We start from the raw sequence: 56997 nt of genomic DNA on the forward strand, positions 1-56997 counted from the left end.
GCTTCGCGCGACCGACCGACCTCGCCGACGCACGCGGGGACCACGACCTCGTCGTCCACACGAGCGCCACGGGGGCCGGGCTCCAGCTCTCCCTCGACCTCCTCGCACCGGAGGCGACGGTGCTCGACCTCAGCTGGTACGGCGACGCGCGGGTCGAGCTGTCGCTCGGTGGGTCGTTCCACTCGTCGCGACTGCGGATCCGAGCCAGTCAGGTGGGTTCCGTTGCGGCAGCGAGGCGCTCGCGGTACACGTACGCCGAGCGGCTGGCGCTCGCGCTCGACCTCCTGCGCGACTCGGCCTTCGACGCCCTGCTGACCGGCGACTCACCCTTCGAGGAGCTGCCCACGCTCATGCCTCGCCTCGCGGACGGCTCCCTACCGGCCGTCTGCCACACGATCTCCTACCGACCCACCCACTGAAGCGGGGAGCCGATGTTCAGCGTGACCGTCCGGGACCACATGATGATCGCGCACAGCTTCCGGGGGGAGGTGTTCGGTCCGGCGCAGCGGTTGCACGGTGCGACGTTCGTCGTCGACGTGACCTTCCGCGGGCCCGAGCTCGACGACGACGACATCCTCGTCGACATCGGTCTCGCGACCCAGCACGTCCGCGAGGTCGTCGCTGCCCTGGGCTATCGCAACCTCGACGACGAGCCGGACTTCGCGGGGGTCAACACCTCGACCGAGGTGCTGGCCCGTACCGTCGCGGAGCGGATCGCGGGTCGCGTGCGCGCCGGTGACCTTGGCGGCGCCACCGACCGGGTGACCGCGCTCGCCGTGACCCTCCACGAGTCGCACGTCGCCTGGGCGAGCTACGAGTGCGAGCTCTGAGCGAGGTCCACGCCGTCGTCCCGGCCGGGATCGACGACCCCCTGCTCCCCAGCGGGGGGAACACCTACGACCGCAGGGTGCTCGACGGCCTGCGTTCCCTCGGGTGGCAGGCGAGCGAACACCCGGTGCCCGGGTCGTGGCCACGGCCGGACGCGGCAGCGACGGCCCGCCTGGCAGAGGTCGTCGCGGCCGTCCCCACAGGGTCGGTGCTGCTCGTCGACGGGCTCGTCGCATCGGCGGCGGACACCGTCCTCGTGCCTGCGGCGGACCGCATCCGCCTCGTCGTCGTGGTCCACCTGCCGCTCGGGGCGGCAGACCCGAGCGCGGCCGCGGTGGAGGGCGCGGTGCTGGCCGTGGCCGCGGCCGTCGTGACGACGAGTGGGTGGACCCGGGACGTCCTGCTCGACGCATACGGCCTCGCCCCCGCGGCCGTGCACGTCGCCCGGCCGGGGGTCGACCGGGCGCCTGTGGCGCCACGCGGTCCCGGCGGTGGGCGGCTGATCTGCGTCGGCGCGGTGACCGCGCTCAAGGGGCAGGCCGACCTCCTCGCGGCGCTCACACTCGTGGAGGACCTCCCGTGGTCGTGCGTCCTCGTCGGCGCCCTGACGCGCGAGCCGGACGTCGTCGACGGGCTGCGTCGGCAGCTCGCATCGGCAGGCCTCGGCGACCGCGCGCACCTCGTCGGCCCGCGCGTCGGCGCGGACCTCGAGCGGACGTATGCGGCCGCCGACCTCCTCGTGCTGCCCTCCCACGTCGAGACGTACGGGATGGTCGTGACCGAGGCACTCGCCCGCGGCATCCCGGTGCTCGCGACCGACGTCGGTGGCGTCCGCGAGGCGTTCGGGCCGACGGGCGAGGAGCTCCCCGGGCTGCTGGTGCCTGCAGCGAGCCCCGAGGCGCTCGCGGCTGCGCTCCGGTCGTGGCTCACCGACGGGGCCCTGCGGGACCGGCTGCGCCGGAACGCCCTGGCACGACGGGAAACCCTGTCATCGTGGTCGGAGACCACAGGACACGTGTCGGCCGTGCTCGAGAGGGTAGGGGGTCGCTGAACCCGATCGTGGAGCCGGACGTCGTCACCATCAGGGTCCCGGGCGGATTCTCGGCAGATCCCGGGCAGAAAGGGCGGAGCAGATGCAGCGCGACCGGGCCTGGCTGCGCCCCCTCGCGGGCCTCGTGATCCTCGGCGTCCTCGTGTGGCGCGTCGGCGGAGGCGCCTTCGTCGACGGCCTGCGCCACGTCGACGCCCGTTCGGTCGCTGCGGCGGCCGCCATCGCCGTGGTCACGACCATCTGCGGCGCGTGGCGGTGGGTCCTTGTGGCCAGGGGCCTCGGGTCTGAGCTCTCGCTGCGCGCAGCGGTCGCCGCGTGCTACCGGTCGCAGTTCCTCAACGTGACCCTGCCCGGAGGCGTGCTCGGCGACGTGCACCGGGGCGTGCGACACGGCCGTGACGGCGGCGACGTCGGCCGCGGTGTGCGGTCGGTCGTGTGGGAGCGCTCGGCCGGCCAGGTCGTCCTCCTCGGTCTGACGCTGGGTGCCGTGCTGCTGCTCCCGTCGAGACTCCAGCCGGTCGGATCCCCTGTGGCCACCACGGTTCTCGTCGCCGTGACCGCAGCCCTCCTGGGGGTCGTGGTGACACGACGGCTCGGCTCGGGTCGCGCACCTGCCGTGCGACCCGGACCTCTCGCGTGGGTCTCGCAGGTCCTGCGGGTCGCGGCGGGCGACGTGCGTCACGGACTGCTGGGACGGCATACGTGGCCGGGAGTCGTCGTGGTGTCGGCGCTCGTCGTCGTCGGGCACGTCGCGACCTTCGTGCTCGCCGCCCGCAGTGCGGGGGTGGAGGCGCCCGTGGGTGACCTTGTGCCGCTCGCGCTCGTCGTCCTCGTGGCGATGGCGCTGCCGCTCAACGTCGCCGGCTGGGGCCCGCGTGAAGGCGTGGCGGCCTGGGTCTTCGGCATGTCCGGACTCGGCGTCGCTGGGGGAGTGGCGACCGCCGTCGTCTACGGCGTGATGTCGTTCGTCGCTGCCCTGCCGGGCGCGGCGCTGCTCGTCGTGTCGCGGCGCGGAGGCTCCCGCACCCCGACCGAGCCGACCCCGGAAGGAGCCGTCCGTGGCTGACCGTCCCTACACCCTGCTCAGCTGTGGCATGTCGATCGACGGCTACCTCAGCGCCGGCACCTCGGCCCGGCTCATGCTGTCCAACGACGCCGACTTCGACCGGGTCGACGGAGAGCGTGCCGCGAGCGACGCGATCCTCGTGGGTGCCAGCACGATCCGCAACGACAACCCGCGTCTGCTCGTCCGATCACCCGAGCGTCGGGCCGCACGGGTGGCCCGCGGTCTCACGCCGTCGCCGACGAAGGTGACGGTCACGAGACACGCCGAGCTCGACTGCGCCGCAAGCTTCTTCGCGGCCGACGGTGCGGACAAGATCGTCTACTGCCCCAGCGACGTCGTGCCAGAGGCCCGCGGACGGCTCGGTGCGGCCGCGGCCGTCGTCGACGCCGGCCGTCCCGCGACGATGCGGCGCGTCTGCGAGGACCTCGGTGACCGCGGGGTGCAGCGGCTCATGGTCGAGGGCGGCGGCACCGTGCACACGCAGCTGCTCACCGACGACCTCGCCGACGAGCTCCAGCTCGTCGTGGCGCCCTTCTTCGTCGGTGACTCGACGGCGTGCCGGTTCGTCGGGGACGGACGCTTTCCCTGGAACGCCGGCCGCCGGGCGACCCTCGCCGAGGTGCGTCAGATCGGCGACGTGGTCCTGCTGAGGTATGCGTTGTCGCCGCGTTTCCGGGAGAGCGCGTGATCCCGGGAGCGCCGGGTCGCGCCCCGGGGGCTGCGCCCGGACTCCCACCGGCCCGCATCCGGACCCACGTGCTCGTGCCGGTCACCTTCGCCGACGGCTTCGCGACGACGGCGCGTGTCTTCACCTTCGAGGGGCTGGTGGACGGCCGCGAGCACCTCGCGCTCGGTCTCGGGGACCGCTCGGCGGCACCCGGACCGGGAGCGTGTGACCGGGATCCGACGCCGACGCGACTGCACAGCGAGTGCCTGACCGGTGACGTCTTCGGCAGCGGGAGGTGCGACTGCGGGGCCCAGCTGCGCGAGTCGGTCGAGCGCCTCGACGCGAGCGGCGGGTTCCTGCTCTACCTGCGGCAGGAGGGGCGCGGCATCGGGCTCTATCCCAAGCTCGACGCCTACGTGCTCCAGGACGCGGGGCTCGACACCTACGAGGCGAACGTCGCCCTCGGCTACGGCGAGGACGAGCGCGACTACACCGTGGCCGCCCAGATGCTCGGGGCGCTGGGCGTCAGCCGGATCGCCCTGCTCAGCAACAACCCCGACAAGGCCGAGCAGCTCCGGGCGCTCGGGGTCACGGTGGCCCGTCGCGTCCCGACCGCTCTCCACCTGTCCGACGCGAACGCCCACTACCTCGCGACCAAGGCCGTGCGCGGCGCACACACCCTCGACCTGCACGTCCAGCCCTGATTGACCGCGGCCGCCGGCGGTGCATCATGGGTCCGTGGACGACGGGACTTTCGGATGACGCCGGGGCAGCGCCTCTCGGTGACGGTCAACGGCACCGAGCGCGGTCTCGCGGGCACTGACCCTGCCACCAACGCCCTCGACTGGCTGCGGGGGCAGGGGCTCACCGGGGCCAAGGAGGGGTGCGCCGAGGGCGAGTGCGGCGCCTGCGCGGTCCTCGTGGCCCGCCCGGACGGTGGGTCGGGCACCGAGTGGACCGCCGTCAACGCCTGTCTCGTGCCGGCTGCCTCGTTGGACGGACAGGAGGTCGTCACCGCCGAGGGGCTGGGGACGCCGGACCACCTGCACCCCGTACAGCATGAGATGGCGGTGCGAGGTGGGTCGCAGTGCGGCTACTGCACGCCCGGCTTCGTCTGCTCGATGGCTGCCGAGTACTACCGCGCCGACCGGCAGGACGACACTGCCCGCGTGGGCAGCGACGCGCACGAGTCGGGGCCGAACGGTTTCCGGCTCGGGGCGCTGTCCGGCAACCTGTGCCGGTGCACCGGCTACCGGCCCATCCGTGACGCAGCCTTCGCGCTCGCGTCCCCGGCGGCCGACGACGTGCTCGCCTTGCGGCGGTCGGATGCGCCGCGACCCCCGGTCGGGACCCGGCTCTCGGGGGACACCGGCACGTATGCCCGTGCTGCCGACCTCGACGAGGCGCTCGACCTGCTCACGGACCATCCGGACGCGGTGGTCGTCGCGGGCTCGACCGACTGGGGCGTCGACGTGAGCCTCCGCGGCGCCCGGGCGCGGTTCGTCATCGGCATCGACCGTCTGCCCGAGCTGCGCCGCGTGGAGGTCGGTGACGATGCCGTCGAGATCGGCGCCGCGTTGACCCTCACCGAGCTGGAACGCGAGCTGGCGGGACGGATCCCCCTGCTCGACCAGGTGTTCCCCCAGTTCGCTTCCCGGCTCATCCGCAACGGTGCGACCCTCGGCGGAAACGTGGGCACGGCCTCGCCGATCGGTGACCTCCCGCCCGCGCTGCTCGCGCTCGAGGCCGTCGTGGTACTCGCGAGCCCGGACGGCGACCGGCAGGTGCCGCTCGCCGACTACTGGACCGGGTACCGGCAGAGCGTGCGTCGCCCCGACGAGCTCATCCGTGCGGTGCGGATCCCGCTGCCGCTCAGCCCGACCACCGCCTTCCACAAGATCGCCAAGCGGCGCTACGACGACATCTCCAGCGTCGCCGTCGCCGTGGCCCTCGACGTCGTCGACGGCTCCGTGCGTCGGGCGCGCATCGGTCTCGGTGGCGTGGCGGCCACACCCGTCAGGGCGCTCGCCACCGAGGCGGCCCTGGAAGGTCGGGCCTGGACGACGTCGACGGTGCAGGCCGCAGCCGAGGTGATGCGGGGGGAAGGTACCCCTCTCGACGACCACCGCGCCAGCGCGGCCTACCGCAGCGCGGTGCTCGGCACCTCGCTCCTCCGCGTGCTGGCGGACGAGCAGCCCGAGCGGCGGGTGGACGCATGACGACCCTGTCCCGCCAGCCTGCGGATCCAGTTGTCGGACAGCCGATTCCGCACGAGTCCGCCACCTTGCACGTCACCGGCGCGGCCCTCTACACCGATGACCTCAGCGTGCGGACCCACGGGGTCCTGCACGCGCACCCCGTCCAGGCCCCCCATGCGCACGCCCACGTGACGCGCCTCGACCCCACCGCTGCGCTCACCGTTCCGGGCGTCGTGCGCGTGCTCACTGCCGCCGACGTGCCCGGCGTCAACGACGCCGGCGTCAAGCACGACGAGCCGCTCTTCCCGTCCGAGGTGATGTTCTTCGGGCACGCCGTGTGCTGGGTCCTGGCCGACACCCTCGAGGCGGCACGGCTCGGGGCCCTGGCGGTCGAGGTGGACTACGAGCCGCTTCCCTCGATCGTCGGCGTCCGCGAGGCGATCGAGGCGGGCAGCTTCCAGGGAGGCCAGCCTCGACTCGAGCGCGGCGCCGTCGACGACGCCTTCGTCGCAGCCGACCACGTGTTCAGCGGCGAGCTCGACCTGGCCGGCCAGGAGCACTTCTACCTCGAGACGCACTGCTCGCTCGCGCACGTCGACGAGGGCGGGCAGGTCTTCGTCCAGAGCAGCACCCAGCACCCGACGGAGACCCAGCAGATCGTGGCCCACGTGCTCGGCCTGGCGAGCCATGCCGTCACGGTCCAGTGCCTGCGGATGGGAGGCGGCTTCGGCGGCAAGGAGATGCAGCCGCACGGCTACGCGGCCGTCGCGGCGCTGGGAGCCGTCCTGACCGGGCGGCCGGTGCGCCTGCGCCTGACCCGGACCCAGGACCTGACGATGACGGGCAAGCGACACGGCTTCCACGCGCAGTGGCGTGCCGCGTTCGACGGCGACGGTCGCATCCAGGCGCTCGATGCCACCCTGACCTCCGACGGTGGCTGGAGCCTCGACCTCTCCGAACCCGTCCTGGCCCGGGCGCTCTGTCACGTCGACAACGCGTACTGGATCCCCCACCTGCGCGTCGACGGGCGGATCGCCTTGACCCACAAGACGTCCCAGACGGCATTCCGCGGGTTCGGCGGGCCCCAGGGGATGCTCGTCATCGAGGACGTCCTCGGTCGCTGCGCTCCGTTGCTCGGGATCGACCCCGTGGAGCTGCGTCGCCGCAACTTCTACACCGCGGGCCAGGAGACGCCGTACGGCCAGGTCGTCCGTCACCCGGAGCGGGCGGTCGCCTGCTGGGACCAGGTGCGCACGACCGGCGAGCTCGCGGAGCGTTCGGTGGCGATCGCCGCGTTCAACGCGTCCCACGAGCACACGAAGCGGGCCGTGGCGGTCACGCCGGTGAAGTTCGGGATCTCCTTCAACTTCACCGCCTTCAACCAGGCCGGGGCGCTCGTGCACGTCTACAAGGACGGCTCGGTCCTCATCACGCACGGTGGGACCGAGATGGGCCAGGGCCTGCACACGAAGATGCTGCAGGTCGCCGCCACGTCGCTGGCCGTGCCGCTGTCGCTCGTCCGGCTGGCGCCGACGCGCACCGACAAGGTTCCCAACACGTCCGCCACCGCGGCGAGCTCGGGCGCCGACCTCAACGGGGCGGCCGTCAAGGACGCCTGCGAGCAGATCCTGGACCGGCTCCGTGCCGTGGCCGCTGCCCGGCTCGGCGTGCCGGGCGAGGACGTTCGGTTCGAGGACGGGCACGCGCGAGCGGCAGCAGAAGCACCGGGTGCGTCGGCTGCGTCCGGTGCGTCCGGTGCATCGGGGGAGGCCGAGGTGGCGTGGGCCGATCTCGTGAGCGAGGCCTACTACCAACGGGTCCAGCTCTGGGCCGCCGGTTTCTACCGCACCGAGGGCCTCCACTGGGACTCGACGACGATGCACGGCTCGCCGTTCAAGTACTACTCCTACGGTGCTGCCGCGGCCGAGGTGGAGGTCGACGGCTTCACCGGTGCCTACCGGTTGCGCCGCGTGGACATCGTGCACGACGTGGGTGACTCGCTCTCCCCCCTCGTCGACGTCGGACAGGTCGAGGGCGGCTTCGTGCAGGGGGCGGGCTGGCTCACTCTCGAGGACCTCCGGTGGGACGACTCCACCGGCTCGTCACGCGGCCGCCTCGCCACGGCGTCGGCGAGCACCTACAAGCTGCCGAGCTTCTCCGAGATGCCCGAGGTCTTCAACGTCGCCCTCCTCGAGCGCGCCACCGAGGACGGTGTCGTCTACGGGTCCAAGGCCGTCGGGGAGCCGCCGCTCATGCTCGCCATCTCCGTCCGCGAGGCCCTGCGTCAGGCGGCCGCGGCGTTCGGGCCGGCCGGCACGCAGGTCGACCTCGCGTCACCGGCCACCCCCGAGGCGGTCTTCTGGGCCGTCCAGCAGGCGCGGGGAGCGGGCCAGCCGCCGCACACGGTGGCGGTCGTGCGGGAAGGCTCGGAGGGCGTGGGCGTCGCGCCCGAGCGCGCGGACCCCGACGGGCACCCGCTGCGCCCGCACTCGGAGCAGGTCGCCGCCGGCAGGGGTGACTGACGTGCACTGGCTCTCGGCAGCCCAGCGGCTGCGTGCGGACCGGGTCCCCGGCGTGCTCGTGACGGTCGCGGCCGTCCGCGGCCACGCTCCGCGAGAGCCCGGGGCCAAGATGGTCGTCTCGCCCGACGACACGTGGGGCAGCATCGGCGGCGGCAACCTCGAGGCGACGGCCATCGAGCGGGCTCGAGCGATGCTCGGGCGGGGTGAGGTCGACCCCGCGGAGCTCGACCTGGCCCTCAACGAGCGAGCACCCGTCGAGCACGGCCAGCAGTGCTGCGGCGGCGACGTGTCGCTGCTGCTCGAGCCGCTGCCCGTCGTGCCCTCGGTGGCGATCTTCGGGATGGGGCACGTCGGCGTCGAGCTGGCGCGCATCCTGAGCCGGCACGATCTCGAGCTGCACCTCATCGACGGCCGCGCCGACCGCCTCGCCCCGAATCGCCTTGCGGCGCTGGACGACGCTGTGGCCGGCGTCCACGTCCACCACGCGCCCGTGCCGGAGCTCGTGCTCGGGCAGGTCCCCCGCGGCACGCACGTGCTCGTCATGACCCATGACCACGCGGAGGACGTCGCGTTGTGCGACGCCGCCCTGAGATGCTCGCACCTGGGCTCGATCGGCCTCATCGGGTCGTCGGCGAAGTGGCGCCGGTTCGAGCAACGCCTTGCGGCAGAGGGCCACTCGGCGCAGGAGCTGAGCAGGATCACGACCCCGATCGGGGCGCCCGGGCTCACCGGCAAGAGCCCGGCGACCATCGCCGTGGCGGTCGCGGCAGACCTGCTCGCGCTCTTCGAGCGGGAGCGGCAGGCGGAGCACCCGACAGGCCCTGCACCCCCGACACTCCCGACGCGGGGCAGCCGTCCGTGACGATCTTCCGGGCGCGTGTCCTCGACACGCCGACCAGCCCCTTCACCGGCGGCTCGCTCCGGTCCGACGACGACTGCGGGCTGCTCGTCTGCGACGGCGTCATCACGGAGCGCGGCCCGTTCGGCGTCGTGAGCGCCGGCCACGCCGACGAGCCGGTCCTCGACCTGCGCGAGGGCCTGCTCCTCCCCGGGCTCGTCGACACGCACGTCCACTTTCCCCAGGTGCGCGTCATCGGCGGGCTCGGCCTGCCGCTGCTCGACTGGCTGGACCGCTACGCCCTGCCGGAGGAGATGCGGCTCGCCGACGTCGACCACGCCCGGGGCGTGGCACGTGACTTCGTGGCAGGGCTCGTCGACGCCGGGACGACGACCGCGCTCGTCTTCGGGGCCCACCAGGCCCCGGCCGTCGACGCGATGTTCGAGGCGGCCGACCACTGGGGCCTGCGGGTCACGACCGGCCTCGTGACCTCGGACCGGCTGCTGCCCGAGCCGCTGCTCACGACCGCCGAGCGTGCCCACGCCGAGTCGCTGGACCTCGCGGCGCGCTGGCACGGCAAGGGCCGACTGCGCTACGCCGTCACCCCCCGCTTCTCCCTCTCGGCGAGCGAGGCGATGCTCGAGTCCTGCGCGGCCACCTTTGCCGAGGTGCGTGGGTCGCTCTTCACCTCGCACCTCAACGAGAACCTCCATGAGATCAGCGAGGTCGCCGCGCTCTTCGGCGGGGCCTCCTACGTCGACACCTACGACCGCTTCGGCCTCGTCACGCCGAGGTCGGTGCTGGCGCACGACGTCCACCCGACCGACGCCGAGCTGAGGACGCTCGCCGCGCGCGGCGCCGCCGTGGCGCACTGCCCCACGAGCAACGCGGCGCTGGGCAGCGGCCTCTTCCCCTTGCGCCGTCACGTCGAGGCCGGAGTACGCGTCGCCCTCGGCTCGGACGTCGGCGCCGGCACCGGCTTCTCGCTCTTCAAGGAGGGTCTGCAGGCCTACTTCGTCCAGCAGCTCCTCGGGCCGGACGGGATGCTGCTCACCTCGGCCCACCTGCTCTGGCTGAGCACCGGGGCGGGGGCCGACGCGCTCGGGCTGGGTGCCGAGGTGGGTGACCTCTCGGTCGGCAAGCAGTTCGACGCCGTCTGGGTGCTGCCGGAGCCGGGCGACCCGCTGGCGGTGGGCCTCGCCAACGCGTCATCACCCGACGACGCCCTGTCCAAGGTCTTCGCGCTGGGGACGACGTCCGACGTCGGAGGCGTCTGGGTCGGCGGCGACCAGATCGCCGCCGGGCGGTGGCGGAGTCCCCGGCACCGCTGAGCCGCTCCCGTCCGACGGAGGCGTATGCCCTCAGCTCGACAGGGCGTCTTGCGCGCGCCGGGGCCCCGGTTCGCTGCGCAGCGACGCGGCCAGCCGGTCCAGGGCCGGGCGGTCCAGGATGTCGGCGTCGCCCAGGAGGCGCTCCACCGCCGAGCGGATCTGCGCGGCGTCGGCACGGTTGGGGTCGAGCACCTCGCCCAGCCGCTGGTCCTCGACGGCGGCGGCGCCGGCGAACTGGTCGGTCGAGAGGGGGAGCAGCAGCAGGGGGACACCGGCCGTCAGTGACTCGGTGACACTGTTGTTGCCACCGTGCGAGACGGCCACGGACGCGTGACCGAGCAGGGTCACCTGCGGGAGCATCTCGCGTACGAGCCACGACTCGGGGAGTGCACCCAGCAGGGCACGCGGCGTCGATCCGTGGGCGAGGGCGACGCGGAGGTCCAGCGGGCGCAGCGCCTCGACGATGGTCGCGAGCAGGTCCGACCGGGCGGACAGGAAGCTGCCGAGACTGACGTAGACGACCGGCTCGTCGCTGCGGCCGAGCCACTCCTCGACCTGCTCGTCCGGGGCCTCGGCCCGCACCGCGGAGCCGAGGAAGGTGTGCCGCGGCAGGAGCGCGGTGCGCTCGGAGTCGTGCAGCTCCGCGGGGTAGTTGAGCAGGAGGACGTCGCCGGTCTCGGCGAAGGCGTCCGTGCTCGGCGCGGCTCCGGGCGACAGCTTCGCCAGCGCAGCGTTCCACTGCGCCGTGAAGTCGTCGCGCACCTGCTCCGAGAGGCTCCGCAGCTCGGCGAGGGAGCCCGCCTCGGGCGTGAAAGCGCGCGGCCACGCGGGTGGGTAGCCGTAGACCTCGTCGCCGACGGTGAGGGCGGACGGGTGCCCCAGGACGACGTCGGCGTGGCTCGTGCCGCGGCTGGCAAGACCCAGCCGGGCCCCGAAGGCGAGATGGTCGACGATGACCGTGTCGGGGCGCACCCGGTCGACGACGTCGTGCACGGCCCGGGCCACCCCCACGGCGTTCCAGAGCAGGTCGACGCCGCGGGCGCGCGCCTGGTAGGCCAGCGTCTCGACGGCGCCGAGCCTCGTCGCCTCGAAGAAGCCACGCAGGGAGTCGTCCTCGCCGGCCGGCTGCTCCTCCGCGCGGATGACGCCCGGGTTCGAGCCGCGCCCCAGCTGGAGGTGCTCGCGCTCGTAGCCGAAGGCGGTGACGAGGGATCCGGTGGCCGCGCCGGTGGCCACCACGACACGCTCACCCGCGTCCCGCCAGGCTGTGGCGAGGGTGGCGAGCGGGTAGAGGTGGGAGGCGTAGTCGGGGCTGATGACGAGCAGCGTCACGAGGCCCCCTCCACGGCGTCGGACAGATGCGCCCCGCGGTGCGGCTGCGGTGCCACCTGACGGTAGACCGCGGCGAGCGATGCTGCCATCGTGTCGATGCCGAACCTCGTTCGCACCATGTCGCGGGCCTGCTCGGCCCTGGTGCCGGCATCCGGTTCCGCGGCGAGGTCGAGCGCGGCATGGGTGGCGCTCGCGAGGGCGGCGGCGGTAGACGTGTCGGTCAGGATGCCTGTCTTCCCGTGCGCGACGTAGGTCGCCGGGCCGCCACCGTCGGGCGCGACGACGACGAGCCCGACGGCCATCGCCTCGAGGATCGCGATGCCGAACTCCTCCTTGAGGCTCGCGCTGACGTAGACCCCGGGCGGCGCCGTGTCGCCCGGCCGTCCGCGCAGCCGCGCGAGCCACGCGATGGTCGTCGCGTTGGGGCGGTGCCCGGCCAGGAGGAGCCCCTGGTCGGCCGCCTCGCCGGGCGGCACGACGGCGTCGATGCGGGCCAGCTCGGCGGCCTCCTCGGCGCTCGGGTGGTCGAGGTCGCCGCCCACGACGAGCAGGTTGCAGCGCTCGCACAGCCGGGCGTCCTCGCGCCAGGCCCGCACGAGGGTCGCCATCCCCTTGACGGGGTTGAGCCGACCCACCGACACGACGGTCGGCAGCGCCCGGCGGTCGTCGGGCAGGGTGTCGAGGAGGGCGTCGAGCTCGTCGAGGGCGGCCGCGACGCCGGACCCGCGGGGTCGTCCGGACCTGTCCAGCGCCTCACCGACGATGCGGTCGACACCTGCCACGTCGATGCCCTCGCCGACGACGTCGAGGCGCTCTCGCTGTGCCTCGACGTCGATCCCGAGGTAGCGCCGCAGGTCGTCGCCGACCCGGGGGCGTGGGAAGAGCACGAGGTGGGAGGCGCGAGCGGCGAGGTCGCGCAGCAGGTGGTCGCGGAACCACAGGTGCTCCTTGAGATCGGCCTCGCCGAACCGGGCCCGGGTCAGGGTCCCGGCGCGGTCCCGCGCGTCGATGAGGGCCTGGGGGTCGGGGGCGACGGTCAGCACGACGGGGATGCCGAGCTCGCCCGCCAACTCGGCGGCGGCCATGGACCCGACGTCGGCCATCCGCAGGTGGATCGCGTCGACACGGCCCGCGGCCCGGAGGACCCGGCGGATCCCGCGGCGCGCCGCGACTCGCGCCGGCCACGCCCGGGCCACTCCGAGAGGGCCGGACAGCGGCACCCTGGCGTAGTGGTGGCCGGTCGCTAGCAGCGAGGAGCCGGCGGGGGCTCCGGGTGCGGCGGACGGGCGCCCCGACGGGAACTGGGCCGGGTCGGGGCTGCCGCCCGACACGGTGATGACCCGAGACACCGCTGCCTCGCCGCGCAACAGGGCGTCCCCGAGGTGGACGAGCAGCGTGGCGATGCCACCGGTGTCGCCTTGGCCCGAGTGGTGCAGCCGCCCGTCGATGTCGGAGTGGAGGAAGAGCTGCACGACGGTCAGCCCGTCGGGGACGGGCGGCACGGGTGCCGGTCTCAGGTCGAAGAGGGCGAGCCGGGCGGTCTGGGCCAGAGGGCCGACCGTGCGGGCCAACGAGACGAGGAGCGCCTCGGCGCTGTGGCCGGCCGCAGGTCCCTCGCCGAGGGCGGCCGTCGCAGCCGCGCGCACCGGGAGCACCTCGGTGTCGTCTGCCGCGAGAGCGATGAGCGCCGTCGTGGTCGCCGCTCCGGGCACCAGCCCCAGCGTCTCGGCCAGTCGCGCACGGCCGTCGTCGTCGGCCGATGCCGCCAGACCGGCCAGCACGGCCCCGCGCACGCGGTCCGGCTGCTGTGCCGCCCAGCTCTCGAGGGTGCGCTGGGCCAGCATTCCGGTGAAGCCGCCGTCGCGGCTCGCGTCGACGAGGTGGGGCAGCGCGCCGTCGACCGGAGTCGTGTGCCGCAGCGCGTCGAGCGCGTGCTCGGCCACGTGGCGCCGTCCGTCCCGCGCCAGCTCCGCGAGCACCGGCGCCGCGGCGGGGTCGCCGCAGACGGCGAGCGCGTGGACGGCCGCGAGGGCGGTGAGGGGGTCGCCGGAGCGCGCCGCCGAGGTCAGGTCACCGAGGACGTCACCGCCGGACCGCGCAGTGACGTCGGCGAGCGTCGACGCCGCCCGCATGGCCTCGAGGAGGGTGGGAGCGGTCCGGACCATCTCGAGGGCGGAGCGGGGGTCCATGCTGCTGACCCTAGGTGCCTCACCGCGAAAGTGTGCAACCTTTGTCCAAGGTTGGTCGACCATGCGGGGAAGCGTCGCCCACCTCGCCTGTCGGCGACGGTGGCCGTACAGCTACGGTCGCCGGAGCCAGCCCTTCTCGTGTGCCGCCCAACCGAGCTGGATGCGGCTATTGGCACCAGTGGCATCCATGAGCGAACGGACGCGGCGCTGGACGGTGCGCAGGCCGACGTCGAGCTGCCTCGCGACCAGGACGTCGGAGGCGCCGGTGATGAGGAGCGAGAGCACCTGGAGGTCGGTCTCGTCCGGCCCCGGCGCCGTCTGGACGAGCTCGTCGCTCTCCGGCGAGGCGAAGTTGAGCGGCCAGGCTTCGCGCCAGACGAAGTCGAACAGCGACAGGAGGGACTGGACGAGCCCCGTCGAGTGGATGACCAGGGCCGCCGGCTCCGGGGAGTCGGCATCGAGGGGAACCATCGCGGTGCGACGGTCGGCGATGACGAGCTTGGTCGGGACACGGTCGCTGATCCGGACCTCCTCGTCGCGGCGTATCACCGCCACGAGCTCGGTCTGCGACGTCTGCTCCAGCACGTCGCGCTCCAGCACGACCCGGTACCGGACGCCGCGGGCCGCCGCGATGTCCTCGGCCTGGTTCTCCGCCGCCGTCACGGCCGTCGGGTTGTCGGTGACGAGGACGCAGACCTCCTCGACGGCGCCCAGCTGCAGCTGGTGGAAGCGCTGACCGACTGCGCCGGCCCCGACGACCACCTCGACGAGATCGTGGACACTCCCCGCAGCATCGGTGCGGTGCGCCTCCGCCAGCCGGGCAGCCACGAGCTCAGCCTGATCGAGCTCGTGCCGGCGGTCGTTGAGGAGGGCACGCAGCGCGATTCCCGGCGGTGCCGCCACCCAGCGGCCGGGCGTGGCGGCCGACTGCGCCACCAGCCCCATGCGCTCCAGGCCGACGAGACTCTCCTCGACCTCCGCGCTCGAGAGCTGGCACCGATGGGTGAGGTCGTCGACGAACGTGCCACCCAGCCCGACGAGGGTGCGGTAGAGCGTGGACTCCGCCGGGCCGAGCCCCAGCGCGGCAAGCGCTTCCACCGCTGCTCCTTCCGGTACGTCCGACGTCGTTCGGGCGGGTGGCGCACCTGCGCCATGACGCATAACCGCCGCAGGCACATTGTTCCTGACGGTTCGCTCCTCGGGCACTGTGGCTCGCGGCGCCGGAATCCCACCCCCGGCGCCACCCTCACGCAGCGTGACCCGAACAGCGGGCTCGCGCCACACTCCCCGGAGGACCAGCATGCGCCCCATCTGGCGTCACACCCTAGGGGTGGCAACGGTTGCCATCGTTGCCGCCACCGCGGCCGCCCCCACCTCGGCCTTCGGCCAGGACTCAGGTGCCACCCCCCGCCCGATCGTCGGATCGCCCGCTGCCCACGCGGAGAGCGACGCCCCCAAGACCGTCACCCTGATCACGGGCGACAAGGTCCTCGTCACGGGGGCAGGTACCAACGCGCCGATCGTCACCGTGCTGCCGCGCGAGGACGGCACGGTGCCGTCTGTCGAGACGCGACGCGTCGGCAAGGACGTCTACGTCTATCCCGCCGATGCCGTGGACGCCCTGGCCTCGGGCAAGGTGGACGAGGAGCTCTTCAACGTGACCGGGCTCGTCGCCATGGGCTACGACGACGCCAGCACCGACAGCGTGCCGGTCATCGCGCGCTACACCACCGACCTCAGCCGGGCCCGCTCGGCACCGGTCACCCCGAAGGGCGCGGCGAAGGGTCAGACGCTGCACTCGATCGACGGCATCGCGCTCAAGGCCGGCAAGGCGCAGGCCGCTCACTTCTTCGCCGACGCGACAGACCCGTCCACCGCGGCGGGTGCCAAGATCGAGAAGATCTGGCTCGACGCCAAGGCGTACGCCACCCTCGACCAGTCGACCCAGCAGGTCAACGCCGACAAGGCCTGGGCAGAGGGCCTCAAGGGGGCCGGCACGAAGGTCGCCGTCCTCGACACGGGCGCCGACGCCGAGCACCCTGACCTGCAGGGGCGGATCGTGGCGTCCATGGACTTCACCGGATCAGCGGGTGGAGCGCTGTCGGACGTGCACGGTCACGGCACGCACACCGCCTCCACCGTCGGCGGCTCCGGCGCGGCGAGCGAGGGCGTCGAGAAGGGCGTCGCGCCCGAGACCCAGCTGCTCATCGGCAAGGTGCTCGGTGACAACGGTGGTGGTTCCGACTCGATGATCATCGGCGGCATGGAGTGGGCGGTCTCGCAGGGGGCCGACGTCGTGTCCATGAGCCTGGGGAGCAACGGGGCGCCTGCCGCCTGCAATGACCCGATGTCGTCCGCTGCGCAGGAGCTCGCCACCACGAGCTCCACGCTCTTCGTCATTGCGGCGGGCAACACGGGCTCGGCGAACAACACGGTCTCGGCTCCCGGCTGTGCGCCCGCCGTGCTGACGGTGGGCGCCGTGGACGGTCAGGACGTGCCGGCGTGGTTCTCCAGCCGCGGGCCCACCGCGGTCGACCACACCCTCAAGCCGGAGATCTCGGCGCCGGGCGTCGGCATCACCGCGGCGCGCTCAGGCGGGCGGGGCGACCACGCGTACGTCGCGATGTCAGGCACGTCGATGGCGACGCCGCACGTCGCCGGTGCCGCCGCCATCGTCAAGCAGACCCACCCGACCTGGACCGGGCAGCAGCTCAAGGCGGCTCTCGTGTCGTCGGCGAGGTCCGATGTTCCCGGTGACGTCCGCGCGCAGGGCGCGGGTCGACTGGATGTGATCGCCGCGGCGAAGGCCCCGGTCACGACCATGCCGGTGCAGGCCGGGACGTTCGCGTGGCCGCACACGAGCGCCCAGGTCACGACCATCGACCTTCCCTACACCAACGTCACCGACCAGCCGGTCACCCTCAAGCTGTCCGTCGCCGGTGTCACGGGTGACGACGGTTCGGCCGTCACGTCGACGCCGGCCGTCCTCGGAGCCTCGTCGGTGACCATCCCCGCTGGTGGCACCGTCAAGGTCCCGCTGAAGGTCGATCCGACCGCGAAGCTCACGGCCGCGCAGTACGGCGACGTCACGGGCCGCATCCTGGCCACCGGCGGCGCCAACGTGTCGACGCCCTTCTCGCTCTACGTCACTCCCCAGACGGTGCAGCTCACCGTCCGGATGAAGGACCGCCTCGGTCAGCCCGCCAACCTGGGTTCGAGCGTCGACGTGGTCAACATCGACTCCATCAAGGCGCAGCGCGCCTTCAACAACGGCGCCGCGGAGCAGACGTTCCAGGTGCGTCCCGGCACCTACTTCCTGTCGAGCTTCGTCAGGAGCCCGGACCCGACCTACCTGGCCGCCAACACCGTCGGCTCCATCGCCTACTTCGGCCGACCGGAGATCAAGATCACCGGCGACACGACCGTCGACTTCGACGCGACGAAGGCGCACCTGCTGTCGGTCAAGACGGACCGGCCCAGTGAGCCCAAGGCATCGGTCCTCTCGTTCTCCCGCACGTGGGACGACACGTGGATCCACGCCGGCTCCCTCAGCAGTGGTTCGACGACGACCGCCGTGTACGCCGACGTGCAGGGCAACCCCCAGCAGGGCACCTGGGAGTTCGGTGACTGGTCGCGCCGCTACGCGCCTGCCGTCGAGTCGCTCTCGGTCCTCGGCGGACCGGTGCTGCACCCGATCGCTGCGCCGAACGCGGTGCCCGGCCTCGACGGTGTCGGGACCGCCGACCTCGTCGACGGCGGCACCGGCTCGGTCTTCGACGCCTCCCGCACGAGTGGCAAGGTCGTCCTCGTGAAGGTCAGCATCGACGGCATCTCGCCGTCGATGGTCAACCGAGCCCGTGCAGCCGGTGTCAAGGCGCTGCTCGCCTACGCTCCCGCTCCCGGCAAATGGGTGCCCGTGACCGGCTACGCGCCCCTCGGCGTGGCCACATACTCCCTTCCGATGGCCGAGGGCGACCAGCTCCGGGCGCTTCTCGCTGCGGCTCCCGATGGTCAGGTGACGCTGTCCTGGAAGGCGACGGCCAGTAGCCCGTACGTCTACAACCTCGGCTTCACCCAGTCGACCCCGCTGACCGACGACAAGACGTTCGTCGCCCAGGACAAGAAGCTCGGCCGCACGGAGGCGGACTACAAGGGCATGGGTGTCGACACGCCGCTCCTGGACTACGTCTATGCCGGTCGTGACAACGGTGTCACCTTCGGTGTCTCCGCCTATGAGGCGGTCCACGTCGCGACCAAGCGCACCGAGTTCTACACCGACGGCGGCACGAAGTGGCTGCACTACCTCACGTCGAGCTTCCCCTTCGGAGAGGCGATGACCGAGGCCTGGCGCAGCTACCCAGCCGGCAGCGTCCGCACCGACAGCTGGTACGGCGGCATCGTCGCCCCGGCTGCGATCAAGAACAACCAGGGTCTCGAGCAGCTGACCGCCGAGCGGCAGGGTGGCCTGATGGGCTTCGCCCCCCAGATGTGGGGCGATGACTTCGGGCACGTGGCCAACCCCGGCAGCTTCGGTGACGAGGGCAACCTCACGCTGCGCCGCAACGGCGAGAAGATCGGCTACAGCTATGACCCCTACGGCGTCTTCGAGGTCCCGGCCGAGGACTCGGCCTATGAGCTGGAGATGAACAGCGGCAAGTTCGGGGGGCCGGCGAGGCAGTGGGCCCGTTCAACCGAGGTCAAGACCACGTGGGGCTTCCGTTCCGCGCTCGATCCCGACACGTTCTCCGTCGGTCTCCCGCTGCTCTTCCCGCGCGTCGGCCTGCCCGAGGTGGGCAGCAAGACCCTCGCGGCCTCGGCCGGGCAGGTGCTCCCGATCCGGGTCACCGGTCACGGTGGCTACGCCCCGGGCGACATCCGCTCGGCGAAGTTCGCCTTCTCCTACGACGGTGGCACGACGTGGACGGATGCTCCGGTGTCCAACCGGGCCGGCGTCTGGAGCGCGGTCGTCGACCACACGGGGGCCAGCGGCAAGACGGTGGCCACGCGCGTCGAGATCGCCGACAGCAAGGGCGCAACCGTGACGCAGGTCGTCAAGGCCGCTTACGCGGTGCGCTGACGAAGCGACAGAGGTAACAGCATGGCGGATGCCGTCCCCTCCCCGGAGGAGGGCGGCATCCGCCGTCCGGCTCGGTGGGTGCCAGGGACGACGACACGTCTCGAACGTGGGCCCGAGCGGCGGCTTCGGGGGTGCTGGCCAGGGGCGGGGTCGAACCGCAGACCCTTCCGATATCCGGTCGGGCGCTCGTGACCCGGACGGCGGTCCCGGTTCGAGGTGGATCGGGCGCCTCCGCCTTGAGGGGCGCGGGCCCGCGCGTCACGCCTCGCCGGCGGCCCACCCGGTGACCTGGACAATGCGGCACACGAGCACCCGGTGGAAGGGCTTGTCGGCGTACTGCGGCACCGCGCGGGCCAGCCGGTCCGCGAGGTCGTCGGTGAGCGAGGCCGGCGGGTCGGGCACGTGCTCGAGCTGGGCCCGGACCCACCACAGCCGCGACCAGTCCTCCGTCTCCCAGTGCTCGACGAGGAGGGACCCCCGGGGGTCGGCGGCCAGGTTGTCCTCGCGCTGCAGACGGGACGACGTCTTGGGCTTGACCGTGTCGATGGGAACACCGACGTGCCCGTCGTCGCTCACGGCATACACGACCGGCACGGGGTCGGGACCTCGCTCGGGGTGCAGGGTGCACAGCACGCCATGGACGTGCTCGCCCAGTCGGGACCTGGCCGTCGCCTCGCTCAACCTCATCGCCAGCGCTCCTCATCGTCGGGTGGTGCCCAGAACGTCTGGTACCAGCCTCGCCCATCCCGGGAACGACGAAACCGCAGGCCACACGACGGGGACCTGCGGTTTCGGGGGTGGTGGCCAGGGGCGGGGTCGAACCGCCGACCTTCCGATTTTCAGTCGGACGCTCGTACCAACTGAGCTACCTGGCCGCGACAACGAGTGGAACTATAGCCGACCCCTCGGGGCATCAGGCAAACCGCCCGCGGCTGGCGCATCGCGCGCGTGTGCGGGATCGTCGAGGGGTATGGGAAGGACGGCCGCCGGGGGCTCAGGCTCTGGACTGCGTGCTCCACTTGCCAACGAACGAGGCGATAGTGAAAGCTTCAAACACCCCGGGTCGTGAGAGGATGCCGCGACTCATCCATCCACCTGCAGGGGAGAGACCATGACCGACCACGGATCCGCCTTGAGCGGGGACTGGGACTTCGACCCGGCCCACACCCGTATCGGCTTCTCGGCCCGGCACGCGATGGTGACGACGGTGCGCGGCTCCTTCAACGACGTGACCGGCCGCCTCTACGCCGACCTCGACGACATGGCCAAGTCCTACGCCGAGGTCGTGCTCAAGGCCTCGAGCGTCGACACCCGCAACCAGCAGCGTGACGACCACCTGCGCAGCGCGGACTTCTTCGACGTCGAGAAGTGGCCCGACATCCGCTTCGAGAGCACGCAGATCGAGGAGGTCGAGGAGAACGCCTACATGGTCTCCGGCAACCTGACGATCCGCGACGTCACCAAGCCCGTCACGATCCCGATCGAGCTCATCGGCGTGCAGACCGACGCCATGGGTGCGCTGCGCGCCGGCTTCGAGGGCTCGCGCCGGATCAACCGACGCGACTTCGGCCTGGAGTGGAACATGCCGCTCGACGCCGGCGGCGTCCTCGTCTCCGAGAAGATCTCGCTCGAGTTCGAGATCTCCGCGGTCAAGCGCGGCACCGACCAGCAGGGCTGATCAGGCCCCCGGGCCCTTGGTGCGCACGTCGGCGACGTGCGACATCGCCTCGCGCAGCTCGCCGAGCCAGTCGCTCTCGTGCTGCCCGACGAGCTTGACGCACCAGGCGAGGGCCTCGGCGCGCGACCTCGCGACGCCGGCATCGACGAGCGTGTCGAGGACGAGTCGCTCCGGCTGGCGGAGCCGGGTCATCGCCGGGGCGGCGACGTGGGTGAACAGCTCCGTCCGGTCGCCGACGCGGACGGCCCACGACACCTTGCGCTCGAAGCGGTGCTCGGCCTCGCGGGCGATCTCGATGCGGCGACCACGGGTGTCCTCGCGGAACGCCTTGGCGCGCCCGGCGCGGGCCTCGTCCCGCTCGGCGTCGCTCGACCCGTCGGGCAGGTCGACGTCGGTGACGGTGAGGACGACGGTGATCTCCTCGCGGTCGACGGTGATCTCGGGCGGCGTGCTGCGCCACTCCTCGGGCAGGCGGCCGACGAACCAGCCGCGCACCCGCTCCAGTGCTTCATTGGTAATCATGTAATCAGGATTACTCCATTACGCATGATCGTCAATGCGTTACGCCCGGGGCAGAGCGCGAGGACGTATGCCGCCCGGTGGCGTGCGGACGGCATACGTCCTCGGTGGTGGGGTGGAGGTCCGCCCCAACGGGCTGTGGGGACGGAGTGGCGCGAGCCGGCTCAGCGCCGGCGGACCCGGATCGAGTAGGCCCCGGTCCCGCTCGGCCGGTAGTGACGCACCTGGGCGACGTAGCGGCCGGGGGTCAGCCCGGCCCGCACGCGCGCGTTGACGCCGTAGCCGCTGTCGTCGTCCTCGCCGACGAGGTCGGTGTCGCTGTTCGGTCCGAAGAGCGAGAGGTAGACGTCGGTCGAGCCGCGGGTCGTCACCTCGTAGAGCCCGTCGCTCGCGACGTCGAAGGCATAGAGGTCCTCCTCACCCGCGGCGCCGATCGAGCCCTCGACCTTCGGGCCGTCGACCGTCAGGGTCGCCGCATCGGTGACGACGGGAGCACCCTTGGGGTACATGGCTGCTCCCGCGACGAAGGCCTTGTCGAGCGAGGACAGCACGTCGTTCGCGTGCGTCGCCACGCCGTTGAGGGTCCACGTCGCCGGGAACGCGTAGAGCATGATCGAGTCGGGGTCGAACTGCGTCCCCTTGATCTGGTCGACGGCGTACTTCATGAAGACGTTGTGGCGCACCTTCGCCTCGTCCCAGCGGTTCGGCGGTCCGGCGAGGGCCGCGATGACGATCGGCTCGTTCCACTGGATGCCGCCCTGCGGGTTCGAGTGCTCGTGGGCGAGCCCGATGGCGTGGCCGAACTCGTGTCCAGCCGTGCCGCCGTCGAGGAAGCCGAGGTTCATCGTCGCCTCGTTGCTCGGGATGCCCTTGTTGTCGGTGCCGACGTAGGACCACGCGCCGTCGCTCGGGTCGAAGGAGACCCGGAGGTCGGCGTTCGGGTGGTCACCGAAGTCGAAGGAGATGTTGCACGTGGCCTGCCACCACGCGGCCTGCTCGCGTGCCTTCGCCTGCTGCGCGGGGGTGCCCTCGAGGAAGCGGACCTTGAGGGTCGTGCCGTTCATCCAGGCCTTGCCGATGGGCGATATCGCGCGGTCCGCGCCGTCCGGGCCGCGCTCGCGCCGATGAGGGCGCATCAGGTCCTTGGGAAGGATCCGGTCGAAGCACACGTGCGGTGCATCCGTCATGGCGTTCCCCCAATCGATCCGGGGCGCAGTCGCGTCCACCGTCCATCGTCCTCCCGCGCGCGCCCGCGCACAGCGGAACGGGCGTATGCCGTCCGGCCGGGTAGGTCCACGGGTGCCGTGGGTGCTGGTCGTCCGATGCGGTCTGCCCGGGTCGGGCGCCTAGAGTTGGTGATCGTGCAGTTCCTCAACGGCCTCCAGCCCCAGCTCGACCTCACCTACGACGACGTCTTCATGGTCCCCAGCCGCTCGTCGGTCACGAGCCGCCTCGACGTCGACCTGTCGACCGTCGACGGCTCGGGCACGACGATCCCCCTCGTCGTCGCCAACATGACCGCGATCGCCGGTCGCCGGATGGCCGAGACCGTGGCGCGCCGTGGCGGCATCGCCGTCATCCCGCAGGACATCCCCGTCGAGGTGGTGCGCGAGGTCGTCGGCTGGGTCAAGCAGCGTCACCTCGTCCACGACACGGCGATCACGCTCGAGCGACACATGACCGCCGGTGAGGCGCTCGTCCTCATCGGCAAGCGGGCCCACGGCGCCGCGGTCGTCGTCGACGGACCCAAGCCGGTCGGCATCGTCACCGAGAAGGACCTCACCGGCGTCGACCGGTACACGCAGATGCACGACGTCATGCACGAGGACATGGTCGTGCTGCCCGACTCCATCGACCCGCAGGAGGCCTTCGAGCGCCTGTCCGCGGCCCGGCGCAAGGTCGCGCCCGTCGTGTCCGAGCACGGCGAGCTCGTCGGCATCCTCACCCGGGGTGGCGCCATCCGGGCCGGCCTCTACGAGCCGGCCGTCGACGATGCCCACCGCCTGCGCGTCGCCGCCGCGGTCGGCATCAACGGCGACGTCGCGGCCAAGGCGGCCGAGGTGCTCGCCACCGGCGCCGACGTCCTCGTCATCGACACGGCCCACGGCCACCAGGACAAGATGATCGACGCGCTCCGTGCCGTGCGCGCCCTGGACCCGCGCGTGCCCGTCGTCGCCGGCAACGTCGTGTCGGCGGCCGGCACGCGCGAGCTCCTCGAGGCCGGCGCCGACATCGTCAAGGTGGGCGTCGGCCCCGGTGCGATGTGCACGACCCGGATGATGACCGCGGTCGGTCGTCCGCAGTTCTCCGCGGTGCTCGAATGTGCCGCGGCGGCAAGAGAGCTCGGCAAGCACGTCTGGGCCGACGGTGGGGTCCGCCACCCTCGCGACGTGGCCCTCGCGCTCGCGGCCGGGGCGTCCAACGTCATGATCGGCTCGTGGTTCGCCGGCACGCTCGAGTCGCCGGGCGACCTCTACACCGACAACGACGGCCGCCAGTACAAGGAGTCGTTCGGCATGGCGAGCAGCCGCGCGGTGCGCAACCGCACGGCCACCGACACCGACTACGACCGCGCCCGCAAGTCGCTCTTCGAGGAGGGCATCAGCACGGCGCGGATGTACATCGACCCCGCGCGCCCCTCCGTCGAGGACGTCATCGACCAGATCGTCGCCGGACTGCGCAGCAGCTGCACGTATGCGGGTGCGCGCACGCTCGAGGAGTTCCACGAGCGTGCGGTTGTCGGGCTCCAGAGCACGGCCGGCTTCGCCGAGGGACGCCCGCTCCACACCTCCTGGTGACGTCGGGCGAGGACGCCTTGCGCTGGTGACGTGGCGGAGAGCGACGCCCTTCGTCCGCGACGGGCAGCCCGTCGCGCTCAGCGGCGCTGGACCGGCGCCGGCCCGACGCTCGGGTCCCCACCGACGTAGGCGGCCGTGAGACGCGGGAAGCGGGCCCGCCGCTGGGCCTCGTCGAGCCGCGTCCCTCGCGGCTCGTCGGAGACCGAGTCCCCGACCGGGACGCCCGACCCGTCCGCGAACGGGTCACGACCGGTCTGCGTCGACCAGACGTCGAGGGCGACTCCCTCGAACGACTCGGCGGCGCCGATCTGCTCGTCGTCGTCCGGCCCGTGGGCTGCGAGGGAGTCCGGGTCGGCGACGAAGGCGTCGTAGACATCTCGCCCCTGGGCCAGCACCCACGTGCGGAGGCCGACGAAGACGTCCTGGCTCGTGGAGCCCATCATCGTCTCGGCGGCTGCGTGGTGCAGGAAGGTGTTGGACCGGTCCATCTGCCGGACGAACTCGCGCTCGAAGGCGAGCACGTCGTCCGGCGGCAGCGCCGAGAGGGCGCCGTAGAGCGACTCCGCCGCGCCGGCGGCATCCGGCGAGGCGGCCCGGTCCACGAGCCGCCAGAACTGGTCCGTGTCCATGGCGCGTCCTCCGTCGGTGGCGGGCGCGGCCGTGGCCGTGGCCGTGGCCGTGGCCGTGGTCGGTGTCGGTCCGGCCGGCGGCGACGCGTCTGCGGTGGCCGTCCCGGTCATCGGCTCGTAGGAGAACCATCCGCCGCCGTCGACCGACCTCGGCGCGACCGGCGTCGCGGGGCCTGCCGGCCCGGAGGGCGTGCCGCACGACGCGCTGGCCAGCGCGGTGAGCACCACCAGGACGAGGGGGCCGACCCGGCGAGTCAGGGGCATGCGGCGAAGCATGACACGAGGCGTCCGTCCGCGGTGGCTGCACACGTGGACTCGTGCGCTCTTGCCCGGTCCGGGCATCCCTCCCTAGCATCAGCCAGCGCGGTCGTCGCGCGCACGAGCACACAGGGGTGAAAGATGCGCGCGAGCCGCGTACTGCTTCAGGTCGTCGCCACGATCGCGGTCCTCACCGGCGCAGCCACGTCGCCGGCCCTTGCCGCGGCGCCGGCAGGGCCGTCGGTGACGGGGGCGTGGCCGACACGTCCGTCGGGGCCGGCGGGGACCGAGGCTCAGGTCGTCGCCGCTGCGGCCGACCCGGTGTGGAGTGCGCCGGTGACGGCCGTCCCCGACCGCGGTGAGCCGAGTGACGTCTCGTGCCCGACGACGACGTGGTGCATGGCCGTCGACCTCTCGGGCCAAGCCCTGACGTTCGACGGGCACCGGTGGAGCCCACCGAGGAAGGTTTTCCCGAAGGCACCGGGGCAGCCGCAGGCGGCGGTGTCCTGCCCGACGACCTCCTTCTGCCTCGCGGTGTCGGCGTACGGCTACGGCGTCTACCGCTCGGGCACCTGGACCGTCGTGCGCTCGAGCCTCGCGCCCTTCCGCACCGTCGGGTGCTACAGCGCGATGCGCTGCGCCCTGGTCATGGGCGACGCCTGGTCGGCGCACCGGATGGCCTACTGGAACGGCTCGACCCTGACCACTTCGGTCAACATGCCGTGGGCCGTCCGGGTCGACTCCGTGGCGTGCGTCTCGGCGACGACGTGCCACGCCATCGGTGTCGAGCCGAAGGGCGGCGCGATCGCGCTCAGGTCCTCAGGGGCGACGTGGGTCGCGTCGTTCCTCGTACGCGACTCCTGGCAGTCGACCTTCGACATGTCGTGCCCCACCACCACGTTCTGCCTCGCCACGAGCAGCGCATCCCACGCGTGGCGGTGGACGGGCGCGTCCTGGGCCGACGCGGGGCAGACGTCCGCGGGCATCTTCCTGTCGCCCGTCTCCGTGTCGTGCTCGTCGGCGACCTCCTGCCAGGCTGTGGGCAGCGAACGCGTGGGCCGCTGGAACGGCCGCTCGTGGTCGATCCTCGACCTCTTCCCGATCATCGGAGCGAGCTACGCGGTCGACTGTGCGACCGCCTCGACGTGCGTCGTCGTCGATGACCGCGGACGCTTCTGGCGAGGTGGCGGCTCGACGTGGACACCGGCCGCCAGCTTCGACCTCACCTCGGTGGGGCTCAACGATCTGTCGTGCCCGACCGCCACCTTCTGCATGGCCACGGACGTCACCGGCAACGCGGTTCGCTGGAACGGCACCGGATGGACGGGCATGACGCGCCTCGGCACGCGGTCGTCCTACGTGTCGTGCCTCTCGGCCTCGTGGTGCATGACCGTCGACGAGCAGCAGGGGACATCACGGGTGTGGACGGGTTCGTGGCAGTCACGGACGACCTTCGATCTCCCGGGCCCCTACCGACCCGTCGCGTGCGCGAGCACGACGGCATGCTTCACCATCGAGTTCGGTCAGGTGCGCCGGTGGAACGGTACGTCGTGGTCTGCACTCGTGCCGCTCCTGCCCGGCTCGGACGAGCGGGTCCAGCTCGCCTGCGCGGGCACCAAGTTCTGCGTGGCCATGAACTTCGACGGACTGTTCAGCGTCTGGAACGGGACGGCGTGGTCTGCGCCACGCCGCTCCGGCATCAGCATGGCAGACCGGCTGACCTGCACGTCCAACACCTTCTGCATGGTCGAGTCCGAGTACCGCCTCTACTCGACCTTCGACGGGCGGACGTGGGCGGTGCGCCGGACCTTGCCGGGTGGTGGCGGTGCCTTCGGCTGTCAGAGCAGCTCACGCTGTCTGGCGTCCACCTACGAGGGGACGGTCTACCGGTGGAGCGGCGGCGCATGGGCGCCCAGTGCCAACCGTCTCGGTTTCGCGGCCCGAGAGCTGGTGTGCACACCGACCCGGTGCATGGCCATGAGCGACGACCAGGCCAGCTGGACGCTCTGACCTCGGCGCCGAGGCACCCCGGATCCCTCACGCGGGACCACACCAGCGGCGGATCTTGCCCTGAGCGGCGCAGATCCCTAGCATCGGCCCGCGCGAACGTCGCGTCCGGAGCACAGGGGTGAGAGATGCGCGGGAGCCGCGTGCTGGTCAAGGTCGTCGCCGCGCTCGCGGTCCTCGGTGGGGCGGCGACGTCGCCGGCCCTCGCCTCCGTGCAGCCAAGCGCACCGACGGTGGCCGCCACAACGGCTCAGGCTGCGGCCGCTTCGGCCGACCCCGTGTGGAGCGCGCCGGTGACGGCCATCCCCGACCGTGGCAAGCCGAGCGACGTGTCGTGCCCGACCGCGACCTGGTGCATGGCCGTCGACCTGTCCGGTCGGGTGACCACCTTCAACGGGACCTCGTGGAGCACGCCGAAGCAGGTCTTTGCCCGCGTCGACGGACAGAACCCGGGCGTCCGGGCCGTCTCCTGCCCCACGACGACGTTCTGCCTCGCCGTGTCCCAGTTCGGCTACGGCGTCTACCGGTCAGGCACGTGGACGACGGTCCGGTCCGCGCTGGCACCGCTGCACGAGGTCGACTGCTTCAACGCGTACAAGTGCGCGGTCGTCGCCGGCGACGTCGGGTCCGAGGACCGGATCGGCTACTGGGACGGTGACACGCTCACGGGCTTCGTCGACGCGCCGTGGGCGCAGGGCGTCGACGGGGTGTCGTGCCCCACGGCCTGGAACTGCTTCGGCCTCGGCGTGGCGGCGAACGGGTCGGTCATCGGTCTGCGCTCGGTCGGACGATCCTGGTCGGCGACGTACGTCGGGGCCGGGCACATCTGGGCGGACTACGACCTCTCGTGCTCCAGCGCGCTGTTCTGCATGGCCACGTCCTACGAGAGCACGGCCTGGACGTGGAACGGGACGTCGTGGCGATCGGCAGGTGCGACCTGGGCCGACCTCGGCCTCAACCCGGTGTCCGTCTCCTGCACCTCCTCGACGTCCTGCCATGCCGCCGGCGAGATGCGGGTGGGCCGTTGGAACGGCTCGACGTGGACCGTTGACCAGCTGACCAACAACTATGGCGGCGGCCTCGTGGTCGACTGCGCCACCTCCACGGCCTGCGTCGTCGTCGACGACCGGGGGCGCTACTACCGCGGGGCTCGCACGACGTGGACGGCCGCTGCCACCTTCGACCCCACGTCCGGCCAGGTCGCCGACCTCTCCTGCCCGACGTCGACGTCGTGCATGGCCACCGACTACTACGGCACCGCCGCACGCTGGACCGGCGGCACCTGGACGGCTCCAACGCGTCTCGGAACCCTCGCCTCGGCGGTCTCGTGCACCTCCGCCACGTGGTGCATGACGGTCGACGCCCAGCAGGGAACCTCGAGAGTGTGGTCCGGGACGTGGCAGCCCGCGGTGGTGTTCGACGACCTCAACGTCCACTGGCCCTCGGCCTGCGCGGCGACGACGGCGTGCTTCACCTTCCAGGGCGGTGACGTGCGCCGCTGGAACGGCAGCACCTGGGCCCGGGCCACGACGCTCTTCACGACCAGCGAGGACGTCCGGTTCGCCTGCCGGAGCGGCTTCTGCATGGTCATGGCCGCCGATGGTCAGTTCCGCACGTGGAACGGGAGCTCGTGGTCGGCCGCCCGCCGTTCAGGACTGGTCCGGACGACCCTCCTCAGCTGCGTGTCGCGCACCTCGTGCATGGTCGTCGATCAGAACAACACCTACTCGACGTTCGACGGCACCGCATGGTCGGTCCGACGCACGATGCCGGACTCCATGAGCAGCATGGCGTGCCAGACGAGCACCCGCTGCCTGGCCACCACGTCGGACGGCGTCGTCTACGTGTGGAACGGCGTCTCGTGGGCCCAGTCGCCGAACCGTCTGTCGTTCCAGGCGATCACGATGGCCTGCGTGCCGACGCGGTGCATGGCCGTGGGCAGCGAGGCGTCCAGCTGGACGCTCTGACCGGGCCGGACGGCATACGCCCCCGGAGGATCAGTGCCGCTTGCGGCCGACCTCGACGATGCGCCAGCCGCGCTCGCGCGCGAGCTCTCGCAGCTCACGATCGGGGTTCACCGCGACCGCCTCGCCGACGCGCTCCATCATGGGCAGGTCGCTGACCGAGTCGCTGTAGGCGACGCATCGAGAGAGGTCGTAGCCGCGCTCGGCCGCCAGCTTCTCGATCTCGATGACCTTGCCTGCGCCGTAGCAGAACTCGCCGGTCAGGTGCCCGGTGTAGCGGCCCTCCTCGTCGAGCTCGCTGCGCGTGGCGACGGCGCCCTCGAGCCCCAGCGCGGTCGCGATGCGGCTCACGAGCTCGATGGGGGAGGCCGACACGACGATGCGGTCGTGGCCGGTGGCGCGCGCCTCGGCGAGCAGGCCCATGGAGGCCGGGATGGCCTTGCGCACGATGCCCGGGGTGATCGCGTCGGTGAGGTGGATGATGTCGGACTGCCGGATGCCGGCCACCGCCCGGAGGATGCGCTCGCGCAGGGCCTCCGATCCCTCGTCGGTGGATCCCTTGCGGTGGAAGGAGATCGCGTTGACGGTGTCCTTGACGAGGTCCTTCCACGGCACGTGACCGCCACGGAACGCGGCGATCGCGAGCGGGTAGTTGGCGGAGCCTCTGATCAGGGTGCGGTCGAGGTCGAAGAAGGCGGCCGTCGGCACCGGTCGTGCCCCCGCCTCAGCCGACACGGGCCACCATCGGCAGGGCGGGACGCCGCGGCGGGACCGGGGCGTTGACGGCGCGGGCGGCGTTCTTGGGCAGCGGTCGCGGCCGGTTCGGCAGGGCGAGACGGAAGACCTTGGCCCATGCCTGGTAGACCTGCTTGGGGAGCGGGCCGGTCGTGTACGGCAGGCCGTAGCGCTCGCAGATCTCGCGCATCTCGACGGCGACCTCGTGGTAGCGGTTGCTCGGCAGGTCGGGGAAGCAGTGGTGCTCGATCTGGTGGCTGAGGTTGCCGGTCATGAGGTGCATCAGCTTGCTGCCGGAGATGTTGGCGGAGCCGAGCATCTGGCGGATGTACCAGTCGCCGCGGGTCTCGCCCTCGATCTCCTCCTCGGTGAAGGTGTCGACGCCGTCGGGGAAGTGGCCGCAGAAGATGACCGAGTGCGCCCAGACGTTGCGGATGGCGTTGGCCGTGAAGGTGCCGATGAGCGCCTGCTTGCCCGAGCCGAAGGGGACGGCGGCGAGCGGGGTCGCGGCGTAGTCCTTCGTGAACTGGCGAACGACCTTGCGGCCCATGGCCTTGAGGTCCTTCTTGAGGTCGTCCTTGGACTTCTCGCCGTCCTTGACCGCCTCGAGCTCGAGGTCGTAGATGGCGATGCCCCACTCGAAGAACGGCGCGAGGATCATGTTGTAGAGCGGGTTGCCGAGGTTGCCGGGGTGCCACGGCTGGTCCTCGTCCATGCGCAGGATCGAGTAGCCGACGTCCTTGTCCTTGCCCAGCACGTTGGTCCACGTGTGGTGGAGGTCGTTGTGCGTGTGCTTCCACGCGGCGGCCGGGGTGACGAAGTCCCACTCCCACGTCGTGGAGTGGATGTCGGGGTCGCGCATCCAGTCCCACTGGCCGTGCAGGACGTTGTGGCCGATCTCCATGTTCTCGAGGATCTTCGCGACGCTCAGCATCGCGGTGCCGGCGACGAACGCCGTCCGCTTCTTCGAGAAGAGCAGGGTCGCGCGGCCGGCGACCTCCAGGGTGCGCTGGACGCGGATGACGCGGCGGATGTAGGCCGCGTCGGCGGCACCGCGCGTCGCGATGACGCGGTCGCGCAGGGCGTCGAGCTCTCGTCCGAGCTGCTCGACGTCGGCGTCGCTGAGGTGCGCGGCGGCACTCGGTCGCTTGGCGGGGCCGCCGGACGCCGCGAGGACCGGCTTCCGGTTCCGGGTCATCGGGGCGGTGCCCTCGGCGACACCGGTGGCGGCGGCCTCGAGGGGCGTCGTCGTCGGTCGGTTCGTGGTGGCTGTCATGGTGGTTCCCTTCTCAGATGTCCAGGTGGACGGGTCCGGCGGCCGCGTTGACACAGGTCTGGATGAGCTCTCCCTCGTCACCGTGGACCTCGCCGGTGCGCAGGTCACGGACCTTGCCCGCGACGAGCGGGACGAGGCAGCTGCGGCAGATGCCCATGCGGCATCCGCTCGGCATGACGACGCCGCAGTCCTCGCCGGCTTCGAGGAGGGGGACGTCGCCGCCCGCCTCCACTTCCTTGTCGGACTTCTCGAACGTCAGCAGCCCGCCCTCACCGCCGGAGCCCTCGAGCAGGACGGGCGCGAAGCGCTCGATCGTGAGGCCCGCGTGGGTCGCGTCGTCGCCGTCGCGCTCCCACAGCTCGGTGGCCGCGTCGAGGAAGTCGGTGGGTCCGCAGGCGTATGCCGCCCGCTCGCGCCAGTCGGGACAGAGCGTCTCGAGGTCGGTGACGTCCGACAGGTCGAGGCGGCGACCGCCCTCCTCACGCGTGAACCAGTGGCGGACCGTGAGGCCGGGGAACTGGTCGGCGAGCTCGAGCAGCTCGTCGTGGAAGAGCGCGTCGTCGCGGGTGCGCGCCGAGTGGACGAGGACGACGTCGGCGTCGGGGCGGCGGGGCACGAGCGTGCGGATCATCGACATGACGGGCGTCAGGCCGCTGCCGGCCGTCAGCATGAGGAGCGGGCGGGGGTGCTCCGGGAGCACGAAGTCGCCCTGCGGGGTGTCGAGGAAGAGGATGTCGCCGACCTTGGTGCTGCGGGCCAGGGCCGTCGAGACGAAGCCGATCGCCGTGACGGTGATGGCGGGGTCGTGGCCGACGGCGGCCGACAGGGAGTAGCTGCGCCACTGGCGCACGCCGTCGATCTCGACGCCGATGCGGGCCCACTGGCCGGCGGCGTGGGGGTTCCAGCCGCGGCCGGGACGGAAGTGGATGGTCGTCGAGTCGGGGGTCTCGCGGACCACCTTCGTGACGACACCGCGCAGCTGCCGGGCCGAGGCCAGCGGGTTGACCAGATTGATGATGTCCTCGGGCGCGAGAGGGGTCGTCAGGATCGACGCCACACGCCGGAGAGCTCTGATCTGGGTCATGCTTCCATGTTCCCCGCCGAGGGGCTTCCGGATCTTGGGGTGGCGCGTACTCTTTGGAGTAGGAAACTGTTGCGTGACGACAAAAGGCAGGAGACCGAAGTGGCGCACGCCACGTCCGACCCGCCGTGGTTGTCTCTCCCCGCCGAAGTGACGACCGTGCTGCGTCCCGTCGTGACCGACATCGTCGAGGCGATCATCGAGGGCATCCCGCGTGACGTCCCGGTCTACGCGATGCCGATGGAGGGCCGTTTCGGGCAAGGTGTCCGGCGCGGTGTCACGGTAGCGCTCAACCGGTTCCTCGACCTGCCGGGCACCCGCCTCCAGGCGCTGTCCGAGGACGGCAAGTGGGTCTACGAGAACCTCGGTCGGGGGGAGGTGCGCTCGGGGCGCAGTCTCGAGTCCCTCCTCGCCGCCTACCGCTACGGCGCGCGGGTCACCTTCCGCGCGATCTCGCGCACCGTCGACGTGTCCCAGCTGCCGCCGGACGTGCTCCTCTCCCTGGGCGAGTCGCTCTTCGCCTACATCGACGAGCTGTCCGCGGCCAGCGCGCAGGGCTACGCCCAGGAGCAGTCCGAGCGCGCCGGTGAGCAGCTGCGGCTGCGCGGCGAGCTGCTCGAGATGATCCTGCGCGGCGACTCGAGCGACGGCGGCGTGGCGCGTCTCGCGGCGGCTGTCGGCTGGACCCTGCCCGAGGTCGTCGTCGTCGCCCTCGTGCCCTTCCCGCACGTCGACGGGCTGCGCGGCGCGCTCGGCCCCGACGGCCTCGTCGCCGAGCGAGGCACGGACGTCCTCATCGTCTTCCCGTTCGTCAGTCGCAAGGCGCGTCGTCGCGACCTCGAGCGTGCCCTGCGCGGGCGGCGCGCCATCGTCGGGCCGGCGCGCCCGTGGCAGCAGGCAGGCGAGTCGCTGCACCTCGCGACGGCTGCCGGGGCCCACGGCGTCGCGCCCGGACCGGACCGCCCCGACGTGGACGGCGCCCCCGTGTGGGTCGAGGACCACCTCGCCGAGCTCGTCGTCCTCGCCGAGCCGCTCGCCACCGACGACCTCGCCCGCACCCGCCTCGCGCCTCTCGACGGCCTGCGCCCGGCCGTGCGCGAGCGCCTCACCGAGACGCTCCTGTCCTGGCTGCGCCACCAGGGCCAGCGTGCCCCGATCGCGGCCGAGCTCTTCGTCCACCAGCAGACCGTCGGCTACCGCGTGGCGCAGCTCAAGGAGCTCTTCGGCGAGGCGCTCGACGATCCCGAGGTCCGCTTCGAGCTCGAGCTCGTGCTGCGCGCCGGCCACCGCTGAGGTCACCGGGCCGCTCGGGCCGGCCGGCCGGCATACGCCCGGCGGCCAGGTCGTGCGCGACATCGCGCGGCTCGGGTCGTCGCGGCGCAGCCGTGGCCTGGCGGGCTCGCGCCGGACGGGCGGTCAGAGCGTTCGGATCGGGGCGCCGTCGAGGTATGCCGTCACGTCCTCGACGACGCCGGCCCAGAACGTCGCGTAGACGTCACGCGTCACGTAGCCGAGGTGGGGCGTCAGGAGCGTGCGCGGCGCGGTGCGCAGCGGGTGGTCGACGGGGAGCGGCTCCTCGTCGAAGACGTCGAGGCCGACGCCCCCGAGGTGACCGCGACGGAGGGCCGCGAGCAGGGCTCGCTCGTCGACGATCGGGCCACGGGAGGTGTTGACGAGCAGTGCGTCCGGGCGCATGAGCGCCAGCTCGCGCCCGCCGACGAGTCCGCGGGTCCCCTCGGCGAGGACGAGATGGATCGAGACCACGTCGGAACCGGACAGGACGTCATCGAGGGAGGCCGCCCGGACCCCCGCCTGCGCGGCGCGTTCCGGGGTGAGGCTCCGGCTCCAGGCGACGACGTCCATGCCGAAGGCGCGGCCCACCGAGGCGACCTGCGTGCCGATGCGGCCGAGCCCGAGCAGGCCGAGCGTGTGCCCGGCGAGGTCGCGGCCGACCGTCGTCTGCCAGCCGCCCTCGCGCACGGCCGTGGCCTCGGGGACGAGCTGCCGGGCGAGCCCGAGGACGAGTGCCCAGGTCAGCTCGGCGGGGGCGGTGGCGAGGCTCTCGGTGCCGCAGACGGTGATGCCGGCGGCGGTGGCCGCGGCGACGTCGATGCTCGGGTTGCGGCGGCCGGTCGTCACGACGAGCCGGAGTCGCGGGAGCGAGGCGAGCACGGCGGCCGGGAGCGGGGTGCGCTCGCGCATGACGACGACGGCGTCGTAGGGCGCGAGCCGTTCGGTGAGGGCGGCGGCGTCGGCGACGTGGTCGCGGAAGACGTCGACGGTGCACGGCGAGGTCGGGTGGTCGGTGACCCGCGACCAGTCGGCGCTGGACAGGGCCACGCCCTGGTAGTCGTCGAGCACCGCGATGCGCACCCGCCCACCCTATGAGGCCGGACATGCGAGAAGCGCCGCTCTCCGAGGAGAGCGGCGCTTCTGGTGTCTTGCGACCCCGACCGGGCTCGAACCGGCGACCTCCGCCGTGACAGGGCGGCGCGCTAACCAACTGCGCTACGGGGCCTTACTGGGTGGTGCGTGTCGAACTGTACTGCGTATCCCCAACGGGATTCGAACCCGTGCTGCCGCCGTGAAAGGGCGGAGTCCTAGGCCGCTAGACGATGGGGACCTGCCCGACCTATCCGTTGGGACGTCGAAACTATATGGGAGATTCTGGCACCGTCCAAATCGGCTCCGAACCCCTGTCCGGGGCCGGCCGGATCACCGCCGGGACGGCCTCTCGGATCAGCCCTTGGCCCACGCCCGGACCTCGTCGACGGGCCACGTCGTGACGATGCGCTCGGCCGGGATGCCGAGCCGCTCGGCGCGTTCGCAGCCGAGCGACTTCATGTCGAGCTGCCCCGGGGCGTGCGCGTCGGAGTCGATGGTGAAGAGGCAGCCGAGGTCGCGTGCCAGCTCGATGAGCTCGTCGGGCGGGTCGCACCGCTCGGGACGCGAGTTGATCTCGACGGCCACGTCGTGCTCGAGGCACGCGCGGAAGACCTTCTCGGCGTCGAACTGCGACGGCGGACGCTTGCCGCGGTTGCCCGTCACGAGCTGGCCGGTGCAGTGGGCGAGGACGTTGGTGTGCGGGTTGCGCACGGCGGCCACCATGCGGGGCGTCATCTCGAACGAGGGCTGCCGCAGCTTGGAGTGGATCGAGGCGGTGACGACGTCGAGCTGGTCGAGCATGTCGTCGTCCTGGTCGAGCGTGCCGTCGAGGTGGATGTCGACCTCGATGCCCCGGAGGAGCGTGAACGCCTCGCCGAGGCTCGCGTTGATGGCGTCGACACGTTTCAGCTGGTCGGTGAGGCGGGCCCGGCTCAGCCCGTTGGCCACGGTGAGGCGCGGCGAGTGGTCGGTCAGCGCCATCCACTCCTGTCCGAGCTCGACGGCGGCGAGCACCATCTCCTCGATCGGGCTGCCGCCGTCGCTCCAGTTGGAGTGCGCGTGGAGGTCCCCGCGGAGCGCGGCGTAGAGCTCGGCGCCCCCGGTCGTCAGCGGTGCGCCGTGCTTCGCCTCGGCGGAGACGAGGTAGTCCGGCAGGACTCCACGCACCGCCTGGCCGATGATCGCTGCGCTGGAGTCGCCGATTCCCTTGATCTGCTTGAGAGTTCCGGCCTCGACGCGCTCCTTCAGCTCGTCGTCGCCGACGAGCGTGATCGCCTCGATGGTCTTGCGGAACGCGTCGACGCGGTAGCTGCTCTCGCGACCGCGCTCGAGGAGGAAGCAGATGCGTCGCAGCGCGTCGAGCGGGCTGATCGGTGCCTGCGGAGGGGTCGGCTGCTCCATGTCGAGCAGCCTAACCGCGGTGGCCGACGCCGCACCTCGCTACTGCTGCAGGGGCGGCAGCGTGCTCCCGTCGGGGAACTTGCCCGGGGGCGTCGGGGTCGAAGGGACGACCCGGACGATGTCGCCGTACTGCTGTGCGATGAGACCGGGCGAGGAGCCCTCGTCGGCCATGACGAGCACCTGGTCCGCGCGAGCGTCCTGGGTGACGGCGATGATCTCGATCCCCTTGGAGCGCCAGAGCATTCGCTGGTCGACGATCTCCTTGGCGACCTTCTCCTTCTCGGCGAGGGTGTGCTTCATGACGACGAACTCCACATCGGTCGGTGACGGCATCGCCGCGGCCACGAAGGCCTCGAGGTCGGGGTCGTGCCGGGTGACGACGACGGTCACGTGGGCGCCTGCGGGGTCGGCGGCATACGCCCCCGAGAAGACGTCGGGCCAGCGTGCGGCCACGGTGGGCTCGACGGCGGTGAAGGCGTTCGTCTGCGGGGTCGAGAGGGCGCCGAACCAACGCGCGGTGTCGCGAGCGGGCGGCGCCGACGGGACGAGGTCGACGGCCGTCGGGCCCAGGCTGCCGCTCAGGGGGGTCGAGGGTCCGCGGGCGCCGTTGTCGGCCCCGGCGCTCCCGCTCGCGTCCTTCATGACCTCGGGGGCCGAGCCGGCGCTCGCGGTGCTCGACGACGCGCCGTGGTTGCCGGCCGCCCAGGAGGCGCCGACGGCACCCACGACGACGAGCGCGGCGGCGGCGCCGAGCAGCGTGGAGCGCCGGCGTGAGGTGCGGGCCCGCCCACGCATCAGGGCGCGCTGGGCGAAGAGGTCGTCGCGGGGTGGTTCGAGGTCGTTCATCGTGGACAGCGCCTTTCGCAGCTGCAGCTCGCCCTCCTCCGGCGCGGCGCCGGCTCCGCTCGTGGTGTCGTCGCTCATGGAAACGCTCCCGCCCCGGTCAGTGGTGGTTCGGCGAGCCGGTCACGCAGGGCGGCGAGCCCGCGCGAGATCTGGCTCTTGATGGTGCCCTCGGCCACGCCCGTGCACTCGGCGATCTGGGGCACCGTGAGGTCCTCCCAGAAGCGGAGGACGAGGACGGCCCGCTGCTTCTCCGGGAGGTCGCGCAGCAGGTCGGTGAGGGTCATCGCGAGCTCGCGGTCGTGGTCGGTCGTCGCCGGCTCGGGGGCCTCGTCCGTGAGGACCTCGCGGCGCCGTTTGCGCTGGTCGTTGAGGTAGAGGTTCATCATCGTGCGTCTCGTGTAGGCGGTCTCGGCGCCCGTGGCGATGCGGGGCCAGGCGACGTAGACCCGCGCCAGGGCCTCCTGGACGAGCTCGTCGCCATCGGCCCAGTTGCCGCAGAGCAGGTAGGCGCGTCGGCGCAGCATCGTCTGCCGCTCCTCCACGAAGCTGCGGAACGCCGCCTCGTCCCTCCGTCTCATGTGCTCCCGCCGGTCCCGGTCGTCATCGGTGGTGCCGATCGTCTGGCTGTCAGTGTCGTACACCCCCTAGACACAGGGGCACGGCGAACCGTTGCACTCGGGTCTCGATCCGCTGTCGACGGCGTATGCCGGGTGGCTCGGTCGTCGGGGCGTCGCGGGCTCCGAGGAGAGGTCAGGAGACGCGCCCGAGGGCGACGAGCGCGAGCATGAGCGCGGCGATCGTCTCGCCGTCGGAGATGGCGCCGTCGCGCACGAGGCCGATGACCTCGCGGACCGGGACGCGGCGGACCTCGCGGATGCCCTCCTCGGCGCGGGCCGCGGTGTCACGGGCGCCGTGGGCCGGCTCGAGCCCGGTCGCGAGGAAGACGACCTCGGGCGCGCGGCACACGCCGTTGAGGGCGTTCATCGTGCCGACCTGTCGCCAGTCCCGGGCGACGAGACCGGTCTCCTCGGCGAGTTCCCTCCGGGCGGCCACGAGCGGGTCCTCCCCGTCGGTGCCACCGGCCGGGACCTCGACGGAGGTGCCGACGGTGTGCCGGTCGACCGTGACGAGGACGACCTCGTCGGCGTCGGTGAGGGCGACGACGAAGACGGCGGGGCGTTGCAGCTCGATGACCCCGTAGATGCCGTCGGTACCGTCGGGCCGGGTCACGGCGTCCTCCCGGACCCGGATCCACGGGTTCTCGTAGACGACCGTCGTCGCTCGCACGGGCCAGCTCACGAGGGGTCTCCGGAGTGCATGTCCCGATCGTGCCACCCACCCATCGGGTGAGCGCCCCGCCCCAGCCGTTGCGAGCAGCGGTCAGTCGAGGAGCGTGATGAGCACGACGGCGCGGCCGGCCGTGCCCGCGCGCACTTCGTCGAGGGTCGGGGGCCGGTCGACGTTGACCTTGAGCGCCACGCGGTTGGCGCGTCTGGGCCCGAGCTCCTCGAGGAGCCGGTCGAAGATCTCCGCGACACGGTCGGGATCCTCCTCGAGGACGGCGTGCGCGCGGCGGCGACGGCCGTCGATCGTCACCTCGAGGTCGGCGCCGCCGCGCAGGTTGGCGCGCCACGCGCCGCCCCCGTAGGTCATGAGCTGCCCGTCGAGCTCGTGGCGGCCGACGGGGACGTCGTAGACGCGGCCGGAACGCCGTCCGGTCACGTGCAGCACCAGCAGGCCCTTGCTCGCGATGCCGTGCAGCGGCGACGACAGGAGCCATCGGAGCACCGGGTTGACGATCTTGACCATCGCGGCGGGGGCCAGGGCCTCCTCGACCGCGGGCTTCGACGGGTCGGTCACGACCTCAGCATGGCACCGCCCGGCGGATGCAGGACGGCGATCGCCGAACCCGCCCCCGTCCCACTCGAGTGAGCGCGTAGTCCCACTCGAGTGAGCGCTGGGTCCCACTCGAGTGAGCGCTGGGTCCCACTCGAGTGAGCGCCTCGTCCCATCTCAGGCGGCTCGCTCGAGGGCGAGGAGGCGCTCCTTGGCCGGCAGGCCACCGAGGTAGCCACCGAGCGAGCCGTCCGAACGGACGACCCGGTGGCACGGCACGACGATGGGCAGCGGGTTCGTCGCGCAGGCGGAGCCCACGGCCCGCACGGCCCGCGGGCTGCCGGACGCCACGGCGACCTCGCCGTAGCTCTCGGTCGAGCCGTACGGGATCTCGCTCAGGTGTCGCAGCACGGTGAGCCGGAAGCCGCGTGCCAGCCGCAGGTCGAGCGGGACGTCGAAGCCCTGCCGACGGCCGGCGAAGTAGTCGTCGAGCTCGCGGGCCAGCGGGTCGAGGCGGTCACCCCCGCGGAGGATCCGCGAGCCGACCGACGACCCGAGCGACTCGAGAACCCGGTCGTGGTCCTCGGTCTCGAAGGCCACGCGTACGACCCCGAGGTCGGTCGCGGCGAGCAGGAGCGAGCCGACGGGGGAGTCGAGGCGGCGGTAGGTCACGTCGACGGCAGCCTCTGCGGAGGCGCGGTCGACGAGGAGTGCATGGAGGGCCGCGAGGCGCTCGGCCTCGCCGGTCGTGGGCTCCGTCAGGAGCTGGATCGGATTGTCAGACATGGGTGCTCACCCTTCCGTCGGTGGCGTACGTGGTCCGGAGCCGCGCGATGCCGTCGGCCGCCGCGCGGCGTGCTGCCGCGGGCGTGCCGCCGACGATGCGGGCGACCTCGGGGTGGGGCAGCCCGGCGACGTGGTGGTAGGCCACGCAGAGGCGCTGCTTCTCGGGGAGTGCGGCGACCGCCGTCCAGAGGTCCCTGTCGGGCAGGGCCTCCTCCGGCTGGTCGACGCGTGGGGCCGCTGCGTCGGGCACCGCCGCGACCGGGACCGCGTGACGGGCGCCCGCACGGGCGACGTCGACGGCCTTGCGGTGCGCGATGGTGACGAGCCACGCCCGGACGTTCGCGTCGTCGGGCAGGTCGGGCCAGGCACGCAGGGCCGAGAGGAAGGTCTCGGACCACGCGTCGTCGGCCTCGATGGGGCCGAGCACCGCGCGGCAGACGCGCAGCACCACCGCCCCGTGCTCGGTGACGGCCTGCTCGAACGGTCGCTTCATGCCCTGTAGACGCTCCGGCCCGCGGAAGTGTGAGGTCCCCAGTGTGACGGACGGGTCGAGCGGGCCACTCGAGTGGGGCTGGGCGCTCACTCGAGTGGGGCGGGGCGCTCACTCGAGTGAGGTTGGGCGCTCACTCGACGGTCGAGTGAGCGCTTCGTCCCCGTCGAGTGAGCGCTTCGTCCGTGCGTCTCGGACGACCGGGGTCAGAAGAGGCGGCCGGAGTCGGCGGCGGGGGGTTCCTCGAGCGCGAGGAGGAAGCGCTTGCGACCCAGCCCGCCGGCATACCCCACGAGGGAGCCGTCGGCGCCGATGACGCGGTGGCACGGCACGACGACGGCGATCGGGTTGCGGCCGTTGGCCGTGCCGACGGCCTGGGCGAGGTTGCGGTCGCCGAGCGCCCGGGCGAGGTCACCGTAGCTGCGCGTCTCTCCGTAGGGGATCTCGCGGAGCAGCGCCCACACCTTCTGGTGGAAGACGTCCCCGCGCGGCGCGAGCGGCAGGTCGAACTCGGTCAGGGCGCCGGTGAAGTACGCGGCGAGCTGGACCGCCGCGGCCGCGAACGGCTCGTCGGCGGGGTCACCGACCTCGCCGAGGACCTCGGGGTCGTCCGGGCGGTACTTCGCGGCGTCCATGAGCAGGTGCGTGATGGCGCCGTCCTCGGCGACGACGGTCAGCTCGCCGATGGGCGAGGGCAGGACGACGTGCGCACGGGTCATGCCGGGTCGTCGCCTCGCGTCGCCGCCCCGTGGGACGCGACGATGTCGTCGTGGGTCGGGATGGGGAACTCGGCCGCGTAGTCGCCGTAGGCGCGGGGGTCCTCGGACGGCTCGAGGTGACAGGTCAGGGCGATCTCGCCGAACTCGCGGTGGACGGCCTCCTCGACCTCCTCGACGAGGTCGTGTCCCTGCTGCACCGTCCATGCGCCGGGCACGAGCACGTGCACCTCGGCGAAGCGGTGGTGGCCCGAGACGCGGGTGCGCAACGCGTGGAAGTGGACCTCACGCGTGACGAACCGGGCGAGGATCTCGGCGATCGCGCTGTTGTCCGCCTTGGGCATCGAGATGTCCATGAGGCCCTCGGTGGACTCGCGGATGAGCTTCCAGCCGGTCCAGACGATGTTGATGCCGACGAGGAACGCGATGACGGGGTCGAGACGAGCGATCCCCGTGAGGGCGACGAGCACGACGCCGACGACGACCCCGGCGGAGGTCCAGACGTCGGTCATGAGGTGCTTGCCGTCGGCCGTGAGCGTCAGCGAGCGGTAGCGGCGCCCGGCGCGCAGCAGCACGACGGCCACGGCGCCGTTGACCGCCGAGGCGACGACCGAGATGGCGAGGCCGATGCCGACGTTCTCGATGGGCTGCGGGTGCAGGAAGCGCTCGACCGCGGTGTACATGATGACGAGGGCGGCGACGAAGATCATCATCCCCTCGACCGCCGCCGAGAAGTACTCGGCCTTGGTGTGGCCGAAGTGGTGGTTCTTGTCGGCGGGCATCGCAGCCACCTTGAGCGCGATGAGCACGGCGATGGCGGCGACGAGGTTGACGACCGACTCGGCCGCGTCGGACAGCAGTCCCACCGAGCCGGTGATGCGCCAGGCGATCACCTTGAGCGTGATGGTGACGATCGCGGCCGCGATGGAGAGGTAGGCGAACCGGCTCAGGTCACGGGTCTGGGGCGCGCGGTCGGACGGCGTGGACGCTTCGGGCTGGTCTGCCGCGGGACTCGGGTTCGCTGACACCACCCCAGTGTCGCAAAAGGCGCCGACGCCCTGTGACCCGCGACCCAGCGCTGGACGTCCGTGGTCCGGATCTGGTGGCGATCGACGGCGACCGGGTAGGGGGAGTGGTATCCGATCGACGGCGAAAGGAGCCCAGACATGGGTATCGCGGACAAGGCCAAGAACATGGGTGAAGACCTCAAGGGCAAGGCCAAGGAAGCCACCGGAAAGGTCACCGACAACGAGCGACTCGAGGCCGAGGGCGAGCGTGACCAGGCCTCGGCGGACCTCAAGCAGCGGGGCGAGCAGCTCAAGGACGCGGGCGACGACGTCAAGGACGCCTTCAACCGCTGACTTTCCGGAGTGGGGTGGGTCGGTCCCGACGGGGGCCGGCCCACTGCTCTGTCCGGTGGCGTCGATGAGGGCGTATGCCGTGCCGCCCGGTCCCGCGGGACGGGGACCTTCGACCCCTTGTCAGCAAGGCGCCCGTCGGTGAGGCTCGTGGGGACGCACGATCGCCGACCCTCGAGAGGCACTGCCGTGACGACGACCCAGACACCGACGACTGCCGCCGTGCCGGCCCCGACCGCCGATGAGATCGCGTCGATGGACGCGTGGTGGCGGGCCGACAACTACCTGACGATCGGTCAGATCTACCTCAAGGACAACGCGCTGCTGCGTCGGCCCCTCGTGCCGGAGGACATCAAGCCGCGACTGCTCGGCCACTGGGGCACCAGCCCCGGGCTGTCCTTCGTCTACACCCACATGTCCCGGGTCATCCGGCACACCGGTCAGCAGACGATCTACCTCACCGGTCCCGGCCACGGTGGTCCTGCGCTCGTCGCGGCCGGCTACCTCGAGGGCACCTACTCGCAGGTCTACCCGAAGGTGACGTGCGACGAGGACGGCGTGCGTCGCCTCTTCCGCCAGTTCTCGGCGCCGGGCGGCATCCCGAGCCACGTCTCCGTGACGACGCCCGGCTCGATCCACGAGGGTGGCGAGCTCGGCTACGTCCTCGTCCACGCGTTCGGTGCCGTCATGGACAACCCCGACCTGCTGGCCCTGGCGGTCGTCGGTGACGGGGAGGCCGAGACAGGGCCCCTCGAGGGATCCTGGAAGGGCATCTCGTTCCTCAACCCGCGGCGCGACGGCGCGGTGCTACCGGTCCTGCACCTCAACGGCTACAAGATCGCCGGACCGACCGTGCTCGGACGCAAGGACCCGGCCGAGGTGCGCAGCCTCCTCGAGGGGCACGGCTACGACGTGCTCGAGGTCGAGGGTGACGACGTCCCGGGCATGCACGAGCGCTTCGCAGAGGCGCTGGCGACGGCATACAGCCGGATCCGTGCCATCCAGCAGGAGGCACGGGCGGACGGCTGGACGATGGGGGAGCGGCCGCGGTGGCCGCTCATCGTGCTGCGCACCCCGAAGGGCTGGACCGGCCCGGAGGAGGTCGACGACATCCCCGTCACCGGCTCGTGGCGCTCGCACCAGGTGCCCCTGTCGGGGGTCAAGGACAACCCGGAGCACCTCGCGGTCCTCGAGACGTGGCTGCGCTCGTACCGACCGGAGGAGCTCTTCGACGAGTCGGGAAGCCCGACCGACATCGTGCTGCAGGCGAACCCGGAGGGCGACCTGAGGATGAGCGCCTCGCCGCACGCGAACGGCGGCGTCCTCAGCACCGAGCTCGACATCCCCGACTTCCGCGACTTCGCGCGGGAGGTGCCCTCGCCGGCGTCGGTCCGGGAGGAGTCGACGCGAGCCCTCGGCGAGCTGATGCGCGAGCTCTACGTGCGCAACCCGACGACGTTCCGGCTCTTCAGCCCCGACGAGACGAACAGCAACCGGGTCGGCGCCGTCTTCGACGTGTCCGACCGGATGACGGCCGAGCGGGTGCTCGAGCAGGACGAGAAGCTCTCGCACGACGGGCGGGTCATGGAGGTGCTCTCGGAGCACTCGTGCCACGGCTGGCTCGAGGGCTACACGCTCACCGGCCGGCACGGGCTCTTCGCGACGTACGAGGCCTTCGCGATGGTGAGCGCGTCGATGACGGTGCAGCACAGCAAGTGGCTGCAGGAGGCCAACAAGCTCGAGTGGCGGGCCAAGGTGCCGAGCCTCAACATCCTCCTGACGTCGACGGCGTGGCGCAACGACCACAACGGCTTCTCGCACCAGGGTCCCGGTCTCATCCAGACGGTGCTCAACGCGCGCGGCGAGGTGTCGCGGATCTACCTCCCGCCGGACGCGAACTGCCTTCTCTCCGTGGCCGATCACTGCTTCCGGTCGAAGAACTACGTCAACCTCGTCGTCATCGACAAGCAGCCACAGCCGCAGTGGCTCACGATGGACGAGGCCGTCGCGCACTGTGCGGCCGGTGCAGGCATCTGGGACTGGGCCGGGACCGACGACGGCGACCGTGACCCCGACGTCGTGCTCGCCTGCGCGGGCGACGTCGTGACGATGGAGGTCGTCGCCGCGGCCCAGATCCTCAAGGAGAAGCTGCCGCAGCTGCGCGTGCGCGTCGTCAACGTCGTCGACCTCATGACCCTGCCGCGGGCGCGCAGCCACCCGCACGGCATGGACGACGTGCGCTTCGGCGAGCTCTTCACCGACCACGTCGACGTCGTCTTCGCCTTCCACGGCTACCACGGCGCCATCCACCAGCTCGTCCACGGACGGCCTGACGCCGACCGCTTCCACGTCCGCGGCTTCAGCGAGGAGGGCACGACGACGACACCCTTCGACATGGTCGTGCGCAACGGCGTCGACCGCTACTCGCTCGTCATGGACGCCATCAACAACGCGGGTCGGCAGGTGCGCGGGTCGAGCGAGGTGAAGGCCTGGTGCGAGGTGCAGCTGGACCGGCACCACGCCTACATCGTTGAGCACCTCGAGGACATGCCCGAGGTGCGTGACTGGGTCATGACGACGGTCGTCGAGGACTGACCGCCCGCCACGACGGCAGCGGGCGTGTGCCGCGCACTCGAGTCGGCGGCATACGTGGTCTCGTCAGTCGCGCCTGGGTGCGAGCACGACCTCGATGCCGTTGTCGCGGAAGGCTTGCAGCGCAACGGGATCGGCGGACTCGTCGGTGACGAGGGTCCAGGTGCGTGGCATGACGGCCCAGGCGTGGAAGGGCGACTGGCCGAGCTTGTCGGCGTGCGCGAGGACGTAGGTGTGCTCGGCCCGGCCCATCATCAGCTCCTTGAGCCGGGTCTGCTCGAGGTCGGCCTCGCAGATGCCGCGCTCGGCGTGGACGCTGTCGGCGCCCATGAACGCCCGGTCGAAGCTGAGGCGCTGGACGGCGGCCTCGGCGAGCGGCCCGACGAAGGCCTGGCTCAACGGCCGCAGCCGGCCGCCCAGGGCGATGACGTCGATGCCGACGCTGTCGGCGAGGGTGCCCATGGCGCTGATGCCGGCGGTGACGACGGTCAGCTCGGTCAGCTCCGGCGTCTTGGTGATGGCATCGGCGAGCGCGCCCATCGTCGACCCGGCGTCGAGGAGCACCGTCTCGCCTGGCTCGATCTGGTCGGCGGCCCAGCGGGCGATGTCGCGCTTGGCGGCGTGCGCCTCGCCGAGACGCTGGCGCAGCGAGGCCTCGGGGTGGTGGGCGAGGCTCATGACCCCGCCGTAGGTGCGGGCCAGCTTGCCCTGCGCGGTCAGCTTGGCGAGGTCGCGCCGGATCGTCGACGCGGTGACGCCGAGCTGGTCGGAGAGCTCCTCCACGCTCGCGAGCCCACTGGTGGTGGCGAGGCGGACGATCTCGCCCCGACGCGTCTGTGCGGTGTGCTTCGCCACGCTGGGCACCTTAGGCGTCCACGGGCCGTGGCGCCATCTCCGCGCCGAGGCGCAGCGCCTCGATCATCGAGCGGTGGTCGGCGATGCCGGTGCCGGCGATGTCGAAGGCCGTGCCGTGGTCGACCGACGTGCGGATGACGGGCAGACCGATCGTCACGTTGACACCCGCCTCGAGGCCGAGCACCTTGACCGGGCCGTGGCCCTGGTCGTGGTACATCGCCACGACGAGGTCGTAGTCGCCGCGACCGGCGAGGAAGAAGAGCGTGTCGGCCGGCAGGGCGCCGTGCACGTCGATGCCGTCGGCGCGGCAGACCTCCACGGCGGGGTCGATCTTCTCGGCCTCCTCGCCGTAGCCGAAGAGGCCGTTCTCGCCGGCGTGCGGGTTGATGCCGCAGACGCCGATCTTCGGGGTCGGGTTGCCGGCGTCGACGAGGGCCTTGTGGCCCCGGCGGATGACCCGCTCGACGAGACCGGGCTCGATGCGGTTGACGGCATCGATGAGGCCGATGTGGGTGGTCACGTGGATGACCTTGACCTTCTCGGTCGAGAGCATCATCGAGACCTCGGGGGTGCCGGTGAGGTGGGCGAGCAGCTCGGTGTGGCCGGGGAACACGTGTCCGCCGGCGTGCAGCGCCTCCTTGTTGAGCGGGGCGGTGCAGATGGCCTGGACCTTGCCGGCCATCGCGAGCTCGGAGGCGACGCGGATGTAGTGGTAGGCGGCGTCGCCGGCGACGGCCGACAGCTGCCCGAAGGGGAGGTCCTCGGGCAGCAGCGCCAGGTCGATGACGTTGATGCGGCCGGGGATCTCGCTCGCCTCCTCGACGTCGTCGATGGTGACGATGTCGACGGGGACGCCCGCGATGGCGGCGGCCTGCTTGAGACGCAGGGCGTCGCCGACGACGACGACGCGCGCCATCGTGGCCACGTGCGGGTCGGCCAGGGCCTTGACGATGATCTCGGGGCCGATGCCGGCGCCGTCTCCCATGGTCACGGCGATGCGGGGAAGGGCGACGCTCATGAGTTCTCCTCGGTGGTCGCGCCGGGGGTGGCGCGGGGTGCGGTGGTGGTCGATGAGGTGCGGTGGGACGAGGCCTGCGGCGGCGCGGTGGTGGGCCCCAGCAGGTGCTCGACGACGCGGGCGAGCGAGGTCGGGTCGCCGAAGCTGCCCGGGCGCGTGACGACGAGCCGCCCTCCCGGGCGGCGGCTCACGACGGTGCCGGTCTCGACCTCGGCGACGACGTCGAGGTCGTGCACGTCGAGGCGGTCGAGGACGGCGCGGGCGGTCTCACCGCCGGAGAGGAACGCCGCGTCGAAGCGGTCGAGCACGGGCGAGACCGCGGCGGCGAGGGACTCGGTCAGGGCACGCGACCGGCTGGGGTCGGCAGGGGCCGTGGGGTCGAGCGCCACCACGACGACACCCTCACGGGGGCGCTCGGCGAGCTGGGCGCATACGGCCCCCGGGTCGAGCCGGAGGCGGTCGGGCTCCAGCAGGATCGTGTGCGTGGAGCGCGCCGTCGCGAGCCGCTCGAGCTGGGCCGGGAGTCCCGGCGCGCGCGAGCCGAGCACGATCAGCACGGATCGGACGGACCCGACCGACCGGGCGGACTGCGCGGACGGTGCGGACGGCGTCGTACCCTCCGTCTCGGCGCCGCGGACCTCAGCGGGTGCGTGGTCAGTAGCCTGGCCCGCCAGGCGAGGTCCGCGGCCCTGGTCCGGCGGGAGGGCTCGGACGGCGGCGTCGGCGAGCGCTCCCGACCCGACGAGGAGCGTGCGGCCGTCCTGCCCGGCGCTCGCGGCCACGGCGGCGGCGTGGACGACATCGAGGTCGGCGTCCGTCACGGCGTCGCAGACCGCGACGAACCCGGTCCGGGCGGCCTCGTCGAGGGCTGCGGTGACCGCCTCGACGCCGCGCAGCACGGTCGTGTGCGGGACGAGCACCGTGGCCAACGGGTGCAGCGCCGCCGCCACCCGGTCCGGAGCCGGGGTCGGCTCGACGGCCCACAGGTCGGTGTGGTGGAGCGGCGTGCCACCGACGTGGAGCACGCCGTCGACGACGACGCGCTCGAGCGCGGGATTGGCGACGGCGACGACAGGGGTGCGCTGCAGCTCCTCGGCGAGCGCGGCGACCTCCGCGGCGAGGTGACCCCGGAGCAACGAGTCGACCTTCTTGACGACGACCGGTGCGGTCGTGACGAGGGCTGCGGCTGCGCGAACCGCGCGCATGGCGTCCGCGTGGGGGAGACGGCGCGAGTCGGTGTCGACGGTGAGGACGGCGCGGGGGTCGTCCCCGACGCCCGTGGTGCTCGCGTCGGGCCGGTGGCCGGCTGCACGCGCGATGTCCGGTGACAAGGTCGAGAGGACAACCGTGCTGCGCGAAACACGCACGAGTGCGTGTGCTGCGCACTCTGCGGCGCCGCTCAGGTCGTCGGCGACGATGCCCAGGGCGAGTGCAGTCACGGTCTCCTCCTCACGGTACTTGTTGCGCGTGTACGGCTGTGCGACAAGGAGATTGGCGACCCTGCCGGTGGGGGCGAAGGGTGCCGCGGTGCTCTCCGAGAGCGCACTGGACGGCATACGACCAACCGTCCCTTCACAAAAAACGCTACAGGTATTGCGCGAATCGCGCAATGGTGCGAAGGTGGTTCAACCCGAGGGGCGCAGCGTGCGCCGCCGACGGGGAGGCCACCGCTCAACGAGGAGTCCCGATGCCCCAGCAGCCCGCTCTGCTTCCCACGTCTGACCAGCCGACGCGGGAGGTCTCGCGTCGCTCGATCCTCAAGCTCGCCTCGCTGGCCGGCGCCGGAGCGCTCTTCGCTCCCGCACTCGCCGCCTGCGCCGGGCCCAAGTCCGCCACCACCGCGAGCACTGCCGGGGCAGGGGCTGCGGGGGGCACACTGAGCATCGTGCTCAACCGCAACCTGGTCAGCCTCGACAACAAGCTGAACCAGTACGACGCGGCCGTCACCGTGCAGCGTGCCGTCCGCGAGGCCCTGACGAAGATCGGCGACAAGCTGACCCCGGAGCTCGTCCTGGCAGAGTCGTTCGAGCAGACCAAGCCCACCGAGTGGACGGTCAAGCTGCGCAGCGACATCCACTACTCCGACAAGTCGAAGGTCACGGTCGAGGACGTCGAGACCGCGCTCAAGCTCTACTTCGAGGTCAAGGCGGGCTACGTCGCCTCGCAGTTCCCCGAGCAGCCCACCTTCACCAAGGTCGACGACACGACCTTCACCCTGACGACCAAGAGCCCGGTCGTCTCGCTCAACTCGCTGATGTCCAACATCCTCATCACCCCGGCCAAGGACAACAAGGCCGAGGAGCTCGGCACCGGCCTCGGCACCGGACCGTTCACCATCGCGAGCGCCGACTCCGGCACGGGCACCTACCGCCTCGTGCGCAACGACAACTACTGGGGCACGCCGGCCAAGCTCGAGACGGTCAACGTCAGCTACCAGGAGGAGGAGGGTGCGCGTGTCATCGCCATCACCTCCGGCCAGACGGATGTCATCGACACCATCACGCCCGAGTCCGCGACGTCGCTCAAGACGAACTCCGACATCGACGTCATCGAGACGCCGGGCACGCGCCTGATCCACCTCTTCTACAACTTCCGCAAGCCGGCAGGCAGCCCGCTCGCCAACCCGAAGGTGCGCGAGGCGCTCACCTACGCCGTCGACCACGAGTCGCTCATCAAGGCGCTCATGAACGGCCAGGTCACCTCGGCCGAGGGTGTCGTCCCGACGACCCTCGCGGGCTTCGCCAAGACGGGCGACTACACCTACGACCCCGCCAAGGCCAAGCAGATGCTCGCCGACAACGGCGCCTCCGGGCTCAAGGTGCGGATCATCTGGGAGGACTCCGAGTTCGCCGGTGCCTCGCGCGTGCTCGAGGCCATCTCGCAGATGTTCGCGGCCGTCGGTGTCACCGCCGAGCTGAAGATGATCCCCAAGGGTGGCGAGATCAACGCCTGGCGTCGCGGCGAGGCCGGTGACTGGGACATCCTCGCCAACGGCTACGGCAACCAGACCGGGCTCGCCCTGACCAACCTGCAGGGCCAGTACGGCGGCACGGCGGAGAAGGAGAAGACGCGCGACACCTACCACGGCTTCGTCGTCCCCGAGATCACCGCGCTGCTCGACCAGGCCGCCGCCGAGTCCGACGAGGCCAAGCGCAACGACCTGCTCAAGCAGGCCCAGGAGAAGATCTGGGCGCAGTGGCCGGCCGTGTGGGCCTGGACGCCCAACAACGTCCTCGCCAAGCGCAAGCGCGTCCAGAACCTCAACCTCCGGGCGACGAACTCCTACGACCTCGCCGCCGTGACCGTCTCCGGCTGATCCCAGCCGACCAGACCAAGGTGATCCCATGCTCACGTACGTCCTCAAACGAGTCGGCCAGACGGTCCTGACGGCCTTCCTGGCCGTGGCGACCGTGTTCGTCCTGCTCCGCATGGCCCCGGGCGACCCCGCGGCCAACTATGCGCCGCCGAACCCCAGCTCGGAACAGCTCGAGGCGATCCGCCAGCAGTTCGGGCTCGACCAGCCGATCCCCGTGCAGTTCTGGACGTTCCTGCAGCACCTGTTCCAGGGTGACGTCGGCACGTCGTTCTTCTTCAAGCGCCCCGCGCTCGACGTCGTCCTGGAACGCCTGCCCTACACGATCACCCTCGCGGTCGCGGCGATCGTCGTCACGTCGGTCGTCGCGATCCCGCTGGGGGTGTGGATGGCGCGCCGCAACAACACGGCTCCCGAGCTGGGGGCCAACATCGGCACCATCGCCGGTCAGTCGATGCCGGACTTCTGGATCGGCTTCGTGCTGCTCATCCTCTTCGCGGTGAACCTCCACTGGTTCGCACCGTCGGGGTTCGACTCGGCCACCTCGATCATCCTGCCGACGCTCACGATCGCGATCCTCCAGATCGCGCTCATCTCCCGGCTCGTGCGCCGGGAGATGGTCGTCAACCTCGCGTCGCCCTACCTCACCGTCGCCCGGTCCCGCGGCGTCTCCGAGCGGGCGCTGACCTGGCGATACGCCTTCGCCAACGCCGCCCTGCCGGTCGTGACCGCGCTGGGCACCCGCTTCGCGGCGATGCTCAACGGCGTCGTCATCGTGGAGGTCGTCTTCAACTGGCCGGGCGTCGGCGAGCTCGTCGTCAACGCGCTCAAGCAGCGCGACTTCCCGCTCATCCAGGCGACCGTCCTCGTCACCGTGCTGCTGGCACTCGCCGTGCAGCTGCTCGTGGACCTGCTCTACCCGCTCATGGACCCGCGGGTCCGACTCGGAGAGGCCAGCTCATGACCACCTCGACGAACCTGCCCGGCCACCCGCAGGTGCCGAACCTCGCCGAGGTCCCCGGCTCCATCCTCGGCCGCGACTCCGCCGTGACGAAGGTGCTGCTGCGCCGGTCGGCGGCGGCACGCCGGGCCCGCTACAGCACCGTGAAGATCTGGGTCGGGGCGGTCTGCGCCGGCGTCGTCGTCATCCCCGTGGTCCTGGCCAACGTCCTCCCGCTGCCCGACCCGATCGTCGGCCGGCTCAGCGAGTCGTCGCTGCCACCGTTCAGCGCGGGTCACCTGCTCGGCACCGACCCCAACGGCCGCGACCTGCTGTCGCGCATCCTCCACGGCGGCCAGACGTCCCTCGTGATCGGCTTCCTCGCGATCTTCGTCTCGGGCCTCTTCGGCATCGTCGCCGGAGCCGCTGCCGGCTACTTCGGCGGCTGGGTCGACACGATCATCTCGCGACTGCTCGAGGCGCAGATGGCACTGCCGCTGCTGCTCATGCTGCTCCTCGTCGTCGCGCTCTTCGGCCCGTCGATCCCCGTCATCACGCTCGTCATCGCCTTCGCCCAGTGGCCCGAGCCGGCGCGCATCACCCGCGCGCTCGTGCTCGTCGAGCGGGAGAAGCCGTACGTCGCGGCCGCACGGGTGCTCGGACTGCCCAAGCTGTCGATCCTCAGCCGGCACGTCGTCCCCAACATCCTCCAGCAGGTGCTCGTCGTCGTGCTCCTGCTGCTCGCCCAGGCCGTCCTCCTCGAGAGCGCGCTGTCGTTCCTCGGGGCGGGCGTCCAGCGGCCCTACCCCACGTGGGGCGGCATCATCTCCGACGGACGCGAGCTCTTCGTCACGGGCAAGCCCTGGCTCGTCACCGTGCCCGGCGTGGCCATCGCGCTCCTCGTCGTCGGCGTCAACCTCGTGGGCGACGGCCTGCGCGACCGGGTGCGACGCGCGAAGGGAGACCAGACATGAGAGTCCTCGAGGTCACGGACCTGCAGGTCGAGCTGCTGACCGGGACGAGCGTCGTGCGCGCCGTCGACGGCGTCAGCTTCCACATCGACCAGGGCGAGACGGTGACGATCATCGGCGAGTCCGGATCGGGCAAGTCGACCACGGCGATGGCGATCCTGCGCCTGCTGCCCGACGACCTCGCGGTCATCTCGGGGGAGGCCCGCATCGGTGGCCAGGACGTCACAGGCAGCCGGAAGGTCATCGACAAGCTCCGCGGCCGGGCCGTGGCGCTCATCCCGCAGGACCCCATGACGGCCCTCAACCCGATCCGCACCATCGGTCGGCAGATGACCGAGGCCGTCCGCATCAAGTATCCCGACCTCGGCCGGGCCGAGGCGAAGGCGCGGGCCCTGTCGCTCATGGAGCAGGTGCACATCCGCAACCCCGCCAAGCAGTTCGACGCCTACCCGCACCAGCTCTCGGGCGGCATGCTCCAGCGCGTCCTCATCGCGATGGCGGTCTCGACCGACGCCGACCTCATCGTCGCCGATGAGCCGACGAGCGCGCTCGACGTCACGGTGCAGGCAGGCATCCTCGACCTGCTCCTCGAGCTGCAGGAGCAGACGGGCATCGCGCTGCTGCTCATCACGCACGACCTCGGCGTGGCGAGGCTCATGAGCGACCGTGTCCACGTCATGAAGGCGGGCGCCTTCGTCGAGGGCGGCCCGGTCACCGACGTCGTCGACCACCCCCAGCACCCCTACACCCAGAAGCTGCTCGGAGCGATCCCCGAGCTCGGCCCCTGGGTTGACCCGGGCGCCAGCGAGCCGCTCGTGAAGGAGGCCAGCCATGGCTGAGGACCTGCTCACCGTCAGCAACCTCGTCGTCGAGTACGGCACCGGCAAGGACGTCTTCCGCGCCGTCGACGACGTGTCGTTCAGCGTCCCGCGCGGCGGCACCCTCGCCATCGTGGGGGAGTCCGGCTGCGGCAAGTCGACGATCGCCAAGGCGCTCGTCCGGCTGCTGACGCCGACCGCCGGTGTCATCGACCTCGACGGCACCGACCTCGCCCGACTCTCCGAGAAGCAGCTGCGCCCGATCCGCCACCGCGTCCAGATGGTCTTCCAGGACCCGTACGGTTCGCTCGACCCGCACCTGACCGCCCAGGAGATCGTCGCGGAGCCGATCAGGGTGCGCGGGGAGAAGTCACGCAAGGCCCAGCGCGACAAGGCGGCCGCGCTCATCGAGCGGGTCGGGCTGCCGCGCACGGCCCTCGAGCGCAAGCCCCCGGAGTTCTCCGGCGGGCAGCGCCAGCGCATCGGCATCGCCCGGGCGCTCGCGTCCGGTCCGGAGCTGCTCGTGTGCGACGAGGCGACGAGTGCGCTCGACGTCTCCGTCCAGGCGCAGGTCCTCGAGCTGCTCGCCGACATCCAGGCCGAGACGGGCCTCACCTATCTCTTCATCTCGCACAACCTCGGCGTCGTCCGCGCCATCTCGCAGGACACGGTCGTCATGCGCGCCGGCCGGATCGTCGAGAGCGGGCGCACCGACGACCTCCTCTCGCGCCCGCAGGAGGAGTACACCCAGCGCCTGCGCCGCTCCGCGCTCGAGCCGGGCCTCATGACCGGCATCAAGCCGCGTCACCTCATCCGCCACATCGCCGCCTCCCGAACGGCCGAGACCGAGAAGGCCTCATGACCACCGCAGCTCTCCCGACCACCGACCTGCCGGGTCTCGAGCGACCGCTCTCGCGGCTCGTCCTCGGGACGATGACGTTCGGCGACACCGTCGACGTCGACACTGCACGCACCATGGTCGACACCGCGCTCGACGCGGGCATCACCTCGATCGACACCGCCAACGGGTATGCCGCCGGGCGCAGCGAGGAGATGCTCGCCGAGATCCTCGCCGGGCGGCGTGACGCCGCGACGATCGCCACCAAGGCCGGCATCTACCCCGCTGACGCAGGCGACGCCCCGCTCCTGTCGGCCGCCGGTCTGCGCTCCTCGCTCGAGGCGAGCCTTCGCCGGCTGCAGACCGACCACGTCGACGTCTACTACCTCCACCAGCCCGATCGTTCGGTCCCGATCGACGAGACCGTCGCTGCCCTCGGGGAGTTCGTCAAGGAGGGCACGGTCCGCGCCATCGGCGTCTCGAACTTCTCGGCCTGGCAGATCGGCGACGTCTTCGCGGCGTGCGATGCGCTCGGCACGCCCCGGCCGATCCTCGCGCAGCAGCTCTACAACCTCGTGGCGCGGCGCATCGAGGCGGAGTACTCCGAGTTCGCCACCACGAAGGGGCTCGCGACCATCGTCTACAACCCGCTCGGCGGCGGCCTGCTCACGGGGCGCCACTCCTTCACCGAGTCGCCGGGTGAAGGGCGTTTCGGCTCGTCGGCGCTCGCGTCGATGTACAAGGACCGCTACTGGAACGCCGAGACGTTCGCGGTCATCGAGGCCCTCGGCGCCATCGCGTCCGAGGCCGGCATCACCCTCCCCGAGCTGTCGCTGCGCTGGCTGCTGAGCAAGCCGGTCGTGTCGTCGGTGCTGCTCGGGGGATCCAAACCACACCAGTTGGAGGCCAACATCACTGCTGCACAAGCCGGTCCGCTCCCCGACGACGTCGTCGCCGCGTGCGACGAGGCAGGCCTGGCGATCGCCGGGTCCATGCCGGGGTACAACCGATGAGCGGCGGAGGCACGGCCATGGAGCGCAGCCGTGAGCGGGTGCTCGACTACGCCCGGCGAGTCCGGGCGCGAGAGACGATCCTCGGCTACTGGGTCATCATCGACTCGCCGGTGTCGACCGAGCGGCTCGCTCGGCTCGGCTACGACTACGTCTGCTTCGACGCCCAGCACGGCCTGCTCGACTACAAGGGCATCCTGTCGGGCATGCAGGCCATCGACGCCGGCGGCGAGTCCGTCGGGATGGTGCGCGTCGGCGCGAACGACCCGTTCCTCATCGGCCAGGCTCTGGACGCCGGCGCCGCCGGCGTCATCGTGCCGCTCGTCAACAACGCCGAGGACGCCGCTCGCGCCGTGTCGTTCGCGAAGTACGGCCCGGAGGGTGTCCGCTCCTACGGCCCGATGCGCTCGCAGCTGCGGATCGGCCCCAACCCGGCAGACGCCAACGCGGCAACCGTGGTGCTCGCGATGATCGAGACGCCCCAGGGCCTCGAGAACGTCGAGGCCATCGCCGCGACGCCGGGGATCGACGGGCTCTACATCGGCCCCTCCGACCTGCGCCTCGCCGTCGGCGGCGCGACCTCGACCGACCCCGCTGTCGACGACGTCTTCGAGTCAGCGGTCGACCGGATCCTCAACGCTGCCAAGGATGCCGGCATCGCCGCAGGCTTCCACACGCCGAGCGGTGAGGTCGCCGCCAAGCGCCTCGGTCAGGGCTTCACCCTCGCCACCGTCAGCTCCGACCTCATCCACCTCGAGCAGGCCGCGACGGCCCACCTCAAGGCGGCGCGGGGCGAGTCGTGAGCGTCGCCGGGGCGTCCGCCGAGGTGCTCCCGACCGACGGCGTGCTGCGCCCGCGCGACGGGGGCGGCCACACGGCATACCTCCCCACCCCGACGGTGCAGTGCCACGCGGCCAACCTCGCATGGCTGCCGAACGGCGATCTCGCGTGCGTGTGGTTCGGCGGCACCCAGGAGGGCGTCAGCGACATCACCGCCTACCTGAGTCGTATGCCGTCCGGCGCGGACACGTGGCTCCCCCCGGTGCCGCTGAGCGACGACCCGACGCGGTCGGAGCAGAACCCGGTCCTCTTCACCGCCCCCGACGGTGACGTCTGGCTGCTCTACACGGCCCAGCTCGCCGGCAACCAGGACACGTCGGAGGTACGCCGCCGCGTGTCGCGCGACGGCGGGGACACGTGGGAGGAGCCGACGGTGCTGCTTCCGGCGACCGAGGCCGGTGGGGTCTTCGTGCGCCAGCCGCCCGTCGTGACCGCCGGCGGCCGCATCCTGCTGCCTGTCTTCAACTGCGTCACCGTCCCCGGCGAGAAGTGGGTCGGCAACGAGGACACGTCGAGCGTGTGGTGGAGCGACGACGGCGGCGACTCCTGGACCGAGGCGCCGGTGCCGGGCTCGCTCGGCTGCGTGCACATGAACGTCATAGTGCGACAGGACAATTCGCTCTGGGCCTGCTTCCGGAGCCGCTGGGCCGACCACGTCTGGGAGACGACGTCGACCGACGACGGCCTGACGTGGGCCGAGCCGACCCCGACCGCGCTGCCCAACAACAACTCCTCGATCCAGGCTGTCACCACGGGGGACGGCGAGGTCGCCCTCGTCTTCAACCGGAGCTCCGCGCTCGACGCCACCGAACGCCGCGTGTCCCTCTACGACGAGATCGACGACGATGGCGTCGTCGACGGTCTCGAGGGTCCGGTCGTCGCGGAACCGTCGCCCGAGTCGGCCGAGGCTGCGGGTCGACGGACGGCGTTCTGGGGTGCGCCGCGGGCGCCCATGACGCTGGGCCTGAGTCCCGACGACGGGCGCAGCTGGCCCGTGCAGGTGGACCTCGAGACCGGCGACGGCTACTGCATGTCGAACAACTCACGCGACGGGCTCAACCGCGAGCTGTCCTACCCCTCGGTGCTGCCCGGCCCGGACGGCGACCTGCACGTCGCCTACACCTACCACCGGCGCGCCATCAAGCACGTGCACCTGACCGCCGACGTCGTCGACCGCCTCCGCCGGAGCCCATCCCGGTGACAGCGCCGACGCGGCCCGAGCCGGCCCCCACCCCACCTGACGAGCGCACGACACGCACCGCGGTCGTCACGGGGACCAGCTCGGGCATCGGTCTCGCCATCGCCCACGACCTCGTCGGTGCCGGGTGGCACGTCCTCGGGCTCAGCCGCTCGCGCGGTGCGCTGTCGGACGCCGCCACGTGGGTGCCGTGCGACCTGGCCGACGTGATCTCGACCGACGAGGCCGTGCGCGCGGTGCGCGGGACCGCCACCGGCGGCGTGGACGCCATCGTCCACGCCGCCGGTGTGCAGTACTCAGCCGGCGTCGGCAACCTGCGGCCGGAGCAGGGTGAGCGGATGTGGGCCGTGCACGTGCGCGGCGCCGAGCTCGTCGTGGGCGGCCTCGCCGGCGTGCTCTCCGACGGGGGCCGCGTCGTCCTCGTCGGCAGCCGCACCATGACGGGGGTGCCCGGCAAGAGCCAGTACGCCGCGACGAAGGCCGCGCTCGCCGCGATGGCCCGCGCGTGGGCGGCGGAGCTGGCCCCACGACGGATCACCGTCAACGTCGTCGCGCCCGGACCGACACGGACGGCGATGCTCGACGATCCCAACCGCGCGTCGGTGCCACCCGTCGTGCCGCCCCTCGGCAGGCTCGTCGAGCCGTCGGAGGTCGCCGCCCTGACCCGCTTCCTGCTCGAGCCGACCGGCGCGATGGTGACCGGTCAGACCATCGTCATGTGCGGTGGTGCGTCCCTGCCGTG

At 71.9% G+C, this 56997-nt stretch carries 50 protein-coding genes and 3 tRNA genes (2 of these 53 only partly in view); 27 read left to right on the forward strand and 26 right to left on the reverse strand.

The features are described from left to right. The 10 genes from H283_RS0105340 to H283_RS0105385 all read left to right on the forward strand — a co-directional run. Window positions 1-419: the end of a zinc-binding alcohol dehydrogenase gene (locus tag H283_RS0105340; protein WP_028785333.1), read on the forward strand. Its footprint begins 574 nt before the window's first position; only the last 419 of its 993 coding nucleotides appear in the window; the start codon falls outside the window, past its left edge; the stop codon is at window positions 417-419. Window positions 420-431: 12 nt separating this feature from the next. Then, on the forward strand, window positions 432-830 hold the full coding sequence (locus H283_RS24125) for a 6-carboxytetrahydropterin synthase (RefSeq protein WP_020142489.1): 399 nt from the start codon (window positions 432-434) through the stop codon (window positions 828-830). Beyond that, window positions 818-1879, forward strand: coding sequence for a glycosyltransferase family 4 protein (locus H283_RS0105350; protein ID WP_020142490.1), 1062 nt, complete (start codon window positions 818-820; stop codon window positions 1877-1879). The genes H283_RS24125 and H283_RS0105350 overlap by 13 nt, the downstream gene beginning before the upstream one ends. An 82-nt stretch (window positions 1880-1961) precedes the next feature. After that, window positions 1962-2945 carry a lysylphosphatidylglycerol synthase transmembrane domain-containing protein gene (locus H283_RS24130; protein ID WP_020142491.1) on the forward strand — a complete coding sequence of 328 codons (984 nt, stop codon included), beginning with the start codon at window positions 1962-1964 and terminating at the stop codon, window positions 2943-2945. Beyond that, a complete protein-coding gene (locus H283_RS0105360) occupies window positions 2938-3633 on the forward strand; it encodes a dihydrofolate reductase family protein (protein ID WP_020142492.1) in 696 nt (231 codons plus the stop codon). Before H283_RS24130 ends, H283_RS0105360 begins: the two co-directional genes overlap by 8 nt. A gap of 68 nt (window positions 3634-3701) precedes the next feature. Next, window positions 3702-4316 carry a GTP cyclohydrolase II gene (ribA, locus tag H283_RS0105365; protein ID WP_020142493.1) on the forward strand — a complete coding sequence of 205 codons (615 nt, stop codon included), beginning with the start codon at window positions 3702-3704 and terminating at the stop codon, window positions 4314-4316. Window positions 4317-4370: 54 nt separating this feature from the next. Beyond that, the gene (locus H283_RS0105370) at window positions 4371-5831 is read left to right on the forward strand and encodes a xanthine dehydrogenase small subunit (protein ID WP_020142494.1); all 1461 of its coding nucleotides are present in this window, start codon (window positions 4371-4373) and stop codon (window positions 5829-5831) included. Next, window positions 5828-8332, forward strand: a complete 2505-nt coding sequence (xdhB, locus tag H283_RS24135) for a xanthine dehydrogenase molybdopterin binding subunit (RefSeq protein ID WP_051103525.1) — start codon at window positions 5828-5830, stop codon at window positions 8330-8332. Before H283_RS0105370 ends, xdhB begins: the two co-directional genes overlap by 4 nt. Window position 8333: 1 nt before the next feature. Next, the gene (gene xdhC / locus H283_RS0105380) at window positions 8334-9194 is read left to right on the forward strand and encodes a xanthine dehydrogenase accessory protein XdhC (RefSeq protein WP_051103526.1); all 861 of its coding nucleotides are present in this window, start codon (window positions 8334-8336) and stop codon (window positions 9192-9194) included. Beyond that, complete coding sequence (locus H283_RS0105385) at window positions 9191-10501, forward strand: guanine deaminase (RefSeq protein ID WP_020142497.1); 1311 nt, start codon at window positions 9191-9193, stop codon at window positions 10499-10501. Before xdhC ends, H283_RS0105385 begins: the two co-directional genes overlap by 4 nt. Before the next feature lie 30 nt (window positions 10502-10531). Here the strand turns inward: H283_RS0105385 and H283_RS0105390 are convergent, their stop codons facing one another. The 3 genes from H283_RS0105390 to H283_RS0105400 all read right to left on the reverse strand — a co-directional run bounded on the left by H283_RS0105390 (window position 10532) and on the right by H283_RS0105400 (window position 15120). Beyond that, window positions 10532-11833 carry a glycosyltransferase gene (locus H283_RS0105390; protein ID WP_020142498.1) on the reverse strand — a complete coding sequence of 434 codons (1302 nt, stop codon included), beginning with the start codon at window positions 11831-11833 and terminating at the stop codon, window positions 10532-10534. Further along, entirely contained in the window at window positions 11830-14022 is a 2193-nt protein-coding gene (locus H283_RS24140) for a glycosyltransferase family 4 protein (protein ID WP_020142499.1), read from the reverse strand. The genes H283_RS0105390 and H283_RS24140 overlap by 4 nt, the downstream gene beginning before the upstream one ends. A 111-nt stretch (window positions 14023-14133) precedes the next feature. Next, window positions 14134-15120, reverse strand: coding sequence for a helix-turn-helix domain-containing protein (locus H283_RS0105400; RefSeq protein ID WP_020142500.1), 987 nt, complete (start codon window positions 15118-15120; stop codon window positions 14134-14136). Window positions 15121-15352: 232 nt separating this feature from the next. Between H283_RS0105400 and H283_RS0105405 the strand changes: the two genes are divergently transcribed. Next, a complete protein-coding gene (locus tag H283_RS0105405) occupies window positions 15353-19099 on the forward strand; it encodes a S8 family serine peptidase (protein WP_020142501.1) in 3747 nt (1248 codons plus the stop codon). A 258-nt stretch (window positions 19100-19357) separates the two neighbouring features. On the opposite strand, the gene H283_RS0105410 is transcribed toward H283_RS0105405, so the two are convergent. Beyond that, window positions 19358-19786 (reverse strand): pyridoxamine 5'-phosphate oxidase family protein, encoded by a 429-nt coding sequence (locus H283_RS0105410; RefSeq protein WP_043647956.1) that lies wholly within the window; start codon window positions 19784-19786, stop codon window positions 19358-19360. A 111-nt stretch (window positions 19787-19897) separates the two neighbouring features. Beyond that, window positions 19898-19974 (reverse strand) — tRNA-Phe (locus tag H283_RS0105415). A 236-nt stretch (window positions 19975-20210) separates the two neighbouring features. On the opposite strand from H283_RS0105415, the gene H283_RS0105420 reads away from it, so the two are divergent. Further along, entirely contained in the window at window positions 20211-20777 is a 567-nt protein-coding gene (locus H283_RS0105420; protein ID WP_020142503.1) for a YceI family protein, read from the forward strand. Here H283_RS0105420 and H283_RS0105425 read toward each other — a convergent pair whose 3' ends face one another. Together H283_RS0105425 and H283_RS0105430 are read right to left on the reverse strand one after the other, a co-directional pair. Then, window positions 20778-21299 carry a hypothetical protein gene (locus H283_RS0105425; protein ID WP_043647959.1) on the reverse strand — a complete coding sequence of 174 codons (522 nt, stop codon included), beginning with the start codon at window positions 21297-21299 and terminating at the stop codon, window positions 20778-20780. It abuts the gene before it with no gap. A gap of 161 nt (window positions 21300-21460) precedes the next feature. Further along, window positions 21461-22483, reverse strand: coding sequence for a M12 family metallopeptidase (locus H283_RS0105430; RefSeq protein ID WP_020142505.1), 1023 nt, complete (start codon window positions 22481-22483; stop codon window positions 21461-21463). A gap of 174 nt (window positions 22484-22657) precedes the next feature. On the opposite strand from H283_RS0105430, the gene H283_RS0105435 reads away from it, so the two are divergent. Further along, window positions 22658-24094: a GuaB1 family IMP dehydrogenase-related protein gene (locus H283_RS0105435; protein WP_028785339.1), complete on the forward strand. Its 1437-nt coding sequence runs from the start codon at window positions 22658-22660 to the stop codon at window positions 24092-24094. Between the two features lie 77 nt (window positions 24095-24171). Here H283_RS0105435 and H283_RS0105440 read toward each other — a convergent pair whose 3' ends face one another. Continuing rightward, window positions 24172-24987: a DUF4240 domain-containing protein gene (locus H283_RS0105440; protein WP_196805908.1), complete on the reverse strand. Its 816-nt coding sequence runs from the start codon at window positions 24985-24987 to the stop codon at window positions 24172-24174. Between the two features lie 135 nt (window positions 24988-25122). Between H283_RS0105440 and H283_RS0105445 the strand changes: the two genes are divergently transcribed. Both H283_RS0105445 and H283_RS0105450 read left to right on the forward strand, forming a co-directional pair. Then, complete coding sequence (locus H283_RS0105445; RefSeq protein WP_020142508.1) at window positions 25123-26991, forward strand: hypothetical protein; 1869 nt, start codon at window positions 25123-25125, stop codon at window positions 26989-26991. A gap of 125 nt (window positions 26992-27116) precedes the next feature. After that, window positions 27117-28955: a hypothetical protein gene (locus H283_RS0105450; protein WP_020142509.1), complete on the forward strand. Its 1839-nt coding sequence runs from the start codon at window positions 27117-27119 to the stop codon at window positions 28953-28955. Between the two features lie 30 nt (window positions 28956-28985). On the opposite strand, the gene H283_RS0105455 is transcribed toward H283_RS0105450, so the two are convergent. Genes H283_RS0105455 through H283_RS0105465 form a run of 3 tightly spaced genes read right to left on the reverse strand, consistent with a single transcriptional unit; the run spans window position 28986 to window position 32047 of the window. After that, window positions 28986-29687 carry an HAD family phosphatase gene (locus H283_RS0105455; RefSeq protein ID WP_028785340.1) on the reverse strand — a complete coding sequence of 234 codons (702 nt, stop codon included), beginning with the start codon at window positions 29685-29687 and terminating at the stop codon, window positions 28986-28988. Then, window positions 29677-30963 (reverse strand): fatty acid desaturase, encoded by a 1287-nt coding sequence (locus H283_RS0105460; protein WP_020142511.1) that lies wholly within the window; start codon window positions 30961-30963, stop codon window positions 29677-29679. Before H283_RS0105460 ends, H283_RS0105455 begins: the two co-directional genes overlap by 11 nt. Window positions 30964-30976: 13 nt before the next feature. Further along, the gene (locus H283_RS0105465; RefSeq protein WP_028785341.1) at window positions 30977-32047 is read right to left on the reverse strand and encodes a ferredoxin reductase; all 1071 of its coding nucleotides are present in this window, start codon (window positions 32045-32047) and stop codon (window positions 30977-30979) included. A gap of 156 nt (window positions 32048-32203) precedes the next feature. Between H283_RS0105465 and H283_RS0105470 the strand changes: the two genes are divergently transcribed. After that, window positions 32204-33337 (forward strand): CdaR family transcriptional regulator, encoded by a 1134-nt coding sequence (locus H283_RS0105470; RefSeq protein WP_231372218.1) that lies wholly within the window; start codon window positions 32204-32206, stop codon window positions 33335-33337. 123 nt (window positions 33338-33460) lie between these two features. Here H283_RS0105470 and H283_RS0105475 read toward each other — a convergent pair whose 3' ends face one another. The 12 genes from H283_RS0105475 to H283_RS0105530 all read right to left on the reverse strand — a co-directional run bounded on the left by H283_RS0105475 (window position 33461) and on the right by H283_RS0105530 (window position 41535). Continuing rightward, a complete protein-coding gene (locus H283_RS0105475; protein WP_020142514.1) occupies window positions 33461-34417 on the reverse strand; it encodes a D-2-hydroxyacid dehydrogenase family protein in 957 nt (318 codons plus the stop codon). A gap of 71 nt (window positions 34418-34488) precedes the next feature. Then, window positions 34489-34562 (reverse strand) — tRNA-Asp (locus H283_RS0105480). A 32-nt stretch (window positions 34563-34594) separates the two neighbouring features. Next, window positions 34595-34667, reverse strand: a tRNA-Glu gene (locus tag H283_RS0105485). A 116-nt stretch (window positions 34668-34783) separates the two neighbouring features. After that, a complete protein-coding gene (locus H283_RS0105490; RefSeq protein ID WP_020142515.1) occupies window positions 34784-35830 on the reverse strand; it encodes a PHP domain-containing protein in 1047 nt (348 codons plus the stop codon). A 39-nt stretch (window positions 35831-35869) separates the two neighbouring features. Further along, a complete protein-coding gene (locus H283_RS0105495) occupies window positions 35870-36754 on the reverse strand; it encodes a hypothetical protein (RefSeq protein ID WP_020142516.1) in 885 nt (294 codons plus the stop codon). Continuing rightward, window positions 36751-37254 carry a SigE family RNA polymerase sigma factor gene (locus H283_RS0105500; protein WP_028785343.1) on the reverse strand — a complete coding sequence of 168 codons (504 nt, stop codon included), beginning with the start codon at window positions 37252-37254 and terminating at the stop codon, window positions 36751-36753. Before H283_RS0105500 ends, H283_RS0105495 begins: the two co-directional genes overlap by 4 nt. Window positions 37255-37426: 172 nt before the next feature. Then, a complete protein-coding gene (locus tag H283_RS0105505; RefSeq protein WP_020142518.1) occupies window positions 37427-37975 on the reverse strand; it encodes an NUDIX domain-containing protein in 549 nt (182 codons plus the stop codon). A gap of 81 nt (window positions 37976-38056) precedes the next feature. Beyond that, window positions 38057-38536: a nitroreductase/quinone reductase family protein gene (locus H283_RS0105510; protein ID WP_020142519.1), complete on the reverse strand. Its 480-nt coding sequence runs from the start codon at window positions 38534-38536 to the stop codon at window positions 38057-38059. 153 nt (window positions 38537-38689) lie between these two features. Further along, entirely contained in the window at window positions 38690-39298 is a 609-nt protein-coding gene (locus tag H283_RS0105515; RefSeq protein WP_020142520.1) for a methylated-DNA--[protein]-cysteine S-methyltransferase, read from the reverse strand. Then, window positions 39291-39791, reverse strand: a complete 501-nt coding sequence (locus H283_RS0105520; protein ID WP_020142521.1) for an RNA polymerase sigma factor — start codon at window positions 39789-39791, stop codon at window positions 39291-39293. Before H283_RS0105520 ends, H283_RS0105515 begins: the two co-directional genes overlap by 8 nt. A gap of 203 nt (window positions 39792-39994) precedes the next feature. Further along, the gene (locus tag H283_RS0105525; RefSeq protein WP_020142522.1) at window positions 39995-40507 is read right to left on the reverse strand and encodes a methylated-DNA--[protein]-cysteine S-methyltransferase; all 513 of its coding nucleotides are present in this window, start codon (window positions 40505-40507) and stop codon (window positions 39995-39997) included. After that, window positions 40504-41535 (reverse strand): cation diffusion facilitator family transporter, encoded by a 1032-nt coding sequence (locus tag H283_RS0105530; protein ID WP_020142523.1) that lies wholly within the window; start codon window positions 41533-41535, stop codon window positions 40504-40506. Before H283_RS0105530 ends, H283_RS0105525 begins: the two co-directional genes overlap by 4 nt. Window positions 41536-41670: 135 nt before the next feature. Here H283_RS0105530 and H283_RS0105535 point away from each other — a divergent pair, with 135 nt between their 5' ends. Both H283_RS0105535 and H283_RS0105540 read left to right on the forward strand, forming a co-directional pair. Further along, window positions 41671-41865 (forward strand): CsbD family protein, encoded by a 195-nt coding sequence (locus H283_RS0105535; RefSeq protein ID WP_020142524.1) that lies wholly within the window; start codon window positions 41671-41673, stop codon window positions 41863-41865. Window positions 41866-42051: 186 nt separating this feature from the next. Then, complete coding sequence (locus H283_RS0105540) at window positions 42052-44457, forward strand: phosphoketolase (RefSeq protein WP_020142525.1); 2406 nt, start codon at window positions 42052-42054, stop codon at window positions 44455-44457. A gap of 63 nt (window positions 44458-44520) precedes the next feature. On the opposite strand, the gene H283_RS0105545 is transcribed toward H283_RS0105540, so the two are convergent. The 3 genes from H283_RS0105545 to H283_RS28355 are packed head-to-tail and all read right to left on the reverse strand — an operon-like array spanning window position 44521 to window position 47766. Continuing rightward, window positions 44521-45309, reverse strand: coding sequence for a DeoR/GlpR family DNA-binding transcription regulator (locus H283_RS0105545; protein WP_020142526.1), 789 nt, complete (start codon window positions 45307-45309; stop codon window positions 44521-44523). Window positions 45310-45319: 10 nt separating this feature from the next. After that, on the reverse strand, window positions 45320-46327 hold the full coding sequence (gene pdxA / locus H283_RS28350; protein WP_028785345.1) for a 4-hydroxythreonine-4-phosphate dehydrogenase PdxA: 1008 nt from the start codon (window positions 46325-46327) through the stop codon (window positions 45320-45322). Next, a complete protein-coding gene (locus H283_RS28355) occupies window positions 46324-47766 on the reverse strand; it encodes a four-carbon acid sugar kinase family protein (RefSeq protein WP_231372219.1) in 1443 nt (480 codons plus the stop codon). The genes pdxA and H283_RS28355 overlap by 4 nt, the downstream gene beginning before the upstream one ends. A gap of 248 nt (window positions 47767-48014) precedes the next feature. Between H283_RS28355 and H283_RS0105560 the strand changes: the two genes are divergently transcribed. The 9 genes in view from H283_RS0105560 to H283_RS0105600 are tightly spaced (at most 28 nt apart) and all read left to right on the forward strand, a layout consistent with a single transcriptional unit that may run on beyond the window. Beyond that, entirely contained in the window at window positions 48015-49643 is a 1629-nt protein-coding gene (locus tag H283_RS0105560) for an ABC transporter substrate-binding protein (RefSeq protein WP_020142527.1), read from the forward strand. A 28-nt stretch (window positions 49644-49671) separates the two neighbouring features. Further along, window positions 49672-50604 carry an ABC transporter permease gene (locus H283_RS0105565; protein ID WP_020142528.1) on the forward strand — a complete coding sequence of 311 codons (933 nt, stop codon included), beginning with the start codon at window positions 49672-49674 and terminating at the stop codon, window positions 50602-50604. Then, a complete protein-coding gene (locus H283_RS0105570; RefSeq protein ID WP_020142529.1) occupies window positions 50601-51554 on the forward strand; it encodes an ABC transporter permease in 954 nt (317 codons plus the stop codon). The genes H283_RS0105565 and H283_RS0105570 overlap by 4 nt, the downstream gene beginning before the upstream one ends. Continuing rightward, complete coding sequence (locus H283_RS24145) at window positions 51551-52390, forward strand: ABC transporter ATP-binding protein (protein WP_020142530.1); 840 nt, start codon at window positions 51551-51553, stop codon at window positions 52388-52390. Before H283_RS0105570 ends, H283_RS24145 begins: the two co-directional genes overlap by 4 nt. After that, window positions 52383-53231 (forward strand): ATP-binding cassette domain-containing protein, encoded by an 849-nt coding sequence (locus tag H283_RS24150; RefSeq protein WP_020142531.1) that lies wholly within the window; start codon window positions 52383-52385, stop codon window positions 53229-53231. The genes H283_RS24145 and H283_RS24150 overlap by 8 nt, the downstream gene beginning before the upstream one ends. Beyond that, window positions 53228-54220: an aldo/keto reductase gene (locus H283_RS0105585; protein ID WP_020142532.1), complete on the forward strand. Its 993-nt coding sequence runs from the start codon at window positions 53228-53230 to the stop codon at window positions 54218-54220. The genes H283_RS24150 and H283_RS0105585 overlap by 4 nt, the downstream gene beginning before the upstream one ends. Beyond that, a complete protein-coding gene (locus tag H283_RS0105590) occupies window positions 54217-55020 on the forward strand; it encodes an HpcH/HpaI aldolase/citrate lyase family protein (RefSeq protein WP_231372220.1) in 804 nt (267 codons plus the stop codon). The genes H283_RS0105585 and H283_RS0105590 overlap by 4 nt, the downstream gene beginning before the upstream one ends. Continuing rightward, complete coding sequence (locus H283_RS0105595) at window positions 55017-56258, forward strand: exo-alpha-sialidase (RefSeq protein WP_020142534.1); 1242 nt, start codon at window positions 55017-55019, stop codon at window positions 56256-56258. Before H283_RS0105590 ends, H283_RS0105595 begins: the two co-directional genes overlap by 4 nt. Beyond that, window positions 56255-56997, forward strand: partial view of an SDR family NAD(P)-dependent oxidoreductase gene (locus H283_RS0105600; RefSeq protein WP_020142535.1) — the 5' portion only. It continues 1 nt past the right edge of the window; 743 of the gene's 744 nt are visible here — the first part of the coding sequence; it begins with the start codon at window positions 56255-56257; only part of the stop codon is in view: it crosses the right edge, with 2 bases visible at window positions 56996-56997. The genes H283_RS0105595 and H283_RS0105600 overlap by 4 nt, the downstream gene beginning before the upstream one ends.

This window comes from Terracoccus sp. 273MFTsu3.1 (genome assembly GCF_000383675.1).
In the GTDB taxonomy this organism is placed as follows: domain Bacteria; phylum Actinomycetota; class Actinomycetes; order Actinomycetales; family Dermatophilaceae; genus Terrabacter.

Excerpts from the sequence above, each read along its gene's own strand:
- H283_RS24125 (WP_020142489.1), top strand. The coding sequence starts at position 432 with ATGTTCAGCGTGACCGTCCGGGACCACATGATGATCGCGCACAGCTTC.
- H283_RS24130 (WP_020142491.1), top strand. The coding sequence starts at position 1,962 with ATGCAGCGCGACCGGGCCTGGCTGCGCCCCCTCGCGGGCCTCGTGATC.
- H283_RS0105370 (WP_020142494.1), top strand. The coding sequence starts at position 4,371 with ATGACGCCGGGGCAGCGCCTCTCGGTGACGGTCAACGGCACCGAGCGC.
- xdhB (WP_051103525.1), top strand. The coding sequence starts at position 5,828 with ATGACGACCCTGTCCCGCCAGCCTGCGGATCCAGTTGTCGGACAGCCG.
- H283_RS24140 (WP_020142499.1), bottom strand. The coding sequence starts at position 14,022 with ATGGACCCCCGCTCCGCCCTCGAGATGGTCCGGACCGCTCCCACCCTC.
- H283_RS0105410 (WP_043647956.1), bottom strand. The coding sequence starts at position 19,786 with ATGAGGTTGAGCGAGGCGACGGCCAGGTCCCGACTGGGCGAGCACGTC.
- H283_RS0105420 (WP_020142503.1), top strand. The coding sequence starts at position 20,211 with ATGACCGACCACGGATCCGCCTTGAGCGGGGACTGGGACTTCGACCCG.
- H283_RS0105425 (WP_043647959.1), bottom strand. The coding sequence starts at position 21,299 with ATGATTACCAATGAAGCACTGGAGCGGGTGCGCGGCTGGTTCGTCGGC.
- H283_RS0105430 (WP_020142505.1), bottom strand. The coding sequence starts at position 22,483 with ATGACGGATGCACCGCACGTGTGCTTCGACCGGATCCTTCCCAAGGAC.
- H283_RS0105440 (WP_196805908.1), bottom strand. The coding sequence starts at position 24,987 with ATGCCCCTGACTCGCCGGGTCGGCCCCCTCGTCCTGGTGGTGCTCACC.
- H283_RS0105445 (WP_020142508.1), top strand. The coding sequence starts at position 25,123 with ATGCGCGCGAGCCGCGTACTGCTTCAGGTCGTCGCCACGATCGCGGTC.
- H283_RS0105450 (WP_020142509.1), top strand. The coding sequence starts at position 27,117 with ATGCGCGGGAGCCGCGTGCTGGTCAAGGTCGTCGCCGCGCTCGCGGTC.
- H283_RS0105460 (WP_020142511.1), bottom strand. The coding sequence starts at position 30,963 with ATGACAGCCACCACGAACCGACCGACGACGACGCCCCTCGAGGCCGCC.
- H283_RS0105465 (WP_028785341.1), bottom strand. The coding sequence starts at position 32,047 with ATGACCCAGATCAGAGCTCTCCGGCGTGTGGCGTCGATCCTGACGACC.
- H283_RS0105490 (WP_020142515.1), bottom strand. The coding sequence starts at position 35,830 with ATGGAGCAGCCGACCCCTCCGCAGGCACCGATCAGCCCGCTCGACGCG.
- H283_RS0105495 (WP_020142516.1), bottom strand. The coding sequence starts at position 36,754 with ATGAGCGACGACACCACGAGCGGAGCCGGCGCCGCGCCGGAGGAGGGC.
- H283_RS0105500 (WP_028785343.1), bottom strand. The coding sequence starts at position 37,254 with ATGAGACGGAGGGACGAGGCGGCGTTCCGCAGCTTCGTGGAGGAGCGG.
- H283_RS0105515 (WP_020142520.1), bottom strand. The coding sequence starts at position 39,298 with ATGTCTGACAATCCGATCCAGCTCCTGACGGAGCCCACGACCGGCGAG.
- H283_RS0105520 (WP_020142521.1), bottom strand. The coding sequence starts at position 39,791 with ATGAAGCGACCGTTCGAGCAGGCCGTCACCGAGCACGGGGCGGTGGTG.
- H283_RS0105525 (WP_020142522.1), bottom strand. The coding sequence starts at position 40,507 with ATGACCCGTGCGCACGTCGTCCTGCCCTCGCCCATCGGCGAGCTGACC.
- H283_RS0105535 (WP_020142524.1), top strand. The coding sequence starts at position 41,671 with ATGGGTATCGCGGACAAGGCCAAGAACATGGGTGAAGACCTCAAGGGC.
- pdxA (WP_028785345.1), bottom strand. The coding sequence starts at position 46,327 with ATGAGCGTCGCCCTTCCCCGCATCGCCGTGACCATGGGAGACGGCGCC.
- H283_RS0105560 (WP_020142527.1), top strand. The coding sequence starts at position 48,015 with ATGCCCCAGCAGCCCGCTCTGCTTCCCACGTCTGACCAGCCGACGCGG.
- H283_RS0105565 (WP_020142528.1), top strand. The coding sequence starts at position 49,672 with ATGCTCACGTACGTCCTCAAACGAGTCGGCCAGACGGTCCTGACGGCC.
- H283_RS0105570 (WP_020142529.1), top strand. The coding sequence starts at position 50,601 with ATGACCACCTCGACGAACCTGCCCGGCCACCCGCAGGTGCCGAACCTC.
- H283_RS24145 (WP_020142530.1), top strand. The coding sequence starts at position 51,551 with ATGAGAGTCCTCGAGGTCACGGACCTGCAGGTCGAGCTGCTGACCGGG.
- H283_RS24150 (WP_020142531.1), top strand. The coding sequence starts at position 52,383 with ATGGCTGAGGACCTGCTCACCGTCAGCAACCTCGTCGTCGAGTACGGC.
- H283_RS0105585 (WP_020142532.1), top strand. The coding sequence starts at position 53,228 with ATGACCACCGCAGCTCTCCCGACCACCGACCTGCCGGGTCTCGAGCGA.
- H283_RS0105590 (WP_231372220.1), top strand. The coding sequence starts at position 54,217 with ATGAGCGGCGGAGGCACGGCCATGGAGCGCAGCCGTGAGCGGGTGCTC.